Source organism: Actimicrobium sp. CCI2.3 (assembly GCF_035019065.1).
GTDB lineage: Bacteria > Pseudomonadota > Gammaproteobacteria > Burkholderiales > Burkholderiaceae_D > Actimicrobium.
Genome location: NZ_JASJWR010000033.1, coordinates 1 through 57,671 on the forward strand (window position 1 = coordinate 1; position 57,671 = coordinate 57,671).

At 55.4% G+C, this 57,671-nt stretch carries 47 protein-coding genes and 1 tRNA gene (1 of these 48 running past the window's edge); 34 read left to right on the forward strand and 14 right to left on the reverse strand.

The window, feature by feature from the left end; genetic code table 11:
• Positions 1-595: 595 nt before the first annotated feature.
• A complete protein-coding gene (locus QN370_RS16805) occupies positions 596-1,312 on the reverse strand; it encodes a M48 family metalloprotease (protein WP_322128775.1) in 717 nt (238 codons plus the stop codon).
• A gap of 475 nt (positions 1,313-1,787) precedes the next feature.
• Positions 1,788-2,822: a tRNA (adenosine(37)-N6)-threonylcarbamoyltransferase complex transferase subunit TsaD gene (tsaD, locus tag QN370_RS16810; RefSeq protein WP_322128774.1), complete on the reverse strand. Its 1,035-nt coding sequence runs from the start codon at positions 2,820-2,822 to the stop codon at positions 1,788-1,790.
• Between the two features lie 245 nt (positions 2,823-3,067).
• On the opposite strand from tsaD, the gene QN370_RS16815 reads away from it, so the two are divergent.
• Genes QN370_RS16815 through QN370_RS16825 form a run of 3 tightly spaced genes read left to right on the forward strand, consistent with a single transcriptional unit; the run spans position 3,068 to position 6,061 of the window.
• A complete protein-coding gene (locus QN370_RS16815; protein ID WP_322128773.1) occupies positions 3,068-4,318 on the forward strand; it encodes a CmpA/NrtA family ABC transporter substrate-binding protein in 1,251 nt (416 codons plus the stop codon).
• A gap of 10 nt (positions 4,319-4,328) precedes the next feature.
• The gene (gene ntrB, locus QN370_RS16820; RefSeq protein WP_322128772.1) at positions 4,329-5,252 is read left to right on the forward strand and encodes a nitrate ABC transporter permease; all 924 of its coding nucleotides are present in this window, start codon (positions 4,329-4,331) and stop codon (positions 5,250-5,252) included.
• A gap of 2 nt (positions 5,253-5,254) precedes the next feature.
• The gene (locus QN370_RS16825) at positions 5,255-6,061 is read left to right on the forward strand and encodes an ABC transporter ATP-binding protein (protein ID WP_322128771.1); all 807 of its coding nucleotides are present in this window, start codon (positions 5,255-5,257) and stop codon (positions 6,059-6,061) included.
• A 119-nt stretch (positions 6,062-6,180) separates the two neighbouring features.
• Here the strand turns inward: QN370_RS16825 and QN370_RS16830 are convergent, their stop codons facing one another.
• The 5 genes from QN370_RS16830 to QN370_RS16850 all read right to left on the reverse strand — a co-directional run bounded on the left by QN370_RS16830 (position 6,181) and on the right by QN370_RS16850 (position 11,513).
• Positions 6,181-7,545: an NAD-dependent succinate-semialdehyde dehydrogenase gene (locus tag QN370_RS16830; RefSeq protein ID WP_322128770.1), complete on the reverse strand. Its 1,365-nt coding sequence runs from the start codon at positions 7,543-7,545 to the stop codon at positions 6,181-6,183.
• 97 nt (positions 7,546-7,642) lie between these two features.
• On the reverse strand, positions 7,643-7,993 hold the full coding sequence (locus QN370_RS16835) for a hypothetical protein (RefSeq protein ID WP_322128769.1): 351 nt from the start codon (positions 7,991-7,993) through the stop codon (positions 7,643-7,645).
• Positions 7,994-8,187: 194 nt separating this feature from the next.
• Positions 8,188-8,472 (reverse strand): nucleotidyltransferase domain-containing protein, encoded by a 285-nt coding sequence (locus tag QN370_RS16840; protein WP_322128768.1) that lies wholly within the window; start codon positions 8,470-8,472, stop codon positions 8,188-8,190.
• Positions 8,473-8,594: 122 nt separating this feature from the next.
• The gene (locus QN370_RS16845) at positions 8,595-10,295 is read right to left on the reverse strand and encodes a bifunctional protein-serine/threonine kinase/phosphatase (protein ID WP_322128767.1); all 1,701 of its coding nucleotides are present in this window, start codon (positions 10,293-10,295) and stop codon (positions 8,595-8,597) included.
• A 3-nt stretch (positions 10,296-10,298) separates the two neighbouring features.
• Positions 10,299-11,513 (reverse strand): nitrate/nitrite transporter, encoded by a 1,215-nt coding sequence (locus QN370_RS16850; protein ID WP_322128766.1) that lies wholly within the window; start codon positions 11,511-11,513, stop codon positions 10,299-10,301.
• 257 nt (positions 11,514-11,770) lie between these two features.
• Between QN370_RS16850 and nirB the strand changes: the two genes are divergently transcribed.
• From nirB to ybiB, 4 genes are read left to right on the forward strand one after another with little or no spacing between them, the layout of a single operon-like run.
• Positions 11,771-14,206 (forward strand): nitrite reductase large subunit NirB, encoded by a 2,436-nt coding sequence (gene nirB, locus QN370_RS16855; RefSeq protein ID WP_322128765.1) that lies wholly within the window; start codon positions 11,771-11,773, stop codon positions 14,204-14,206.
• Between the two features lie 20 nt (positions 14,207-14,226).
• Entirely contained in the window at positions 14,227-14,556 is a 330-nt protein-coding gene (gene nirD, locus QN370_RS16860; protein WP_322128764.1) for a nitrite reductase small subunit NirD, read from the forward strand.
• Positions 14,553-17,342, forward strand: coding sequence for a molybdopterin-dependent oxidoreductase (locus QN370_RS16865; protein ID WP_322128763.1), 2,790 nt, complete (start codon positions 14,553-14,555; stop codon positions 17,340-17,342). Before nirD ends, QN370_RS16865 begins: the two co-directional genes overlap by 4 nt.
• Before the next feature lie 39 nt (positions 17,343-17,381).
• A complete protein-coding gene (gene ybiB, locus QN370_RS16870; protein ID WP_322128762.1) occupies positions 17,382-18,377 on the forward strand; it encodes a DNA-binding protein YbiB in 996 nt (331 codons plus the stop codon).
• Between the two features lie 193 nt (positions 18,378-18,570).
• Here the strand turns inward: ybiB and QN370_RS16875 are convergent, their stop codons facing one another.
• Positions 18,571-20,013, reverse strand: coding sequence for a hypothetical protein (locus tag QN370_RS16875; RefSeq protein ID WP_322128761.1), 1,443 nt, complete (start codon positions 20,011-20,013; stop codon positions 18,571-18,573).
• 905 nt (positions 20,014-20,918) lie between these two features.
• Here QN370_RS16875 and QN370_RS16880 point away from each other — a divergent pair.
• From QN370_RS16880 to QN370_RS16920, 9 genes are all read left to right on the forward strand, one after another.
• Positions 20,919-22,127, forward strand: coding sequence for a cation:proton antiporter (locus QN370_RS16880; protein ID WP_322128760.1), 1,209 nt, complete (start codon positions 20,919-20,921; stop codon positions 22,125-22,127).
• Positions 22,128-22,138: 11 nt separating this feature from the next.
• Positions 22,139-23,311 carry a YbdK family carboxylate-amine ligase gene (locus QN370_RS16885; RefSeq protein WP_322128759.1) on the forward strand — a complete coding sequence of 391 codons (1,173 nt, stop codon included), beginning with the start codon at positions 22,139-22,141 and terminating at the stop codon, positions 23,309-23,311.
• 48 nt (positions 23,312-23,359) lie between these two features.
• The gene (locus QN370_RS16890; protein ID WP_322128758.1) at positions 23,360-24,556 is read left to right on the forward strand and encodes an NAD(P)/FAD-dependent oxidoreductase; all 1,197 of its coding nucleotides are present in this window, start codon (positions 23,360-23,362) and stop codon (positions 24,554-24,556) included.
• A 106-nt stretch (positions 24,557-24,662) separates the two neighbouring features.
• Complete coding sequence (gene rpsU / locus QN370_RS16895) at positions 24,663-24,875, forward strand: 30S ribosomal protein S21 (RefSeq protein WP_008451879.1); 213 nt, start codon at positions 24,663-24,665, stop codon at positions 24,873-24,875.
• 105 nt (positions 24,876-24,980) lie between these two features.
• Positions 24,981-25,430, forward strand: coding sequence for a GatB/YqeY domain-containing protein (locus QN370_RS16900; RefSeq protein WP_322128757.1), 450 nt, complete (start codon positions 24,981-24,983; stop codon positions 25,428-25,430).
• A gap of 24 nt (positions 25,431-25,454) precedes the next feature.
• Positions 25,455-27,251, forward strand: a complete 1,797-nt coding sequence (gene dnaG / locus QN370_RS16905; protein ID WP_322128756.1) for a DNA primase — start codon at positions 25,455-25,457, stop codon at positions 27,249-27,251.
• A gap of 276 nt (positions 27,252-27,527) precedes the next feature.
• A complete protein-coding gene (gene rpoD / locus QN370_RS16910; RefSeq protein WP_322128755.1) occupies positions 27,528-30,014 on the forward strand; it encodes an RNA polymerase sigma factor RpoD in 2,487 nt (828 codons plus the stop codon).
• A 126-nt stretch (positions 30,015-30,140) separates the two neighbouring features.
• Positions 30,141-30,219 (forward strand) — tRNA-Ile (locus tag QN370_RS16915).
• 6 nt (positions 30,220-30,225) lie between these two features.
• The gene (locus QN370_RS16920; RefSeq protein WP_322128754.1) at positions 30,226-31,743 is read left to right on the forward strand and encodes a DEAD/DEAH box helicase; all 1,518 of its coding nucleotides are present in this window, start codon (positions 30,226-30,228) and stop codon (positions 31,741-31,743) included.
• A gap of 386 nt (positions 31,744-32,129) precedes the next feature.
• Here QN370_RS16920 and QN370_RS16925 read toward each other — a convergent pair whose 3' ends face one another.
• Positions 32,130-32,825, reverse strand: coding sequence for a nucleotidyl transferase AbiEii/AbiGii toxin family protein (locus QN370_RS16925; protein ID WP_322128753.1), 696 nt, complete (start codon positions 32,823-32,825; stop codon positions 32,130-32,132).
• Positions 32,825-33,124, reverse strand: coding sequence for a hypothetical protein (locus tag QN370_RS16930; RefSeq protein WP_322128752.1), 300 nt, complete (start codon positions 33,122-33,124; stop codon positions 32,825-32,827). The genes QN370_RS16925 and QN370_RS16930 overlap by 1 nt, the downstream gene beginning before the upstream one ends.
• A 925-nt stretch (positions 33,125-34,049) precedes the next feature.
• On the opposite strand from QN370_RS16930, the gene QN370_RS16935 reads away from it, so the two are divergent.
• The 17 genes from QN370_RS16935 to QN370_RS17015 all read left to right on the forward strand — a co-directional run bounded on the left by QN370_RS16935 (position 34,050) and on the right by QN370_RS17015 (position 51,275).
• Entirely contained in the window at positions 34,050-34,754 is a 705-nt protein-coding gene (locus QN370_RS16935; RefSeq protein ID WP_322128751.1) for a pirin family protein, read from the forward strand.
• A 188-nt stretch (positions 34,755-34,942) separates the two neighbouring features.
• Positions 34,943-35,191 carry an AbrB/MazE/SpoVT family DNA-binding domain-containing protein gene (locus QN370_RS16940; protein WP_322128750.1) on the forward strand — a complete coding sequence of 83 codons (249 nt, stop codon included), beginning with the start codon at positions 34,943-34,945 and terminating at the stop codon, positions 35,189-35,191.
• On the forward strand, positions 35,185-35,511 hold the full coding sequence (locus QN370_RS16945; RefSeq protein WP_322128749.1) for a type II toxin-antitoxin system PemK/MazF family toxin: 327 nt from the start codon (positions 35,185-35,187) through the stop codon (positions 35,509-35,511). Before QN370_RS16940 ends, QN370_RS16945 begins: the two co-directional genes overlap by 7 nt.
• Before the next feature lie 470 nt (positions 35,512-35,981).
• The gene (gene rfbB, locus QN370_RS16950) at positions 35,982-37,049 is read left to right on the forward strand and encodes a dTDP-glucose 4,6-dehydratase (protein ID WP_322128748.1); all 1,068 of its coding nucleotides are present in this window, start codon (positions 35,982-35,984) and stop codon (positions 37,047-37,049) included.
• Positions 37,046-37,936 (forward strand): dTDP-4-dehydrorhamnose reductase, encoded by an 891-nt coding sequence (gene rfbD / locus QN370_RS16955; RefSeq protein ID WP_322128747.1) that lies wholly within the window; start codon positions 37,046-37,048, stop codon positions 37,934-37,936. Before rfbB ends, rfbD begins: the two co-directional genes overlap by 4 nt.
• Positions 37,937-37,942: 6 nt before the next feature.
• On the forward strand, positions 37,943-38,830 hold the full coding sequence (rfbA, locus tag QN370_RS16960; RefSeq protein ID WP_322128746.1) for a glucose-1-phosphate thymidylyltransferase RfbA: 888 nt from the start codon (positions 37,943-37,945) through the stop codon (positions 38,828-38,830).
• Complete coding sequence (gene rfbC, locus QN370_RS16965; protein WP_322128745.1) at positions 38,827-39,369, forward strand: dTDP-4-dehydrorhamnose 3,5-epimerase; 543 nt, start codon at positions 38,827-38,829, stop codon at positions 39,367-39,369. The genes rfbA and rfbC overlap by 4 nt, the downstream gene beginning before the upstream one ends.
• A 477-nt stretch (positions 39,370-39,846) precedes the next feature.
• Positions 39,847-40,641, forward strand: coding sequence for an ABC transporter permease (locus tag QN370_RS16970; RefSeq protein WP_323581753.1), 795 nt, complete (start codon positions 39,847-39,849; stop codon positions 40,639-40,641).
• A gap of 13 nt (positions 40,642-40,654) precedes the next feature.
• A complete protein-coding gene (locus QN370_RS16975; protein WP_322128743.1) occupies positions 40,655-41,398 on the forward strand; it encodes an ABC transporter ATP-binding protein in 744 nt (247 codons plus the stop codon).
• A gap of 14 nt (positions 41,399-41,412) precedes the next feature.
• Complete coding sequence (locus QN370_RS16980; RefSeq protein WP_322128742.1) at positions 41,413-42,432, forward strand: glycosyltransferase family A protein; 1,020 nt, start codon at positions 41,413-41,415, stop codon at positions 42,430-42,432.
• A gap of 1,024 nt (positions 42,433-43,456) precedes the next feature.
• The gene (locus QN370_RS16985) at positions 43,457-44,356 is read left to right on the forward strand and encodes a glycosyltransferase family 2 protein (RefSeq protein WP_322128741.1); all 900 of its coding nucleotides are present in this window, start codon (positions 43,457-43,459) and stop codon (positions 44,354-44,356) included.
• 184 nt (positions 44,357-44,540) lie between these two features.
• Positions 44,541-45,545, forward strand: coding sequence for a glycosyltransferase family 2 protein (locus QN370_RS16990; RefSeq protein WP_322128740.1), 1,005 nt, complete (start codon positions 44,541-44,543; stop codon positions 45,543-45,545).
• The gene (locus QN370_RS16995) at positions 45,542-46,435 is read left to right on the forward strand and encodes a glycosyltransferase family 2 protein (protein ID WP_323581754.1); all 894 of its coding nucleotides are present in this window, start codon (positions 45,542-45,544) and stop codon (positions 46,433-46,435) included. Before QN370_RS16990 ends, QN370_RS16995 begins: the two co-directional genes overlap by 4 nt.
• Positions 46,428-47,342 carry an NAD-dependent epimerase/dehydratase family protein gene (locus QN370_RS17000; protein ID WP_322128738.1) on the forward strand — a complete coding sequence of 305 codons (915 nt, stop codon included), beginning with the start codon at positions 46,428-46,430 and terminating at the stop codon, positions 47,340-47,342. Before QN370_RS16995 ends, QN370_RS17000 begins: the two co-directional genes overlap by 8 nt.
• A 211-nt stretch (positions 47,343-47,553) precedes the next feature.
• Positions 47,554-48,114 carry a sugar transferase gene (locus QN370_RS17005; RefSeq protein ID WP_322129196.1) on the forward strand — a complete coding sequence of 187 codons (561 nt, stop codon included), beginning with the start codon at positions 47,554-47,556 and terminating at the stop codon, positions 48,112-48,114.
• A gap of 104 nt (positions 48,115-48,218) precedes the next feature.
• Positions 48,219-50,141 carry a nucleoside-diphosphate sugar epimerase/dehydratase gene (locus tag QN370_RS17010; protein WP_323581755.1) on the forward strand — a complete coding sequence of 641 codons (1,923 nt, stop codon included), beginning with the start codon at positions 48,219-48,221 and terminating at the stop codon, positions 50,139-50,141.
• Positions 50,142-50,369: 228 nt separating this feature from the next.
• Positions 50,370-51,275, forward strand: coding sequence for a GGDEF domain-containing protein (locus QN370_RS17015; protein WP_322128736.1), 906 nt, complete (start codon positions 50,370-50,372; stop codon positions 51,273-51,275).
• An 18-nt stretch (positions 51,276-51,293) separates the two neighbouring features.
• Here QN370_RS17015 and QN370_RS17020 read toward each other — a convergent pair whose 3' ends face one another.
• From QN370_RS17020 to QN370_RS17035, 4 genes are all read right to left on the reverse strand, one after another.
• Positions 51,294-52,121, reverse strand: a complete 828-nt coding sequence (locus QN370_RS17020; protein WP_322129195.1) for a sulfurtransferase — start codon at positions 52,119-52,121, stop codon at positions 51,294-51,296.
• 274 nt (positions 52,122-52,395) lie between these two features.
• Complete coding sequence (locus QN370_RS17025; protein ID WP_322128735.1) at positions 52,396-52,812, reverse strand: type II toxin-antitoxin system VapC family toxin; 417 nt, start codon at positions 52,810-52,812, stop codon at positions 52,396-52,398.
• Positions 52,809-53,063, reverse strand: coding sequence for a FitA-like ribbon-helix-helix domain-containing protein (locus QN370_RS17030; protein WP_322128734.1), 255 nt, complete (start codon positions 53,061-53,063; stop codon positions 52,809-52,811). Before QN370_RS17030 ends, QN370_RS17025 begins: the two co-directional genes overlap by 4 nt.
• Positions 53,064-53,328: 265 nt before the next feature.
• Positions 53,329-55,353, reverse strand: coding sequence for a hypothetical protein (locus tag QN370_RS17035; RefSeq protein WP_322128733.1), 2,025 nt, complete (start codon positions 55,351-55,353; stop codon positions 53,329-53,331).
• 144 nt (positions 55,354-55,497) lie between these two features.
• Here QN370_RS17035 and dnaE point away from each other — a divergent pair, with 144 nt between their 5' ends.
• On the forward strand, positions 55,498-57,671 hold the 5' portion of the coding sequence (dnaE, locus tag QN370_RS17040; protein ID WP_322128732.1) for a DNA polymerase III subunit alpha. It continues 1,279 nt past the right edge of the window; 2,174 of the gene's 3,453 nt are visible here — the first part of the coding sequence; the start codon lies at positions 55,498-55,500; its stop codon lies beyond the right edge, outside the window.

Genomic DNA, 57,671 nt, shown 5'->3' on the forward strand with positions numbered 1-57,671 from the left:
GTTTTTTAGTCATGTAATTTCCTCAGTTAGCGGGAGTGTGCTCCCATTGAGGTGTCCGATTTCATTAGACCACTACAGACCACTACCTTCTCTGTAATGGCTATGAAATTATTTTACTGGAGCGTTTTGTCGAATACAGGGAGAAAAAAGCATATTGGAACGTAATTGATGAGCTGCGTCTTCCTTTGCTTAAGCATGGGCGCACGGTGCTAGAGAGGGGCCTCTGTCAATCCTCTCAGTATGCTGAAAGTGCAATCCTTGCTGTGGGCATATGGGGGCCCACGAGAGAGGATAATTCCTTTGTCGCAAAGGAAATCTCACATGCCTGGCGCTTCAATCTCAAGGAAGGGAAAATTCAACCAATTCCAACTAATAGCGTTACTTGCGAGGGTGAGAATGCCGACTAAGATTTCTAACGAATAAGGTTAGATCGTGCGAAGCCACGATCTGAACCGGTTGTTGGACGAGCCCGGCTCCTGCCGTCGCAAGTCCCACCGGCAGCAACCATGGTCAGCATTTTTTTCGCAGGGGCATCGCGGAAATGACACTGACCACGCCCAGCAGCAACGCTCCCCCGAAAAATGTCGCCCGCTGATTAATAACGCGACAGAGCCAGCAATAACGCCATTCCTTTTGCCATACTCACGCGCGAAGCGGCAGAGGGATGGCTGCGCGCCCTATCCTGCAGCGGGTCGTCGGCCTGCAGTTTTTTATAGAAACTGACGAAGTCGGCGGACGACCAGCCGGCCAGATGCGCCAGTGTCATGCCGATCTGATCGGCCTCGGTTTCTTGAATACTGGATAAACTGCCAAGCTGTATTTGTAATGGCAGCTCCAGGTCGAGTCGCTCCGACAAGATAGCGAGTGTGCTTTCCGGCTGCGGATTAATAAGGCGTGCTTCGGAAAGTGTTTCGCGATGGTGTTGAGCAAGGGCATGGGCAACCTCGTGACCAATCAAGGCCGCCAGTTCACCGTCGTTCAGGTCGAGCCGTCGAACGAACTGACTGCCAACAATCATTTTGCCGCCAGCCATGCAATAGGCATCGATATCGGGCGTACTGCTGGTGTGCAATTCCCACTGCCAGTTTTTTACTTTGGGTTCCAGGATGGCGGCGGCACGCAGGATCGTGGCGGCAACCCGCTGGGCGCGTTCCGTCATGGCGTCATCGTCATCGATCTGATGGGCGTCAGTCAGCTCCTGTAGCAATTGTCTGTAGTGCACCGCCGTATGCTGCTGTAACGCATCCTCAGAGAAGGCCAGTTCTTGCCACCTTCCCGTTTCGGGAACTTGTGCAAGCGCACTGGCACACAAGCAAATGACAGCAATAAAGCCAAGTCGGTGGAGAGTCATTTTGTCCCTTTACGTGCGGAAAGGAAAACAAGGGCAATGCTGGTCATGCTGTTACAGAAGTACGTCGCTACAGGCAGCACGCCAAAATCGGATTCGTTAAAAGCGATGCTGCGTGCGTGGTGTTACTTGATACCGTGATGGCTGGTTTGGCTGGTCTTTAACTGGCGAAGTTGCTGCCACAGTGACGCATATCGACAAGCATTCAGCGAATTAAAAATGGTGCGTCTGAATGAATAGTATGACTTTTGGTTTCTGCCGCGAAAGTAATAGTCAGTATTTTTCAATGTGTTGCGGAAATAAGGTATTCCTGCACAAGCAGTTCCTCAAGCGGGGCAGAGGATGCCCCTCACCGTTATGGCAAAACCAGCCGCGATTGGCGTTACGCCGGATGTTGAAAAAATTGGGTCGACAAAGGTGGTGGTGCCGATCAGCTGCCTCAAGCGCGCGGCGCTTCCAGTTCGGCCAGCGGCCAGCGTGGCCGGACCGTGAAGGCGTAATCGCGTACCGCCAGCGTCGGGTCCTGCGCCAGCCGCAAGCCACCGGCGAAGGCAATCATCGCGCCGTTGTCGGTGCAAAATTCCAGCTCCGGGTAATACACCCGGAAGCGTTTTTTCAGGCCGGCTGCATTGAGCGCATCGCGCAGTTGCCGGTTGGCTCCGACGCCACCGGCCACGACCAGCCGGTTCAGGCCGGTGTGCTTGAGTGCACTCAGTGATTTGGCCACCAGCACATCGACCATCGCATCGACAAAGCCGCGTGCGATGTTGGCCTTGTCCTGTTCGCAGACATTGCCCGGATGGTTTTTGACCACCGTCAGTACGGCGGTCTTGAGTCCGGAAAAACTGAAATTGAAATCCTTTGAATGCAGCATCGGCCGTGGCAACTTGTAAGCCAGCGGGTCGCCGAACTCGGCCATCCGTGAAATCGCCGGGCCACCGGGATAGCCGAGTCCGAGCAATTTGGCGGACTTGTCGAACGCTTCGCCAGCTGCATCATCGAGAGTTTCACCGAGCAGCGTGTAGCGGCCGACGCCATCGACGCGCATCAATTGCGTGTGACCGCCCGACACCAGCAGCGCAATGAACGGGAACGCCGGCGGATCGCTGGCTAGTAACGGCGAGAGCAAATGGCCTTCGAGGTGATGGATGCCAAGCACCGGTTTGTCCAGCGCCAGTCCGAGACCGCAGGCAACAGCAGCGCCCACCAGCAGCGCACCGGCCAGGCCGGGACCTTGCGTATAGGCGATCGCATCAATGCGGTCACGCGTCAGCGCCGCCTCGTCCAGTACCTGTTCGAGCAACGGGATGGCGCGCCGGATGTGATCGCGCGAGGCCAGTTCGGGGACGACGCCACCGTATTGCTCGTGCATCGCGACTTGCGAGTAAAGCGCATGCGAGAGCAGGCCGGCGGTGGTGTCGTACAAGGCCAGGCCAGTTTCATCGCAGGAAGATTCGACGCCGAGAACAATCATGGTGGGAGCAGGGGCGGGATGGGGAAGAGCGCCATTGTAAGGGATAGGTGCCGCAGTGCCGCCGTGTCCCCGCAGGCACTGCGATGGGGCGACGCACAATCGTGGCGCAGTAATGACCCGCTTTCGATCAATTCTTTACGTGATTTGGGGCAATCTGGCTGGCATACCAATTGCAATAAGAGACACAGCGCGGCGCTGATTGCAGAGCCGTAATGCGTCTTTTATGTCGATCTCCAGAGGATTTCATGACCAGCAAACTTCCGCACCCCGGCCTGAGCCGTCGCAGCATTTTGAAAGCCGGTGCCGTCGCCAGTGCCAGCGCCTTCGGCGGACTTGCTACGCAAGGCGTCTGGGCTGCTGGCTCCGACAAGCCAGAAAAAGAAGAGGTCAAGGTCGGCTTCATCCCGCTGACCGACTGTGCGTCGGTGGTGATGGCGTCGGTCCTTGGCTTCGACAAAAAATACGGCATCAAGATCGTGCCGACCAAAGAATCCTCCTGGGCCAGCGTGCGTGACAAGCTGGCCAATGGCGAACTCGATGCAGCTCACGCGTTGTATGGCTTGATTTATGGCGTGCATCTGGGTAACGGCGGTGCCAAGAAGGACATGGCTGTCCTGATGACGATTAATCAGAACGGCCAGGCCATCACGCTATCGAAAAAACTGGCCGACAAGGGGGCCGTCGATGGTGCCTCGCTGGCCAGGCTAATGCAGACCGACAAGCGTGAATACACCTTCGCCCAGACTTTTCCGACCGGCACCCATGCGATGTGGTTGTACTACTGGCTGGCGGCCAATGGCATCAACCCGATGAAAGATGCCAAGGTCATCACGGTACCGCCGCCGCAAATGGTCGCCAACATGCGGGTCGGGAACATGGATGGCTTTTGCGTCGGTGAGCCGTGGGGCCATCGCGCGATTGTCGATGGCATCGGTATCACTGCCACCACCACGCAGGACATCTGGAAAGACCATCCGGAAAAAGTCCTCGGCACCACCGCCGAGTGGGTCAAGAAATATCCGAACACAGCCCGCGCACTCACCGCTGCAGTTCTGGAGGCCAGCCGCTGGATTGATGCCTCGCTGTCGAACAAGAACAAGATGGCCGACACCATCGCCGAAAAGTCGTATGTCAACACCTCGGTCGACGTGATCAACCAGCGCATTCTCGGGCGTTACCAGAATGGTCTGGGCAAGACCTGGGACGATCCGAACTGCATGCACTTCTTCAGCGACGGCGCAGTCAATTTTCCGTACCTGTCGGATGGCATGTGGTTCCTGACCCAGCACAAGCGCTGGGGCCTGCTCAAGACCGATGTTGATTACCTCGCGGTGGCCAAGGAGATTAACCGGATCGACGTCTACAAGGACGCCGCCGCGATGGCCAAGGTCAGTGTGCCGAAAGACGCTATGCGCTCCAGCAAGCTGATGGATGGCACGGTCTGGGACGGCAAGAACCCGCAAGCCTACGCCGCTTCCTTCAAGATCAAGGCCTGAGGAACTCACCATGCGTGCCGTCATCGACTCCTTCAATCATGCACCGGCCGAGCCGGCCAAGCCCGCTTCGGCGACCGCCATGCCAACCACGACAGAAAGCACGCGCCGTCGCGCCGTCGGCGCGGACGTGCCGCGCGCTGCCCCGCGCAAGTCGCCACTGCGGCCAGTGGTGATGGCCTTGTTGCCGCCACTGGTCGGACTGGCATTGCTGGTACTGCTGTGGCAAATCGTGGCGTCGCGCAATGCCGGTTTTCCGACGCCGATGGTCACGCTGCAGGAAGCGATCAAGCTGTTTTCCGATCCGTTCTATCGCAACGGTCCGAACGACCAGGGCATAGGCTGGAATATCCTGGCATCGCTGCAACGCGTCGGCATGGGTTTCGGTCTGGCCGCCGTGGTCGGCATTCCGTTGGGGTTTGCGATCGGTCGCTTCAAGTTCATGGCCGGCATGTTCGGGCCGATCATCAGCTTGCTCAAGCCGGTGTCGCCACTGGCCTGGTTGCCGATCGGTCTGCTGGTCTTCAAGGCGGCCGACCCGGCGGCGATCTGGTCGATTTTCATCTGTTCGATCTGGCCGATGATCATCAATACCGCTGTCGGCGTGCAGCGCGTGCCGCAGGATTACATGAATGTGGCGCGGGTTCTGAATCTGTCGGAATGGAAGATCCTGACCAAGATTCTGTTTCCGTCAGTGCTGCCATACATGCTGACCGGTGTGCGACTGGCCATCGGCACAGCCTGGCTGGTGATCGTCGCAGCGGAAATGCTGACCGGCGGTGTCGGTATCGGTTTCTGGGTCTGGGATGAATGGAACAACCTCAACGTACCGCACATCATCATCGCCATCGTCGTCATCGGCGTGGTCGGATTGATTCTCGAACAGGCACTGGTGGCCCTGGCGCGGGCCTTCACTTACGAAGATGCAGGGAGCTGAACATGAACGATAAATTCATCGAGATCCAACACGCCAGCATGGCCTTTGCCGTCAAGAAGGGCAGTTATCAGGCACTGGTCGACGTCAATTTGCAGGTGGCCAAAGGCGAATTCATCACGCTGATCGGTCACTCGGGCTGCGGCAAATCGACGCTGCTCAACATGATCGCGGGCCTCACCATCGCGACCGGCGGCACGCTGCTATGTGCCAATCGCGAAATTGCCGGCCCGTCGCCGGAACGCGGCGTCGTGTTCCAGAACCATTCGCTGTTGCCGTGGCTGACCTGTCACGACAATGTCTACCTCGCGGTCGAGCGTGTCTTCGGTGCGCTCGAACCCAAAGCACGATTGCAGGAACGTACTCGCGCCGCGCTCGCCCTGGTCGGGTTGACCCATGCCGAACACAAGCGTCCGAACGAAATTTCCGGCGGCATGAAACAGCGCGTCGGCATTGCGCGCGCGTTGTCGATGGAGCCGAAAGTCTTGCTGATGGATGAGCCGTTCGGTGCGCTCGATGCACTCACGCGTGCGCATCTGCAGGATGAATTGCTCAAGATCGTCGCTGCCACCGGATCGACCGTGGTGATGGTCACGCATGATGTCGACGAGGCAGTGCTGCTGTCGGACCGCATCGTGATGATGACCAACGGACCCTCGGCCACTATTGGTGACATCGTGTCGGTTGAGCTGCCGCGCCCGCGCGAACGGGTAGCACTGGCCGCCGACCCGCAGTACATGGCTTATCGCACCGCCGTGCTGGAGTTTTTGTATCACCGGCAAGCACGGCCCGCGGCAAGGGAAGCGGCGTAGCTGTAACGGGACGATGCCACGCGTCAAAGACGTAAAAAAAGCCACCGGACTAATCGGGTGGCTTTTTTTGGCGGGAGGCTGCGCGGACGTGCTACGCAGCCAATGCAGCCAATGCAGTATTACTCGACCCGGATCAGCTTCTTGTTGACGAACTCCTGAATGCCGGCACGCGACAGTTCGCGTCCGTAGCCGGAGTTCTTGATACCACCAAACGGCAATTCCGCCGAGGTGTTGGTTGGCGTGTTGATGAATACCATGCCGGTTTCTATCTGGCTGGCGACGCGCTTGCCGCGTGCGATGTCTTTGGTGAACACCGATCCACCGAGGCCGAACGGCGAATCGTTGGCCAGGGCAATTGCGGCAGCTTCATCGGCGACACGGAAGAACAGCGCGACCGGACCAAAGAATTCTTCCTTGTAGGCCGGGTTGCTCTTGTCGATGTCGGTCAGGATGGTCGGTTGCATGAATGCACCCGGCACGTCAACGCGCTGACCACCAACCACGGCTTTGGCACCCGCAGCAACGGCGCGTTTTACCTGATCAAGCAAATTGTCGAGCGCTTCCTGCGAGGACAGCGGCCCCAGATTTGTCTTCGAGTCGATCGGATTACCCGGCTTGAAGTCAGCTAGCGCCGCCATGAATTGCGCCAGAAAACGATCAGCCATCGGCTCGACAACGATGAAGCGTTTTGATGCGGTACAAGCCTGACCGGCATTGCCCATGCGACCAATCACGGCTTGCTTGACCGCCAAATCGAGGTCGGCATCGTCGAGGACGATGAAGGCGTCGCTACCGCCGAGTTCCATCGTGGTCTTTTTCAGGTTTTTTCCGGCGCGTGCCGCGACGATGGCGCCAGCGCCTTCGCTACCGGTCAGTGCCACGCCCTTGATGCGTGGATCGTCGATGACCTGGCTGACCTGCTCTTTCGAGATATACAGGTTGGTGTAAGCACCCGCCGGAGCACCCGCTTCGGCCATCAACTGCTCAAAAGCGCGTGCGCATTGCGGCACGTTCGATGCATGCTTGACCATCACGACATTGCCCGCCATCAGATTCGGTGCGGCAAAGCGGGCGATCTGGTAGTACGGATAATTCCATGGCTCGACACCGAACAGCACGCCAACCGGAGCGCTCTCGACCGAGGCTTCGCCGGACGGGACTGTCAGCTTTTCAGGGGCAAGAAATTCTTCGGCGTTCTGCGCATAGTAATCAAGGATCGATGCGCTCAGTTCGACTTCGCCGCGACTCTGGTCGATCAGCTTGCCCATTTCGAGCGTGATCAGGGTAGCGAATTCATCGCTGCGTTCGCGCATGATCGCGGCAGCGCGTTTGAGCACGGTGCTGCGTTCAGCAAAGCTGGTAGCGCGCCAGGTCGTGAAGCAGCTAGCCGCCAGGGCCAGCCGTGCTTCGAGTTGCACGCCATCGAGTTCGGTAAATTTTTCCAGTACTTTTCCATCGTAGGGATTGGTGCTTTGATAGGCCATAGGTCCTCTTCACATTGCAGTAAGTAGACCCCCATCATCTGCGTATTGTTTTGTAATTGCCGTGCGCTGGCGCACTTAGGCGGTTGGTGCAGGAGATTTACTGGCTTCGTAGTGCAGTGAGATGCCGGACTTGCCGTAACTGGTCACCCCAGCCATGATCTTTGCGCAGGAAGCCTTTCGACGTCAGGTATATCAGTGCGTCGTCATAGACGCCAATCAGGAAGACCGACTCGTCGATAAGTAAATTCAACTTGTTCAACTGGTCTTTACTTTTTTCGGGATAGTGATGCGAAAACTTGTTCCGTAATATGGCAGCTGAACCGAAGGCATCCGCAGACCGTATGACACCCAACTTTTCCATCAGGAGTGTTTTATCGCGATTGGATTTGTCGCTCAGGTCTTCCTGTTCAGCGACGGCGATGCCCCTGAAAATTTGATCCTGGAGCATGGATAGACATTGCGAATATCACAGGATAAGTGCGTCGATCGATTCCTTCTGTTCGTCGCTCAGTCCGGCAAGGCTGTCCAGGTTCAGGGGGAATATGGCAGCATTCTTTTTTACCGAGTAGACCAGACTGACGATTCTCTCAGAGCATGCTGAAAGGTTGTCATGCAATAGGTGTCGGCTTGCATCTGTCCGGGTCACAACAAAATCCCTTGTCGGGCAATCCCGTAAATGGTTTGTTCTTCGTCTTCCGGTGTCTTGACCAAGAGGTCAACGTGCGTATCGCATTGGGAAACCAGCCTGTATTGCATGGCGAGCTGGCTTTTGAGGGGAATAACCAGAGAGGCGTCGAGGAACAGGTCGATATCGCCGCCGCGTCGCAAGTCATCAGTGCGAGAGCCGAACAAATAGATTTTTCCGTCCGGATCAATGTCATGGATGACTGATCGGATGATGTTGACTTCTTTTTCCAGCAGTCTCATGAAATGCCTCGATAACGTGTCAGGCGATGCGCTGTCGTATCGCTTTTTTGAATCATACCGGCTGAGCAGAAGTCGTCAATACGTTCAGTCATGAGGTGAGTCAAACCTGTGGTGGCTGTCGCTTATTTCAGCACCAGCAAATACAGCAACAGCACATTGAGCACCACCGAAATCACCGCCACGCTGCGCCAGATCGACAGTGGATCGCGTTGCAGCAGCGGTAGCGCCGGGGCCTTGTCGAGCGCGCGGGTGGCGCCGCGTTCCAGCGCTAGCAGGAATTCCTCGGCAGTTTCAAAGCGGGCATCGGCATCGCGGGCGACGGCTCTCAGGAGTACGTTTTCCAGCCAGTGCGGTATCTCGGGCCGGGTGCGGGTCGGTGGTGTCGGCTCATTGAAGCGCGGTCGCTGGAAGGCTTCGATCTCGCCATACGGATAGCGGCGGGTCAGCAATTGGTACAGCGTGACGCCGACTGCATACAGGTCGGTCTGGCGCGAGGCGGGCGCGTGGTCGAACTGTTCCGGCGCGAGGTAGGACGGTGTACCGGCCTGGGTGGTCGCTTGCTGAGTGCCGTCCAGTCCGGATTGCGCGACGCCAAAATCAAGCAGGCGTAACTCGCCGTCGCTACCGATGTGCACGTTGGCCGGTTTGATATCGCGATGCAGGATGCTGCGCCGGTGCAGCGCGCCGACGGCACGGACTAGCTTCGTGCCATGCGCGATGACATCGGGGATCGTGAAATGGGTCGCCGCGTCGAGCTGCTGCTGCAGCGTGCTGCCGTCGTGCCAGGTGGTCAGAAAATACAATGCGCTGCGTTGCTCGGGCGTGATCACCTGAACAAAAAATCGCGCCACGGCGCGGCGCGCCAGCCATTCTTCATGCGCAAAAGCGGCGCGTTCCTGCGGGTCGCTGCCGCAGCCCGGTTGCAGGGTTTTCAGGACCAGTGCACGCTGCGTGCGCAAGTCGGTGACCCGATAGAGCAGCGTGCTGCGCGAGTCGTGCAAGACGCTGTCGATCCGGATGCCGTCGATGACCTGGCCGGGCTTGAAGCGCGGCGGTACCGGTAGCGCTTGCAGGCTCGACAGCGTATCCCGCAAATTCTGTTCCGGTAGCGCATCGATGCGCAGCACCATGGCGCTGGCATTGTCGCCGCCGCCGGCGTCGAGTGCGGCTTGGACCAGCGCTGCCGCGCAGGACTCAGCGTCGCATTTTTCTTGCGCCAGCCCGGACACATGGCTGCTGATATCGCGGTCGCGCAAGGCATTCCACACGCCGTCGGTGACCAGCAGCAGCACGTCACGCACCTGCAGTTCGCCCATGCCATGATCGACCGCTAGCCGCGAATCGAGACCGATGGCGCGCGTCAGTACATGCTGCATTTCCGGTTTGTCCCAGACGTGGTCGGTGGTCAGTCTGGTTAGCGTACCGGCGCGTAGCAAGTACAACCGGCTGTCGCCGACATGCGCAAAATAATAGAAGCCGCCGCGCAGCACCACGCACGTCAGCGTGGTGGCCATGCCGGTCAGTTCGGTGCGCACCGAGCCCTGATGCTGAACCCAGCTGTTGGTCGCCGTCAGAACCCGGTCGAGCGCTTGCGATACCGGCCAGGTATCCGGCGTCGCGTAGTAATCCGACAGCAAGCCGCGCACCGTGTATTCGGCCGCCTCGCGCCCGCCCTCATTGCCCGAGACGCCATCGGCAATGGCCGCCAGCACGCCCTTGGTCAGCAAGTCCGGCTCGCGCGGCGTGACGACGCCGACGAAATCTTCGTTGCGCGCACGCGGTCCGGCCTGCGTCGCGTGACCGATGGCGAGGGTCAGTCCCATCGGTCAGATCGTGGCATTGGTCATGGCGGCGCTGCCCCATGTTGTGCGCCAGCGCCCCTTGACCAACGACAGGCCGATCAAGGCAATGACGGCCAGTGCGGCAAAGATCGTCAGGCCGACCTGATAACTGCCGGTCATCTGTTTTGAAAAGCCGAGGCTCGAGGCCAGATAAAAACCGCCGATGCCGCCGGCCATGCCGACCAGTCCGGTCATCACGCCGATTTCCTTGCGAAAGCGTTGCGGCACCAGCTGGAACACCGCACCGTTACCCGTGCCCAGCGCGAGCATCGCACCGACGAACACGATGACTGCCGGTACGGCCGAGTCCAGTCCTAGGCTGGCAATGAACAGGAAGATGGCGGCGAGGACGTACATGATCGACAGCGTCTTGATGCCGCCGATGCGGTCGGACAAGCGGCCACCCATTGGTCGCACCATCGACCCGGCAAACACGCAGGCCGCCGTGAAGTATCCCGCCGTCACCGGCGACAATCCGTACTGGCTGTTGAAGTAAATCGTCAGCGACGAGGCCAGTCCCGAAAAGCCGCCAAAGGTCACGCTGTAGAAGAACATGAACCACCATGCATCCTTGTCCTTGAGCACTTGCATGTATTCGAGCATCGACTTCGGCGGCGGTGCCGATGGCGCATCCTTGGCGAACACCATGTACACCACCAGCGCGACGCCGAGTGGAATCAGGCACAGGCCGAAGACATTTTGCCAGCCGAACGCCAGTGCCAGCGTCGGTGCGAACAGGGCGGCGAAGGCCGTGCCCGAATTGCCGGCACCGGCAATACCCAGCGCTGTGCCCTGATGCTCGGGTGGATACCAGCGCGAGGCCAGGGGTAACGCCACTGCAAATGCGGCACCGGCGACACCGAGAATGACGCCGAGCGCCAGGATGCTGTGGTAGCTGTCAAGCTGACCTTGCCAGGCCCAGACCATGCCGGCAATCACGATGACCTGGCCGATGGCACCGGCACGTTTGGGTTTCAGATGATCAACCAGCACGCCCATGACGATACGCAGCAGCGCACCGGCCAGCAGCGGAGTGGCAACGATCAAGCCTTTTTGGGCAGCGGTCAAACCGAGGTCTTTGGCGATCTGCACGCCGAGCGGACCGAGGATGACCCAGACCATGAAGCTGAGGTCGAAATAGAAAAAGGCGGCCAGCAGGGTGGGCGTGTGTCCGGCTTTCCAGAAGGAGGTTTTTTGCATGATGGCGGGACCGCGGTGAGTGGAGATGCATCAGCTAACGCAAGCCCTGTGCCATCTAAAATTTGCTGCTTTGATCGATTGCGCGTGTTTGCCGGTGCGTTAATCCACGTTGCACCAAAGAGTGCGGAAGTGCGCCTGATTCGAGTGCGTTTTTGTCCGGACGTTGGTGCGCCGCTGCCAATCTTCATTGGCACCGCTTTTGCTTAGAGTGAACAACGCACGTCGCAAGGCGACGACAAGAATTCACGAGGACTCAAATGAAGAAGCTCAAACTGGTCATGGTCGGAAACGGGATGGCAGGTGTGCGTACGCTCGAAGAGCTGCGCAAGATCGCCCCGGATATTTACGACATCACGGTGTTCGGCGCGGAGCCGTATGCCAATTACAACCGCATCCTGCTGTCGCCGGTGCTGGCCGGCGAGCAAACTATCAAGGACATCATGTTGAATGATGTCGACTGGTACGAAGACAACGACATCACGCTGCACCTCGGCAAGAAGGTCGTCACGATCGACCGCATCAAGCGTTGCGTGATCGCCGACGATGGCACCACCGCCGAATACGATCGCCTGTTAATGGCCACCGGCTCCAACCCGTTCATGTTGCCGGTACCGGGCAAGGACCTGGCGGGCGTGATCTCGTACCGCGATATCCACGACACCAACGCGATGATCGCCGCTTCCGAAACCCACACCGATGCGATCGTTATCGGTGGTGGTTTGCTCGGCCTGGAAGCCGCTAATGGCCTGAAACTACGGGGCATGAACGTCACCGTCGTCCATCTGCCCGAATGGCTGATGGAGCGTCAGCTCGATCCGGTCGCCGGCAAGATGCTGCAAAAATCGCTCGAAGACCGTGGCCTGCATTTCCTGCTCGGCAAAAACACCCAGGAGCTGATCGGCGTCGATGGCCATGTCACCGGCATCCGCTTCACCGACGGGTCGGAAGTGCCCGCACAGCTGGTCGTGATGGCAGTCGGTATCCGCCCGAACACCACGCTGGCCGAAGCCAGTGGCCTGTACTGCAATCGCGGTATCGTCGTCAGCGACACGATGCAAACCTACGATCCGCGCGTCTATGCGGTCGGTGAATGTGTCAACCATCGCGGCACGGCCTACGGCTTGGTCGCACCGTTGTTCGAGATGGCCAAGGTCTGCGCCAACCACCTCGGCAATTTCGGCATCGGCCGCTATCAGGGCTCGGTCACCTCGACCAAATTGAAAGTCACTGGCATCGATCTGTTTTCGGCCGGCGAATTCATGGGTGGCGAGGGCACCGAAGAAATCATCCTGTCGGACCCGATAGGCGGCGTCTACAAAAAGCTGGTGGTGCGTGGCGACAAGCTGATCGGTGCCTGCCTGTACGGCGATACCGCCGATGGCGGCTGGTACTTCAGCCTGGTCCGCGAAGGCAAGGACATCACGGAAATCCGCGATACGCTGATGTTCGGCGAATCCAATCCGGGGCGTCCGGGTGATGTCGGCCATGAAGGTTTTACCAAGGCAGCGGCAATGCCGGACAGCGCCGAAGTCTGCGGCTGCAACGGCGTGTGCAAAGGCACCATCGTCAAGGCGATCAAGGAAAAAGGCTTGTTCACGCTCGAAGACGTGCGCAAGCACACCAAGGCATCGGCGTCGTGCGGATCATGCACGGGCCTGGTCGAGCAGATCCTGATGTTCACTGCTGGCGGTGATTATTCGCAAGCCACCAAGAACAAGCCAATGTGTTCGTGTACTGATCACACGCATCAGGAAGCACGCGACGCGATCCGCGCCGAGAAGCTGTTGACGATCGCCGACACGATGGGCTTCATGAACTGGCGCACGCCGAACGGATGCGCGAGTTGCCGTCCGGCGCTGAACTACTATCTGATTTCGACCTGGCCGCATGAAGCCAAGGACGATCCGCAATCGCGCTACATCAATGAGCGCGCCCACGCCAACATCCAGAAAGACGGCACCTTCTCGGTGATTCCGCGCATGTGGGGTGGCGAGACCAATGCCTCCGAATTGCGCCGTATCGCCGACGTGGTCGACAAGTTCAAGATCCCGACCGTGAAGGTCACCGGCGGTCAGCGCATCGACTTGCTGGGCGTGAAAAAAGAAGATTTGCGCGAAGTCTGGAGCGACCTTGGCATGCCGTCCGGGCTGGCGTATGCGAAAGGTTTGCGGACCGTGAAGACCTGCGTCGGCTCCGAATGGTGCCGCTTCGGCACGCAGAATTCGACGCTGATGGGCCAGCAACTGGAACGACAGTTGGCGCTGATGTATTCGCCGCACAAGGTCAAGCTGGCGGTGTCCGGTTGCCCGCGCAATTGTGCCGAATCCGGCATCAAGGACGTTGGCGTGATCGGCGTTGATTCGGGCTGGGAAATTTATGTTGGCGGTAATGGCGGTATCAAGACCGAAGTCGCGCAGTTCCTGGTCAAGCTGAAAACCCACGATGAAGTACTGGAATATACCGGTGCGTTCTTGCAGTTGTATCGCGAGGAAGGCTGGTATCTCGAGCGTACCGTGCACTATCTGGCGCGGGTCGGCCTCGACTACGTCAAGCAGCGCATGATCGAGGACCACGTCAATCGCAAGGAACTCTACGAGCGCCTGTTATTCTCGCTCGATGGCCAGCCTGATCCATGGCACGAGCAGGCAAAAGCCCATGTCGACGTGCGCCAGTTTGCGCCACTGACCGTCTGAACCCGAACAGGAACACTCTCATGAATCAATGGAAAATCATTTGCCGGGTCGACGATATTCCGGTCCTCGGTTCCCGCATCGTGCAGCGCGAAGGCAAGGTGCCGGTCGCGATTTTTCGCAATACCGAAGACAAGGTCTTTGCGTTGCTCGACAAGTGTCCGCACAAGGGCGGGCCGCTGTCGCAAGGCATCGTGTTCGGCGAGAAGGTCGCCTGTCCGATGCATAACTGGAACATCGAACTGGCCACCGGCTGCGCGCTGGCTCCCGACGAAGGGTGCACGCAGACCTTCAGCGTCCGCATTGACAATGGCGACGTCGCCCTCGACCTGCAGGAGCTGGCGGCTGCATGAGTGAACCAACCAGCGCCGGCGCGCGTCGCGAGACCAAATCAACTTGCTGTTATTGCGGTGTCGGTTGCGGTGTCCTGATCGAAACGACGGGTGCGCACATTACCGGCGTGCGCGGTGATCCCGATCATCCCGCCAACTTCGGCCGTTTGTGCACCAAGGGCAGCACGCTGGCGCTCAGTGCGCAACCGCTGCTGCAGCAACAGGTGCGCGCGCTGGTGCCTGAAATGCGCAGCGATCGCAGCTTGCCGCGTGCCGCGGCGAGCTGGGATGCAACGCTCGATGCGATGGCGCACAAGTTTGCCGATACCATCCGCACGCATGGTCCCGACAGCGTGGGCTTTTACATTTCCGGCCAGTTGCTGACCGAGGATTACTACGTCTTCAACAAGCTTGCCAAAGGCTTGATCGGGACCAATAACGTCGACACCAATTCGCGCTTGTGCATGTCCAGCGCCGTGGCTGGCTACAAGCAAACGCTGGGCGCCGATGCGCCACCGGCCTGCTACGAAGACATCGAACAGGCCGAGCTGGTTTTCATCGTCGGCTCGAACATGGCGTACGCGCATCCGGTCCTGTATCGCCGGCTCGAAGAAGCGCGCAAGAACAACCCGCAGATGAAAGTCATCGTCGCCGATCCGCGCCGCACCGACACCGCGCGCGATGCCGATCTGTTCCTGCAGATACTGCCCGGTACCGATGTCGCGCTGTTCAACGGCATGCTGCACTTGTGCCTGTGGGAAGAGCTGACCGATACCGCCTTCATCGATGCGCACACCGACGGCTTTGCCGAACTCAAGCGCACGGTGCGCGATTACACACCCAAGTTCGTGGCCGACATATGCGGCATCAGCGAAGCCGATCTGGTCACGGCGGCGCGCTGGTTTGGCGAATCGAAAGCGGCCTTGTCGCTGTACTGCCAGGGCCTCAATCAATCGGCGTCAGGCACTGCAAAAAACGCCGCGTTGATCAACCTGCACCTGGCCACGCATCAGATCGGCAAGCCCGGTGCCGGCCCGTTTTCACTGACCGGCCAGCCCAATGCGATGGGTGGGCGCGAAGTCGGTGGCATGGCCAATTTGCTGTCGGGGCATCGTGATCTTGGCAACCCGGCGCATCGTGCTGAAGTCGCTGCATTGTGGGGTATCGATGACGTACCGGACACACCCGGCAAGACCGCCGTCGAACTGTTCGAGGCAGTGCGCAGCGGCCAGATCAAGCTGTTGTGGATTGCCTGTACCAACCCGGCGCAATCGATGCCGGACCAGAAACTGGTGCGTGAAGCACTGGTCAATGCCGAGCTGGTGATCCTGCAGGAAGCCTATGCCAGCACCGCCACTGCACCGCATGCCGACGTGCTGTTGCCGGCGACTTCATGGGGCGAGAAGGAAGGCACGGTCACCAATTCCGAGCGCCGGATTACACGTCTGCATGCCGCCATTGCCGGCCCTGGCGAAGCGCGCCATGACTGGCAGATCGTGGTCGATTTTGCGCAGCGGCTGGAAAAATTACTGGGTCGGGACAAGTCGCTGTTTGCGTACGATAGCGCCGAATCGATCTGGAACGAACATCGCGAGTCCACGCGCGGACGCGACCTCGACATCACCGGATTGTCGTATGCGATCCTGGCCGAACAGGGGCCGCAGCAGTGGCCGTATCCGGCCGGTGCAACGACGGGCAAGCTGCGTCTGTACGAGGACGGGATTTTTCCGACGGCGAGCGGCCGTGCCCATTTTGTCGACACGCCGTACAAGCCGGTGGTCGAGCCGATCGATGCGCGCTTTCCGTTTCGCTTGAACACGGGGCGTCTGCGTGACCAGTGGCATGGCATGAGTCGCACCGGTACCGTCGCGCAACTGTTCGCGCATGCGGCCGAACCTTCCATCGTGATGGCGCAGGCCGACATGGACCGGCGCATGATTGCCGAGGGGGACATGGTGCACGTGACCAGTCGGCGCGGTTCGCAAATTTTTCCGGCGCAGGCTGGCGACGACATGCGCGCCGGACAAGCCTTCATTGGTATGCACTGGGGCGAAGAATATGTCTCCGGACGTGGTCACGCCGGGGACGGATCACATGGGGTCAATGCACTGACCTCGCCAGCACTGGACCCGAGCTCGAAGCAACCCGAACTCAAACATGCCGCGATCAAAATTTTGAAGGCCGAATTGCCGTGGCGCTTTGTCGCGTTCGGATGGGTAGAGCCGGATCAGGTGCTGCAGTTGCAGGCCGCGTTGCGGCCGTACTTGCGGCAATTTTCGTATGCCTCGTGCACGCTGTTCGGACGCGACCGGGTCGGGGTGTTCTTCCGTGCTGCGGACGATTATCCGGCCGCAGCCGAACTGACGGCCGCGATCGAAGCGCTGTTCGGTATCGCCGGTGAAACGGTGCTGCGCTACGACGACAAGCGGCGCGGCAATGCGCGCCACATCCTCTTGCGTGATGGCGCGTTGCACGCGTTATCGCTGGCCGGTGATATCGCCGCCGAGCGCTGGCTCAAGGAATATCTGGAAAGCGCGCAACCGGTGGCGGCGTTGGGGCGCTTGCTGCTGCAACCGACCTCGGTGGCACCGCAGGGTTTCCGTTCGCGTGGCCGCATCGTCTGCAATTGCCTCAATGTGGCCGAGACCGAGATCAACGAGGTACTGGAAGAACTGGAGGGCCCGCCGGAAGCGCGATTGGCCGCGTTGCAAGGACGACTGAAGTGCGGTACCAGTTGCGGTTCCTGTGTGCCCGAGCTGAAAAAAATCATCGTCATGCGACCTGTTGCAGTGGTTGCATCGGTCTGAGTTGATTTGGGATGGCACGCTTCGGTGTACCCTTCGGCTATGGAAAATAGTCAACTGCAAGAGCCGCTGGCGGCGGCGCGTTTCATCAAGGTGATTGGTCGCGGCAAGGACGGTGCGCGTAGCATGAACCGGGATGACGCGTGCCTGTTATATGGTGCCATGCTCGATGGCCGGATATCGGATCTGGAACTCGGTGCGGTGCTGTTATCGATGCGCATCAAGGGCGAATCGATTGACGAGATCGCCGGATTCCTCGATGCCGCCGAAGCCTCGTTTGCGCCGTTGTCGGCACCGGCCGATGGGCAGTACGCACCGATCGTCATCCCCAGTTATAACGGTGCGCGCAAGCTGCCCAACCTGACGCCGCTGCTGGCGATCTTGCTGGCGCGACAAGGTGCGCCGGTGCTGGTGCATGGCGTGCTGCAGGATGCGGGGCGCGTCACCACTGCCGAGATTTTCGCGGCACTGGACATGCCGGTGGCGCAGAGTATTGCCGAGGCTGAAGGCCGTTTTTTGCAGCACGCACCGGCGTTCCTGCCGATTGATGTGCTGGCACCAAAGATGGCGCGTTTGCTGTCGTTGCGGCGCATTCTTGGCGTGCGCAGTTCGACCCACACGCTGGTCAAGATCATTCAGCCTTTTCAGGAACCGGTATTGCGGTTGTCGTCCTACACCCATTCCGAATACCTCGACATGCTCGGACGCTACTTCACCACCCTTGCGCCGGCGCAGCGCGGCGATGTGTTCCTGATGCGTGGCACCGAGGGCGAAACGGTCGCCAGCGTCAAGCGTGCGCAAAGCATCGACTGGTTTCACGAGGGCCAGCGCACCACACTGGTCGAAAAGCAACTGGTCGCCGACGCCGCACCGGACGTACCGGTCGAGCGCGACGCCCAGACCACCGCGCTGTGGATTCGACGCGTACTGGCAGGCGAGCTACCGGTGCCGGCGGCCATCAGCGAACAGGTCACGCAGTGTTTGCAGGTGGCGAAGATGGTGCGGGAACGTCGCGCTGTTGAGTGTACCGTTGACTGAACCGATGCTTGATTGAATGGTGTGCAATGGAATTGCACGCGATTCAATGGATGCCAATCGGCATGCTGCGTCATGGACCAGTCTGCCGGTCGTCGTGGTTGGCTAAGTGCAAAATTGACTCTGACCCTGTTTATTATTTATCAAATTGACTCTGACCCTAGTTGTTTAAGGCATTCACGGACGTGAGCTGGAATCACACTTCGCGCGCGGGCTGTTGCTTCAGCATTTCCAGGATCGTTTGGTCAGCGTCTCCGAGCTCGTACGACATCAATCTCGGGGGTTGGAGGTGGTCGAATGACGACGTCAAGGAGCCTTGCCACGAACCCTCCGAGGGGAACGTGCCGGGCATGGCATTGACGACTTCCCTGTACAAATCGTTGATGCCGTTAGTCCCTGCCGTAGTGGTGCGTACTACCTGAGGGGTGTAGCTGCATAGATTGACGAAGAGGTTGATGAACTCCATGTAGTGCATGTACACAGACTTCAACGACGAGATAGTGCGCAGGAGTTGCAATCGGTTGTCGACACTGTCGGATGCCTCTACACGCTGGTCCAGTGCATGAATGCGCTGCTGCAACTGGTGTTGAATGCCGCGTACGCGCTCGGCCAGCAGAAATGTCGTCAGCGCTTTGTTCGGATTTATCTCTTGCTGCAACGGGATGGTGACGCCGGCGCGCCATGACGCGAAATCGGACAACATCCAGCGAATGTTCGTTTCACACAATTGAATGGCCGATCTCAAACGATCGGGGTCGGCGAGTTCTCCACTGGTCAGCGGCCCGGACAGTGGCCCCGCATAATGCACATTTTGCAGGGTGCTGAGCATCTCGTCCATGATGGACAACGCACGTTCCGACCCGGGCACTGCTGCGACGAGATCGTTCTCCCTGCCTCGGGTTGCGTAGCCCTCGGCGTCGATTGCGTCAGGGATCACACAGGGCGGACGTTGGGGGGCGTTGAGGGATAACGCTAGCGCCCGGATCGTCCTCTTTGCGCGGTCCAACCCTTCCGCCGGTGTCGTGTCGTTATCACCGAGCGCAGCCGCGTCCCTCACGCGGGCCATGTTGCCGAGCGTGTCACGGTCGGCGTATGCGTTGAGCGCCCGGCCGGTTGTCTTTTTGCGTTGGTGAAACGTGGTGACGATCTGGCGCAAGATATCGGCGCGCAGCCCGATATTTTCGCTCGCCGGGTGGTAGTACAGCTTTCTGGCCGTGTTGCGCACGGCAGGGTCTGCAATGGCATCGACCATCGCATGCAGATCACGCTCGGGATGCACCGTCACTCGCGCCATGCGCAGCATGGAGTGTGGAATCTCGATGTCCGAACCGTTCGGCCCGACCAGGGGATGGTGCAAGGCGAACTCGCTGACCCGATCAGTCCAGAGATGGGCTTGCACATTGCGAGGCGCACCATGCATGCTGTCGCTGAGCTGCAGGTAAGCGGTCGCCAGCTCCCGTTGAAACGCCGGCGACCGGCTGCTCGATGGCCGCAATGCCGACGGCGAATACCAGATCGCATGCAGGTCGATGTTGTCTGGTGCTGCATTCGTTTCTGTCGAGCCCGCTTGCGCGGCATGGGGTGGCTGTGTTGCCTGGCCGGGCTGATCTGCACTGATGTCAGCGACTTGTGCCAGCAACGCCAGCTGCGTAGCAGACCCGGCAGGCGAGGTGCGTTGGCCTGCGCGACCGGCATTGTTCGCAGCATGCGGCGTACCGTTATTTCCCGCGCCTGTAGCAGGCGCGAGATTGTTAGTGGCGTCCGTAGCGGAATGCGTCGGCGGGGAGCTTGAATAAATTGCTGGTATTTTCATGTGATGTATTAAAAAGCTGAATTCGACAACTATTCGTACAAAGCAGGTAACAACGCCTGCTGCCACGGTCCCCACCAAACCAGATAAACGAAAGTCGTATTTCGCCTGTCATGTCGAGTGCTAGCGTATCCGTCGACAAGCTCTCGCCGCGCTCCTGATTACCATCCGGTTAAGTCAGTTCGTAGTGAGTAGCAAAGCCACTCAAATAGTTCAATTCCGGAGTTTCAGCCGCGATGGCAGTGGGTTTTGAAAGTACGGCTTCGCTCGTCCGGACGCAGCAATCGACTTGATCGGTCGCAAGACGCGCTGCCTTTGCATCAAAAAAATAGGGTCAGAGTCAATTATTAATTGGGGTCAGAGTCAATTAATTTTATTATTTAAGGGTGATTAATTAGGGTCAGAGTCAATTAATTTCCGCTTTTTTAGTGTGGATGCCGATATCATCCAATTTAATACCTACCGAACAGGCGTACTTTGACGCTCCAAGTCGTAGTGATCTGGGATTTAATTGACTCTGACCCTAATTAATAATTGACTCTGACCCTAATTTTTAGTTGGTCGAAGGCGGAGTGGTGTTTCCGTTGCTTTCGGAACTTTTGTACTTCATAACGGACCAATCGAGACGCTGATTCATTTGCTTGCGAGGCTGGAGCAGGTTCTGGCCATATTGCAATTCTTTTAGTTTGGTTTCGTGCACCAAACATTCAACATAGTCCCTTTCAGGAGCATCCATGCCGTCATGGTCTCTCCCTACTTTTTCGTTGTTGCAGCCGCTTCAATGGAATGCATTGCTGTTGTTTGGCACGTTGTTATTGTTTGGTCTGATCGCCGGTCATATTGTCCAGAAAAGTAAATGGATACCCCGTCTTACCGGGTATCTGCTGGTGGGTTTTGCGCTGGGTGGTGGGGGTCTGAACTGGTTGTCGGGCGATGTGCTGCAGGTGTCGAGTATTTTTGCCGACATGGCGATGGCGCTGGTGGTGTATCAGTTGGGTCGCTACGTCGACGTGCGCTGGCTGCTGCGCGAGAAGTGGTTGCTGGCGACAGTGCTGGCGTGCGCCGCCATGTGTTTTCTGTTCGTATCAGGTGCCTTGCTGTGGTACGGCACGTCGACCACGCTGGCATTGCTGGGCGGGGTGCTGGCGATTGCGACAGGGCCCGCCGTCGTGCTGGTGGTGCTGCGCGATCTGAAAGCGGAGGGCCAGATCACGCGGCGCCTGGCCGCGATGACGGCGCTCAATAATATCGTCGCCTTGCTGGTGGCTTATGCGTTACTGCCGGTGGTCGCTGCCGAGAGTGGTACGCCGTTGATGATGCTGGTCACACATACTTTGTACTCGCTGTTCGGTGCTGTCCTGCTGGCAACGCTGACGTACTGGCTCATGATGCCGCTGGCGCGCTGGCTGGGGCGACGTCGCAGCAGCCAGTTCGTGCTGGTCATTGCGGTGATCACGCTGACCATCGGCGCGGCCCATGCGTTGCAATTGCCGGTCTTGTTGACGATGCTGATTTTTGCGATCCTGTCGAAAAATCTCGATCGCCAATACGATCTGATGGAGCTCGAATTCGGTATCGCCAATGAATTGTTCATTGTGATGCTGTTCATCAGTATCGGTGCCGGTATGCGTCTGTCGAGCCTGACCACGATAGGGGGTATGGTGGCGGTGCTGATCGTGGCCCGTTTTGTCGCCAATGCGTGCGGGATTTTTCTGTTTTCAAAAGCGGCCAGACTGAGCCTCCGGCATTCGTCGTTGCTGACGCTGGCGACGTTGCCGATGGCGGAGGCCGGACTGGGTCTGGCGCAAATTCATTACCTGTATCCGCATACCGCCGCCGAAGTGGCACCGATGCTGGCAGGTTGCCTGATCGTGCTGGAATTCATGGGGCCGGTGGCGACGCAACTGGCACTCAAACTGTCCGGTGAAAGTGGCCGGACCTGAAGGAGAAGCCAATGAATGCACCCGAGATACTCCACCCGGCAGCGATTTTGCCGTTCACGCCATCGGCCCCGTTCACCATGGGGATCGAGCTGGAATTGCAATTGGTGAACCGGCGTAACTACAACCTCGCCACCGACGCGGTTGACCTGTGGGGCCTGATTGAACCGCGCGCCTTGCAGGATCAGATCAAGCTCGAAATCACGCAGGGCATGATCGAACTCAATTCAAAAGTGCATACGCGGGTCGATGAACTCGACGAGGAACTCAAGCAGTTGCGCCAGGCGCTGATCGATGGAGCGCAGCGGCTCAATATCGATGTCGCGGGTGGCGGGGCGCATCCGTTCCAGCGCTGGAGCGAGCAGCGTATTTCGCCCGATGAACGTTTCCATTATCTGCACAAGAAGTACGGCTACCTGGCGAAAAGTTTCACCGTGTTCGGTCAGCATATCCACGTCGGCGTGACAAACGGGGACGATGCGATGTATCTGACGCATGGGTTTGCGCGGTTCGTGCCGCACTTCATTGCGCTGTCGGCCGCGTCACCGTTCTATCAAGGGGTCGATACCGAATTCGATTCGTCGCGCAGTACGGTGGTGCGAGCCTTCCCGATGTCCGGCACGATGCCGGTGATGACCACGTGGGCCGAGTTCGAACACTACTATGACAATCTGCGCCAGATTGGCGTCGTCGGCAGCATCAAGGATTTTTACTGGGATATCCGGCCCAAGCCTGAATTTGGCACCGTTGAAATTCGTGTCTGCGATACGCCGCTGACAACCGGTCATGCCGCCTTGCTCGGTTGTTACGCCCAATTGCTGGCGCGCTGGTTGCTCACTGAACGGCCGCTGGTGATCAACGACGATTATTACCTGCTGTATCAATACAACCGTTTTGAAGCCAGCCGCTATGGACTCGAAGGCTGCATGGCGCTACTCGACGAAGACGGTCGACCCATGGCCAAGACCGCCATCGCCACCGACTTGCTGGAGCGCCTGCAAGACCTCGCCCGTTATACCCAGAATGCTGCCGAAGTCGATGCGTTGAGTCGCTTGCGCAAGCTGGCCTACGAACGTGTCAACGATGCAGGCTGGCTGCGCACGACCTTCCGCGAGCGCGGTTCGCACAGCGACTTGATGCGCTTGTCGTCGCAGTTGTGGATGACGGGTGTCATGCCGGCCATCTGATGACTGGCTGGCTTACAATCACGGTTTTTCCGACATCCGGGCGAGTTGATGGCAGAGCATTTTGATGTGGCAGTAATCGGTGCCGGTGCGGCCGGCATGATGACGGCAGCCGTGGCCGGTCAGCGCGGACGCAAGGTCGTGCTGATCGATCATGCCGAAAAGCTGGCCGAAAAAATCCGCATCTCCGGTGGCGGCCGCTGCAATTTCACTAACCTGCAAGCAGGTCCGGCCAATTTCCTGTCGGACAACCCGCACTTTTGCAAAAGTGTACTATCGCGTTACACGCCGCAGGATTTCATCAGCCTGCTCAAGCGTTACCGGATCGGCTATCACGAAAAACACAAGGGCCAGCTGTTCTGCGATAACTCGGCCGAAGACATCATCGTGATGCTCAAGGCAGAATGCGATGTCGGGCAGGTCAGCTGGCGCATGCCGTGCAAGGTCAATGGCATCGCCAAAAATGAGAGTGGTTTTGCGATCGATACCGGCGCAGGCCTGATCGAGGCGGCCAGCGTGGTCATTGCCACCGGTGGCCTGTCCATCCCGAAGATCGGCGCGACCGATTTCGCCTATCGCGTCGCCACCCAGTTCGGCCTCAAGATGATCACCACGCGTCCTGCGCTGGTGCCACTGACCTTCGATCCGGATTCATGGCAACCGTTTGTCGAACTGGCCGGCATTGCGCTGGAAGTCGATGTCAGCACGGGGAGCAAGAAAGCGCGTGCGGCCTTCCTCGAAGACCTGCTGTTCACGCATCGCGGCCTGTCGGGGCCTGCCGTTCTACAAATTTCGAGTTTCTGGCAGCCGGGCACGCCGTTGATGGTCAATTTTCTGCCGCAAACCGATCTTGGTACCGAGCTGATCAACAGCAAGGGCAGCATCAAGAAAAATCTGGGCAATGTGCTCGCGCAGTTGTTGCCCGCACGCCTGTCGGCCGGCTGGCTCGCAGCCAATGGTTTCGATCCGGAAGCCAAGCTGGCGGACATGCAGGACAAGCAATTGCGCCGGCTCGGTGATTCGCTCAATGCCTGGAACGTGATCCCGAGTGGCTCGGAAGGCTATCGCAAGGCAGAAGTCACGGTCGGTGGTGTCGATACCCGCGAACTGTCGCAGCAGAGCATGATGTCGACCCGCGTGCCGGGCCTGCACTTCGTCGGCGAAGCGGTCGATGTTACTGGCTGGCTGGGCGGCTACAATTTTCAGTGGGCCTGGGCATCCGGCTTTGCCGCAGGCTCGGCGGTGTAGGGCGGAGTAATTAGTGCAGATAATTCGACCGATGGGCTTCCTTTGGATAAAAGTTTCTGATAGACTCGCCGTCTTCCCTTGAATCGTCGGTTTAAAAACCTAACACATGACAACTATTCGCCTAAAAGAAAACGAGCCTTTCGAAGTCGCCATGCGCCGCTTTAAACGCACCATTGAAAAAACCGGTCTGTTGACCGAACTGCGTGCGCGGGAATTCTACGAAAAGCCGACCGCAGAGCGCAAGCGCAAGCTCGCCGCCGCAGTCAAGCGTCATTACAAGCGCATTCGTAGCCAGCAGCTGCCTAAAAAATTGTTCTGATTCATTTGGTCGCATGTACGGTAGTTCAGTACTGCGGCTAATACGCAAGCCCGCTCCGGTGCAAGTCCGCAGCGGGTTTTCGCTTTTTGACTGACCGGAGCCACCATGAGCCTGAAAGTACAGATTACTGACGACATGAAGGCCGCCATGCGCGCCAAGGAAGTCGTCAAGCTTGGGACGATTCGCCTGATTACCGCTGCGATGAAGCAGAAGGAAGTCGACGAGCGGGTTGAGTTGAACGACACCATGATTCTCGCCATCATCGAAAAGATGATCAAGCAGCGCAAGGATTCGATCAGTCAGTTTGAAGCGGGTGCACGCCAGGATCTGGCCGATATCGAGAAAGCCGAGCTGGCCATTCTGGTCGCTTACATGCCAGCGTCGTTATCGGAAGCTGAAGTGCAAGTTGAAGTCGCTGCTGCCGTTGCGGAAAGTGGTGCTGCCGGACCGCAGGACATGGGCAAAGTGATGGCCATCCTGAAGCCAAAGCTAGCCGGTCGTGCCGACATGACTGCCGTGTCCGGACTGGTGAAAGCCGCGCTGACCAAGGCGTAATAGCGCCACCTTGATACCGCAACCTTGATACCGCAATCATTCATTCAGGACCTGCTTAACCGTGTTGACATCGTCGACGTGGTCGGGCGCTACGTGCAGCTAAAAAAAGGCGGCGCCAATTTCATGGGCTTGTGCCCGTTTCACAATGAAAAGTCGCCTAGTTTTACGGTGAGTCCGACCAAGCAGTTTTATCACTGCTTCGGTTGCGGAGCGCACGGCACGTCAATCGGTTTCCTGATCGAGTATTCGGGCATGGGTTTCGTCGATGCGGTCAAGGATCTGGCACAAAACGTCGGCATGGTTGTTCCGGAGAGCGATGACAAGATGCCGCCGGCCCAGCGCGCCGAATATCAGGCCAAGAGTCTGGCTCTGTCGGAGGCAATGACGCAAGCCTGTGATTATTACCGGTTGCAGTTGCGCACCGCCGAGCGGGCCAAGGCCTACCTGATCGGGCGTGGCCTGACGGGTGAAATTGCTGCCCGTTTTGGAATTGGCTATGCGCCGGACGGTTGGGATAGTTTGCGGTCGGTGTTCCCGGATTATGAATTGACCGCGCTGGTGGAAGCCGGGCTGGTCATTGACCGGACCGATGAAGAAGGGGGCAACAGGAAACGGTATGACCGGTTTCGTGACCGGATAATGTTTCCAATACGAAATACCAAGGGGCAGGTAATTGGTTTCGGCGGCCGTATTCTTGACAATGGCGAGCCGAAATACTTGAATTCTCCGGAGACGCCCTTATTTCAAAAGGGCAGCGAGTTGTACGGGTTGTTTGAAGCACGGCAGGCGATTCGCGATGCGGGATATGTGCTGGTGACCGAAGGCTACATGGATGTGGTGGCGTTGGCCCAGCTGGGATTTCCGCAAGTGGTGGCGACGCTCGGTACGGCATGTACGGCGATACACGTTCAAAAACTGTCACGTCAAACCGATCATGTGATCTTCAGTTTCGACGGGGACGGAGCGGGACGGCGTGCAGCCAGGCGGGCATTGGAGGCGAGCTTGCCCTATGCGGCCGACAACAAGACCATCAAGTTCTTGTTCCTGCCGTCGGAGCACGACCCGGACAGTTACGTGCGCGAGCACGGCACGGCGGGGTTTGAACAGCAGGTGCAGGATGCTATGCCCTTGTCGCAATTCCTGTTGAAAGTGGTCAGTGAAGAAAATGATTTGAGTACGTCGGAAGGGCGCGCCAAAGTGCAGTTTGAGGCCAAGCCGCTCTTGCAGGCGATGCCGGCATCGTCGTTGCGGTTGCAGATCGTGCGCGGATTGGCGCAGTTGACTCAAACCACGCCGACCGAGATCGAAACCCTGTTTGACCTGGCCAGTCCGGCTGCCCGTGTACGCGCCGCACCACCGCGCGGGAAGCGCACCGCACCGGTCGGGCTGGAACTGCAAGTGATGCGGTTGCTGGTGGCCCATCCCGTGCTGGCTGCCGATCTGGACCAGGATGCACTCGATGCGATGCTGCATTTTGTGCCAGATAGTGCAGTGATGTTGATGCAGTTAGTGGTTGCGGGGCAAGAGATGGGTGGGCAAGCCAGTTTTGCGATGTTGTCCGAGCATTTGCGGGCAGCGGGTCCGGAGTTCGACAGCATGATTGCCGAGGTCGCTGCCGAGCCGGAGTCGGATCGGGATTCCGCCCGTCTGGAACTGGCTGGTGCCGTCAGGCAGACAAAAATGAAGGTGCTCAAGGCCGAGCTTGATCAGCTGGCCGCGAGTGGAATGGGACATGATGAAGCACGCACACGTTACCGTGAGCTGACCCAGAAACAAGAGCAGTTGCGACGCGAAGCTGAGGCAGAAATCGGCCGGCGATAAAGGCGATCCTCCTCGCGTCGAACACTGTGGCAGGTGGTGGCGAAAATTTTCCAGTGTGCGAAGTGGTCACTTTGGACAGGAAAAACAACGTCATATGGTATTCTGGCGGGCCTCTGATGCAAGGCCGCAGAGCAGTTGTCCGGCGTTGCGACAGTCGCAGCGCAGGGCGAAAACAAAAACAGTGCGTAGTTGTGATGCCGGTGATGTTGTTCGCAAAAGCGCGTGCAATGCCACCCGTATCCAGAACCTTTTGGTAGTTGATCCATGGCAAACGCAATGAAGAAAACCGCGAAAACCGCGACGATCCCTGTGGAAGAGGCCGCGCTGGCAAAGCCCGCGAAGCCGGCTCGCGTCGCCCCAGGAAAAACACCGTCCGGCAAGTCAACGACACCACCGACTAACGCCGCCCTGAAGTCCGGCTCCAAGGCAACGACCAACGCTGCATCCGCATTGGCTGCAACCCCGGTATCAGCGCAATTGAAAGCTCCTGTGACAACCAAGAAATCCGAAACCAAAATCGCCGCCAAGCCTGCCGCCAAGGTCGCCACCTCCAAGGTGGATGCCAAAGCCGAAGCAGTCGTCGAGAACAGGCCTGGCGTGAACGTGATGATTACTGCCACGGTGAGTCAGACCACCGATGCGGCGACGCTGGCGGCAATCGACACGTCCGGCTACATCTTGCCATCGATTAAAGTGCCAGGCCGGCGCGGTCGCAAGCCGAAAGAATTCCAGCCCGAAAACGATGAAGTCGCCGCGCTCAATGCGGTCGAGCGCGCCGAGCTGAAAGCGGTCGACAAGGCCAAGGCCAAGGATCGCAAAGCCAAGGAAAAAGCGCTGCTCAAAGATGCGTTTTCATCCGACACCGAAGCCACCGAAGAAGAGCTGGAGCGGCGTCGCCAGAAGCTCAAGACCCTCATCAAGCTCGGCAAGGATCGCGGCTTTCTGACCTATGCCGAAATCAACGATCACCTGCCGGAAAACATTGTCGATCCGGAAGCCATCGAAGGCATCATCGGTACCTTCAATGACATGGGTATCGCCGTCTACGAACATGCGCCGGATGCCGAGAGCATGCTGCTCACCGATAACGTTGCGACGGTTGCCAGTGATGACGAAGCTGAGGCCGCTGCGGAAGCCGCGCTGTCGACGGTCGATTCCGATTTTGGTCGCACCACCGATCCTGTGCGCATGTACATGCGTGAAATGGGTTCGGTCGAACTGCTGACCCGTGAAGGCGAGATTGAAATCGCCAAGCGTATCGAAGACGGTCTGAAAGACATGATCCAGGCGATCTCTGCCTGCCCGACCACCATCTCCGAAATTCTTGCTGCTGCCGAGCGCATCACCAATGGCGAAACCAAGATCGATGAAATTGTCGATGGACTGGTCGACATGCTGGTGATCGAAGTCGTCATCCCGCCACCGCCGAAAGTCGTGAGCGAAGACGACGACGAGGAAGCCGACGAAGAGGAAGCCGAAGAAGAAGAGTCGGGCGGCGAAGAAGAAACCAACGCCTCCGGCGCGGCCGGCTTTACTGCCGAGCAGATCGAGCAACTCAAGCGCGAATCGCTGGTCAAGTTTCAGGCGATTTCGACGCAGTTCGACAAGATGCGCAAAGCCTACGAAAAAGAAGGCTACAACTCGAAGGCGTACATCAAGGCGCAGGAAGCGATTTCCAGCGAACTGCTGGCAATCCGCTTTACCGCCAAAGTGGTCGAGAAGTTGTGCGACACGTTGCGCGGCCAGGTCGAAGAAGTCCGTCACATCGAACGGCAAATCCTCGACGTCGCTGTCAATAAATGCCGCATGCCGCGCAGTCACTTCATCAAAGTCTTCCCGGGTAATGAAACCAATCTGGATTGGGTCGATGGCGAAGTCAGCGGCAATCATCCGTACAGCGTGATCCTTGGTCGCAATGTGCCAACGGTCAAGGAACTGCAGCAAAAACTGCTTGATCTGCAAGCTCGCGTCGTCCTGCCGCTGCTGGATCTGCGCGCGATCAACCGTCGCATGGCGGCTGGTGAAATGAAGGCCCGCAAGGCCAAGCGCGAGATGACTGAAGCCAACTTGCGACTGGTGATTTCGATCGCGAAAAAGTACACCAACCGCGGGCTGCAATTCCTCGACTTGATCCAGGAAGGCAACATCGGTTTGATGAAGGCGGTCGATAAATTTGAATACCGTCGTGGCTACAAGTTTTCAACGTATGCCACCTGGTGGATTCGCCAGGCAATCACGCGTTCGATTGCCGACCAGGCCCGCACGATCCGGATCCCGGTGCACATGATCGAAACGATCAACAAGATGAACCGTATCTCGCGTCAGATCTTGCAGGAAACAGGTGCCGAGCCGGATCCCGCCACGCTGGCGATCAAGATGGAAATGCCGGAAGAAAAGATCCGCAAGATCATGAAGATCGCCAAAGAGCCGATCTCGATGGAAACGCCGATCGGTGACGACGACGACTCGCATCTGGGTGACTTCATCGAAGACAACAACACGCTGGCACCCGCCGATGCGGCGTTGCATGCGTCGATGCGCGGTGTGGTCAAGGATGTGCTCGACTCGCTGACGCCGCGTGAAGCCAAGGTGTTGCGGATGCGTTTCGGTATCGAGATGTCGACTGATCACACGCTTGAAGAAGTCGGCAAGCAGTTCGATGTGACGCGCGAGCGGATTCGACAGATCGAAGCGAAAGCGTTGCGCAAATTGCGCCATCCGTCGCGTTCCGATCGCCTGAAGAGCTTCCTCGAAGGAAATTAATGATGGCCTTGCGGGACGACCGGGTAGAATCACGGTACAGTTCGTCTCGCAGTGGCTGACCTGATTATTTGTCTGGTTCACTGAGCCAGACGTAACTCGCGGATGCAAATCCGCACGAAAGAAAATGGGCCTCTAGCTCATGCTTGGTTAGAGCAGCGGACTCATAATCCGTTGGTGCCGTGTTCGACTCACGGGAGGCCCACCATATATCATGACTGACAACCAGACTGACTTACAGACTGACGCTGCTCCTGACAGCGAACCCGCCCTCCGCTTTGAGGACTTCGGACTGTCCGCAGAAATCTTGCGTGCCCTGGCTGACCAAGGCTACGCGCATCCGACCCCGATCCAGGCTGCGGCAATTCCGGTCGTACTGCAAGGCCGTGACGTCATGGGTGCAGCGCAAACCGGAACCGGCAAAACTGCCGGTTTTTCTTTGCCCATCATCCAGTTGCTGCTGGCGAACGCCAACAGTAGCGCATCACCCGCGCGCCATCCGGTGCGGGCACTGATCCTGACCCCGACACGCGAACTGGCCGATCAGGTTGCTGAAAACGTCAAAGCCTATTGCCGTCACACGCCATTGCGTTCGACGGTGGTGTTTGGCGGCATGGACATGGCCCCGCAAACGGCTGCCTTGCGCGCCGGTGTCGAAATCGTCATTGCGACACCGGGGCGGTTGCTTGATCACGTTCAGCAAAAAACGCTGAACCTGTCGCAAACCCAGATTCTGGTCATGGACGAAGCGGATCGCATGCTCGACATGGGTTTCTTGCCCGACCTGCAACGCATCATCAACTTGCTGCCGAAGAAGCGCCAGAACCTGATGTTTTCGGCGACCTTCTCCGGCGACATCAAGAAGCTTGCCAGCAGTTTTCTCGACAACCCCGTCACCATCGAAGTCGCCCGCAGCAATCAGACCGCGGACCGCGTCACGCAAGTGGTCTACAAGGTCGATAGCGACGATGCCAAGCGCGACATCGTTGCACACCTGATTCGCGGTCGCCAGCTCAAGCAGGTACTGGTGTTTTCAAACACCAAGATCGGCGCATCACGACTGGCGCGCGAGCTCGAAAAAGGTGGCGTCAAGGCCTCCGCGATTCACGGCGACAAGACCCAGTCCGAACGCATGGCAGCACTCGACGCATTCAAGAGTGGCGAGATCGACGTGCTGGTCGCGACCGATGTTGCCGCCCGTGGCCTCGATATTTCCGACCTTCCTTGCGTGATCAATTACGACTTGCCGTATAACGCCGAAGACTACGTTCACCGTATCGGCCGTACCGGACGCGCCGGTGCGTCCGGTGATGCGATTTCGCTCTACACGATCAAGGACGAGCGGCTACTGCTGGATATCGAAAAGCTGATCAAGCACAAGTTTGTCCCGGCAGAGCTGGTTGGCTATACGCCACCGGTAGAGCGTGCCGAACGGCGGCCGCGACGTGACGCGGAAGTTGCCGTTGCACCAGGTGCCATTTCAGCAGAGGCACTCACGGAGCGGCCAGTGCGTTCGCCACGGCCTTTCCGTGAAGATTCCAGCCACTCGGAATCTGCCCGCGGCGACGCACCGCGCTCGTCCTTCCAGCGCCGCGAAAAAGTTGATCCGTGGTTTTCCAAACCGTACGAGCCTAGCATTGCCGCGCCGGTTGAAACGGTTGGTGCAACCGCGGCAGCAAACAAGAACAAGCCGCGCAGGGCGGTGTTGCTGGGTGGGGTGCCGAAGGGGTAAGACGTTTTTTGGGGTGGACTAACGGGAGCAAAGGACTCTCCGCAAATTCAATGCGGTAGCTCTTTGTTTTCGTTTTGCGCTGTGCTGGTGTTGTCCTCCTCATTCGCGTAGGGTGCAATAACCGCAGGGCATTGCACCGAATGCCTTGGGCGCGGTCGCTAACACCAACATCCGTCGACCATTCGGAATGTCCCTGCCAGCATCGCAGCAGAGTAAGCGCTCCTAACGAACCTAGCGCAATGCCCAGCCGTTAGTACACCTTGTGTGCTACTCCGGTCGAACCGGCGGTTGCGACAGCGCTGGCAAACAAGAATAAGCCGCGCAGGGCGGTGTTGCTGGGCATGGTGCCGAAGGGGGTGCGTAAATTAAAAGTATCTGTAGAGCGATTAAGGGAGGCCGGCCTTCGTCGATAACGACAGTTGCCGTGATGTGATCGTCACATCTGGCAGGTCACGAACGTTACTGGCAGCATTGATCAAGGTCTTTTTTTCATCTGAAGTCAGTTGATCAAGGTCGCCACCTTGAAAATACACCATCGCTTTCAGGCTTTCGCTAGGCTGGAAACTCTGTCCGAACATCGCTTTCGCAGCGGCGAGTCCCTTCGATAGGCTCACCCCTCCATTGATCATCGCTGCGATATCCCGGTAGTCTTTTGCTTCGACTCGTTGAAGGATGACCTTCACTTTGGTTGCCATCAAATCATCCATCGACGCAACTTCCAGGATTCCGTCTTCAGTTAAGTCTGGAGCGGCAACACGACCGAAACCAATGGTGCCGAAGAAGGATATCTTGACCTGCTGATCGGATAGTTCACCGGCTGGCACCAACACGGTAAAAGCGTTGGGCTCATCTTGCAGGGTAATCGCTTGTTGCAAAAAATCAAACGCAAAAAATATCGCTTTTTTATCTAGCGGTTTTTCGGTAAAAAAATCGAAATCAACTGACTGCCGATGCCCGAGTCGTAATGCAATTGCAGTCCCGCCATAAAGAACGAACCCGAGCGCTTGCGTCGGTTGTAACTCGCTCCACAATTGCCGTTGAGCCTCGGGAAGAATAGCCATCCACGGTTTAAAGCGACCCATTATTCAATCCTCCGTTTCGGCATTGCCGGCATCACATCAATCGCCGATATCAGCCCAAGTCGATAATGCCAATAAGCCCAGGATCGTTCAGAGAATTGACCAATCTCGGCGTGTTGCAGGACATCGTGCAGATACGTTTCGCCAATGCGGTTGGCAACGGCTTGAACATCACTGTAATCGCCAATATTCATCACTTGCGCGACCACGCGCTCGGGCATGAGCATTGCCTCGTCTGGCGTTTTCCACCAGATGTACTTGCTGGCATAAGGACGCAGTGCAATCAAGTCAGATTCGGTCATGGAAAGTCGAAGTTCCGTTAAATTAAATTGTTCGTACGTTTATAGCGGCATGGCTGCCCATGTTGTAAAAGATCAGGCCCTGTCGATACACGCTTGATCTCATGATGTTTCTGGCGCAAAGCGCCATTCGTTGAGTCTGCCGGAAACAAGCTGCCCGGACAAGGCTCCTCCACGAACTTGCTGCAACCAAGCAGTTCGATGCCATATACAAACCCACTATCGTATGGCCAAAAAGACCCGAGTTTCTGACCTCCGTAAAGGGCAAGAGGCGCAGCAAACGGCCCACCCAGCTTGATGTCTCTTAGTATTGGCGTCCGCCATGACTCGAGTTAACGCGTTGACCCGCATCCGGCAGCTCCATCGGTCAGGCAGTTGGTTGCACGCCAGATGCCGGCGCACGAATGTGCGCACTATGCGCGACGCAAACATATACGCAGATAGTTCAAACAAGACGCTCCTCTTCATAGAAAAATACAGAAATCCGACAAAATCGGAGAGCAAACTACATTTTTCAGACGTTTCGCCTGCGCGACAAGAACCAATCCACAAAAATTCCGACAAACTCCTTTTGGCTAAAATAGATCACCTTTTGAGTACCGATTCAATGAGCTCCGCGATAACTGCCGCGCGCTGGCAACTGTCCTCGGTCGAGACAAGGAATTCAAGCGCCTGGACGATCGCGTTTAATTACAGTCTGGCCCGAAATGATGTCTACGAGTCGCTCCTACGATGCAATGCCTTCGAGGAAGACATCAAGAATTACAAACTACTATTTCCTGATCCAAACCTTCAACCGCAGCAGCAAACCAGTATGACGATCTCTCGTGTTGAGAATGCCGAACGCATCAAGCCCCAACCCGTTTCCGTCCAGCGCTTATAGTGCAGGTATCAAATTCATCTTCAACGCCAATAAAAGGACCCCACCATGCTGCAAATTCGTAAAAGCACCGACCGCGGCCACGCCAACCACGGCTGGCTGGATTCCCACCACAGCTTCTCGTTTGGCAGCTATCACGACCCGGCCCACATGGGCTTCGGTCCGCTGCGCGTCATCAACGAAGACCGCGTCGATGCCGGTGCCGGCTTTGGCACGCACGGCCATCGCGACATGGAAATCATCAGCTACGTGCTCGATGGCGAACTGGCACACAAGGACAACATCGGCAATGGCAGCGTGATCCGTCCGGGCGATGTGCAACGCATGAGCGCCGGTACAGGTGTCATGCATTCGGAATTCAACCACGCCAAGGATCGCGCGACCCATTTCCTGCAGATCTGGATCGAGCCGGATGTGCAAGGCATCGCACCGGGTTACGAAGAAAAACATTTTGATGACGCAGAAAAGCGCGGCCTTCTGCGCCTGATCGCCAGTCCGGATGGGCGTGACGGCTCGGTCGTCGTGCATCAGAACGCCCGTGTCTACGCAGGCTTGTTTGATGGTGTCGAAAGTGCCAGTCTGTCGCTTGATCCGGAACGCCTCGCCTACGTGCATGTCGCGACCGGGGAGGTTGTCGTCAATGGAATGCGGCTCGAAGCGGGTGATGCGGTGCGTGTGACGGCAGAAGCGCAGCTCAGCCTTGGGGATGCCAAGCAGGCGCATGTGCTGGTGTTTGATTTGCCGAAAGCCTGATCCCGACGTAATGCACGATTCGCAAAACGGTCCACTGATGCGGCCCCGGCGCAGAAGCCCCTAGCTCGTTGGGAAAAAACAGCGCTTTTTGTTAATAGCATTTGGTTGCTTTCCAATAGCTATTTTCAACACTACTTTTGACTTCAGTCGGTAAGCGTAATAACATTGTTCCTACTCTAGGGGGAGTTATGCTTATCGCAATCCGTCGCATTGGAAATTCAAAGGGCATCATCATTCCGACATCAATTCTTTCGCAGCTCGGTCTTGAAACCGAGGCCGACGTCTCAGTCGTTGATGGCGCAATGGTTGTGCGTGTGCCCGCCAGACCAAATCGGTCCGGATGGGCCGATGCGAGCAAGGCCATCGCGCTCGCTGGGGACGATGTGCTTGTGATGCCAGAATATGCCAATGCTGATGACGCATTGCTTTCATGGTGACAGTGGCACGAGGTGATATTTGGCTCGTTAATCTGGATCCGACTGTCGGTAGTGAGATTCAAAAATCTCGGCCCTGTGTCGTCATATCGCCACCAGAAATGCATGACCATTTGCGCACAGCGATCATCGCTCCGATGACAACTGGGAGTCGGTCTGCACCATTTCGCGTTCCTATTACGCACGGCGGGAAAGTCGGTCTGATTTTGCTGGATCAACTTCGGGCCGTAGACAAAACGCGGCTAGTGACTAAATTTGGTGCGGTGGACCAGCAAACATTGGATGTGACATTGAACACGCTGCAAGTAGTCTTTTCCAGTTAAAAGGGACAAACAAAATGGCAACGTTCGCCTACGGCCGCATCAGCACCAAAGAATAGACGGCGGACAATCAGGGGATGTAGGCAGGACAATGACATTCGCTGGAGCTTTTTCGGTGCCGCTACGATGCCTAAACCACATGTCGGTGTCTGGCTTAGACCCCCAAGCCGGCGCTCCCCATTTGATTTGCCCTCGTCCATCGGAATCAACAGCAATTTCCTCGAAACATCACCCGTAAAAATTGATCCTGATTTTGTAGCAGTCCTTGCATCGGCTATTTGTAATAATTAGTCGGCAAAACCTCAGGGGCGGGGTGCTGCTAAGGTAAAATCAGGCAGTTTTCGAGATAACAGTAATGGCTGCTTACCCGCCGCATCTCACGAAAACGACCAACTAGCCAACCGGAAGAGGCGCCGCATGGCCACAAATGCAGCGAAAATCGCTCCGGATTAACAGGCCCTGAAAGGCAATAAATGATTCTAGTAACAGGCGGTGCCGGCTTCATCGGCGCAAATTTCGTCAATGACTGGTTGGCGCAATCCGATGAGCCAATCGTCAACATCGACCTGCTAACCTACGCTGGCAACCGAGAAAACCTCGCTGGCCTAGCCAATGACCCGCGCCATATCTTCATTCACGGCGACATCGGTGACACCGCACTGCTGACCAAACTGCTGACCGAACACCAGCCCCGCGCCATCCTCAACTTCGCCGCCGAAAGCCACGTCGACCGTTCGATTCACGCGCCAGAAGATTTTGTTCAAACCAATGTCGTCGGCACCTTCCGTTTGCTGGAAGCTGTTCGCAACTATTGGTATTTATTGTCGGTGGATAAAAAATCGGAATTTCGTTTTTTGCATGTGTCGACGGACGAAGTCTACGGCTCCCTGTCCAAGGACGAACCGGCCTTCACGGAGACGCATCGTTACGAACCCAACAGTCCGTACTCTGCCAGCAAGGCTGCCAGCGACCATCTTGTCCGCGCCTATCACCACACCTACGGCATGCCGGTCCTGACCACGAATTGCTCGAACAATTACGGCCCGTTCCATTTTCCGGAAAAATTGATCCCGCTGATGATCGTCAATGCACTGGCAGGCAAAGCACTGCCGGTCTATGGCGACGGCCAGCAAATCCGCGACTGGCTGTACGTCAAGGATCACTGCAGCGCGATCCGCCGCGTGCTCGAAGCTGGTCGGGTGGGCGAGGTCTACAACGTTGGCGGCTGGAATGAAAAGCCCAATCTCGACATCGTCCATACCGTCTGCGCGCTGCTCGACGAACTGCGCGGCCGTCCTGACGGCAAACGCTACGCCGAACAAATTACCTACGTCACCGATCGTCCCGGCCACGATCGCCGCTACGCGATTGACGCCAGCAAGATCGAACGCGAACTGGGCTGGAAGCCAGCCGAAACCTTTGACACCGGCATCCGCAAGACAGTCGCGTGGTACCTCGCCAATCAGGAATGGGTTGCCAACGTCCAATCCGGCAGCTACCGGGAATGGGTAGAAAAGAACTACGTCGAGCGCGCCGCATGAAGATCCTGCTGTTGGGCAAAGGCGGGCAAGTTGGCTGGGAATTGCAGCGCAGCCTAGCGCCGCTGGGCGAACTGGTCGCGGTGGATTTCGACAGTACCGATTATTGTGGCGACTTCACGAACCTGGACGGCCTCGCCGAAACCATCCGTGCGATTGCCCCCGACATCATCGTCAATGCCGCCGCCCACACCGCCGTCGACAAAGCCGAAAGCGAGCCCGAGCTGGCGCGCACCATCAATGCGTTGGCCCCGGTCATGCTGGCAAAGGAAGCCCAACAACTCGGTGCCTGGCTCGTCCATTACTCGACCGACTACGTGTTCGATGGAAGTGGCAACGAGCCGTGGATTGAAACCAGTCCCACCGGACCATTGAGTGTCTACGGCCAGACCAAGCTCGAAGGTGAAGACGCAATCCGTGCCTCTGGCTGCAAGCATCTGATCTTTCGCACCAGCTGGGTGTACGCAGCGCGCGGTGGCAACTTTGCCAAGACCATGCTGCGTCTGGCCAAAGAGCGCGATCGCCTCACTGTCATCGATGACCAGATTGGCGCACCGACCGGTGCCGACTTGCTCGCGGATGTCACCGCACACGCCATCCGCACCGCCTTGCAGCGTTCCGACGTCAGCGGCTTGTATCATCTGGTGGCCGGTGGTCAGACCAACTGGCACGGCTACGCCAGCTTTGTAATTGACTTCGCGCGTCAGGCGGGCGTTGCCATCAAGGTTGCACAAGAGGCGATCTTGCCGGTGCCGACCAGCGCGTTTCCGACGCCCGCCACGCGCCCCAATAACTCGCTCCTCAACACCAACAAGCTGCAGCAGACCTTCAGCCTGACCTTGCCGCACTGGCAAACTGGTGTTGCGCGCATGCTCACCGAAATTCTCTAGGCCACCATGACACAACGCAAAGGCATCATCCTCGCTGGCGGTTCCGGCACCCGTTTGTATCCGGTGACCAAAGTCGTCTCCAAGCAATTGCTGCCTATCTACGACAAGCCGATGATTTATTACCCGCTCAGCACCCTGATGCTGGCAGGTATCCGCGACATCCTGATCATCTCGACACCGCAAGACACGCCACGCTTCGAGCAATTGCTCGGCGACGGCAGCGCCTGGGGCCTCAATCTTCAGTATGCGGTGCAGCCGAGTCCGGATGGTCTCGCGCAAGCCTTCATCATCGGCAAGGACTTCATCGGCGATGCGCCTAGCGCACTGGTCCTTGGCGACAACATTTTTTACGGCCACGACTTGCACAAGCAGCTGGAGCAAGCCGATGCCCGCACCAGCGGCGCGACCGTCTTCGCGTATCACGTCCAGGATCCCGAGCGCTATGGCGTCGTTGATTTCGATGCGCAAGGGCATGCCACCAGCCTCGAAGAAAAGCCCGCTAATCCAAAAAGCAATTACGCCGTCACCGGCCTGTACTTTTATGACAATCAGGTCGCCAGTATTGCGGCAGACCTGAAGCCGTCGGCGCGTGGCGAGCTGGAAATCACCGACCTCAACCGCGTCTATCTCGAGCGCAAGCAGCTCGATGTCGAAATCATGGGGCGGGGCTATGCGTGGCTGGATACCGGCACCCATGAAAGCTTGATCGAGGCTAGCAACTTCATTCAGACCATTGAGCATCGGCAGGGCCTCAAAGTATGCTGCCCGGAAGAGATCGCCTATCACAAGGGATTCATCGACGCGGCACAACTGGAAAAGCTGGCGCAGCCGCTGGCAAAAAATGGCTACGGCCAGTATTTGCTGCGCTTGTTGAAAGAAGGGACCATCCGTTGAACATCATCGCAACCAGCATTCCCGACGTCCTGATCATCGAACCCAAGGTGTTCGGTGACGAGCGCGGCTTCTTTTTTGAGAGCTTCAATAGCCGCCAGTTCAACGAGGCGGTGGGACGTGACGTGCAATTCGTCCAGGACAACCATTCGCGTTCGGCGAAGAATGTCTTGCGCGGATTGCATTACCAGATCCAGCAGCCACAGGGCAAGCTGGTGCGGGCGGTGCAAGGTACGGTCTTTGACGTCGCGGTCGATATCCGCAAAAGCTCACCGACCTTCGGGCAGCATGTTGGCGTTGAATTGTCGGCGGAGAATAAACGCATGCTGTGGATTCCGGAAGGCTTTGCGCATGGCTTTGTGGTGCTGTCGGAGACGGCGGAGTTTCTTTACAAGACGACTGATTATTGGGCACCGGAGTTTGAGCGGAGTATTGCGTGGAATGATCCAACGATCGGCATTGAATGGCCAATTGAAGGTGTGCCGGCTTTGTCCGCAAAAGACCAGCAAGGAAGGTTGTTAGACGAACACTCTTTCAAATAATAGCGCTCCTTATATTCTTTGATCGACGCAATTCAATAGAGGGATCAAAAAAATAGTTTTTATTTGAAGAATATTTTTTTCCTGAAATTTATCGAGATTGATGAGATTTTCACATGTTGTTACCTTAGTCTAGTGGCTGACATTAATTAGGTCGAAATTACTATAAAAATTGTATCGATTGTTTAGAAATTAATATGTGGAAGCCGTTAAATATTTTTATATTTTATAAGAGGCATCGATTATTACAGATACTAAAAATTTAAGTCTTGCTAAAATATTAAATTATTAAGAAAAATAAATTTCTTATTTCTTAACGTTAGATCATTTTTAGTATAAATAATAATTATGCTATTCTTAAACAAAAAGCCTAAAAATTTAACGTTAAATTATTAACTTAATTTTAGTATTTAATGCTTTTTAGTAGGCTTGTCTTTTATGAGAACGCTGATTAATGATATTTGAACGACTGGATTAAAATTGAATAATTTAATATGTGCATTTGATGACGTTACCAAAAGCTTAGTTAGAAACCAGCTTTTCTTCATGTTGGGATGGCAGGACGTCAAGCAGCGATACAAAAGATCAAAAGTAGGACCTTTTTGGCTCACCATAAGTATGGGAGTAATGATTCTTACAATTGGGTTGGTTTTTGGACGTATTTTTAAAACACCAATTACAGAATTTCTCCCTTTTTTGACTTTGGGGTTAATGCTATGGGGATTCATATTTAGTTGTATTACCGAGGGTTGTACATCATTCATTTCCTCAGCAGCCATTATTAAACAATTATCAGTACCTTTGCCAATTCATGTCTTTAGAGTCATCTGGCGTAACGGAGTAATTTTAGGACATAATTTAATAATTCTTCCACTTGTCTATGGAATTTTTATGAAGCCTGTATATCCTATTGCTTTACTTAGTTTGCTAGGAATACTTTTGCTAGTGTTAAATGTAACGTGGATGGCACTATTGCTTGGGGTAATGAGTTCTCGATTTCGCGATATTCCCCAATTAGTCCAAAATTTATTCCAAGTTATTTTTTACTTAACGCCAATTATTTGGATGCCACACTTATTACCAGCTAGAGCTAGCACCTTGATGTTGGATTGGAATCCCTTTTATCACATGTTAGAAATTGTTCGCTCGCCCTTACTTGGGATAGCTCCGAGCGCCACTAGCTGGTTAGTTAGCATAGCCATTGCGATCATTGGTTGGCTTGTTTCTTTGTCAGTCTACGGTATTTGCAGAAATAAAATCGCCTATTGGCTATAAGAGTAAAAATAAAATGGCAAATATAAAACTAGAAAATGCTTCTGTAGAGTTTGAAATCTATGAGGCTCAAAGTAGATCATTGAAACAACACCTTATTAAATCCGTAACTGGAGGGAGGGTGGACTCTAATACAAATCAGCGAGTGGTCGTAAAGTCGCTTTTTAACGTTACTTTTTCAATCCAAAGTGGTGAAAGGGTTGCACTAATAGGCCCTAATGGAGCAGGAAAAAGTACTTTGCTTAGAGTCTTGGCAGGTGTTTATATCCCATCTGCTGGTGAAGCTGTCATTAATGGACGAATATCTTCGTTAATTGATATATCACTTGGTATGGATCATGAATCGACTGGGCGTGAAAATATTTTTATACGCGGTGCTTTACTTGGTCAAAATAAAAAAGAAATCAAACAGAATATAGATGAAGTAATTGAGTTCTCTGAATTAGGACAGTTTATTGATCTTCCTATACGAACTTATTCAAGCGGCATGAACATGCGCTTGGCATTTGCTATTTCCACAGTTTTACAGCCCGAAATCCTTTTGATGGATGAATGGTTATCAGTAGGTGACGAGCAATTTAATAAAAAAGCGGAAGCAAGAATGAGTTCTTTGGTTCAGAAAGCCGAAATTTTGATTTTGGCTAGTCACTCATTTGAATTAATTAGAAAAACATGCAATAGGGCATTGCTTTTAATGCACGGCTCCATAGTATTTGATGGCGGAGTTGAAGATGCCATTAATTTATACCATCAGATTTGAAATAATCGAAAAAAATGAAAAACATTTTATCAAAAAAGACAGTAGCTGTTATTATTCCATTTTATAATGGAGCCAGCTTTATTGAGCGTGCACTAATTAGCGTTATGTCGCAAACGATTTCCGCCGACGAGATTATTGTAGTTAATGACGGCTCTAGAGCGGAAGAACAAGAAAGTCTTTATCAGTTACAAGACAAATACCATTTTAAAATTATAGATAAAGAAAATGGCGGCCAAGGATCTGCGCGTAACATCGGTGTTGCGGCTTGCAATAGTGAATATATTTCTTTCCTTGATCAAGATGACTTTTACCTTGATTATCACATTGAAATATTACTTGAAGGTATACCGTTGAACGACAATCGACTTGGTTTCGTTTATGGTGATCTGCACGAGGCTGATGGCGAGGGCAATATAGTGCGCACAAGTATGGTAAAAGATCATTCTGTGCATCCTAAACGATCAATCTTTGACTTACTGCGCAATGACATGTTTGTTCTACCTTCGGCTTCGCTCATCAGCGTAAAAGCATTCAATGCGATTGGTGGCTTTGATACTCAATTTACTGGCTACGAAGATGACGACTTGTTCATGAGACTTTTTAGAAAAGGATATAGTAATTATTTCGTCGATAAACCAGTAACTGTTTGGTGTATTCACATGGCAAGTACATCTTATGGAATTAAAATGATTCGTAGTCGGTATCGGTATTTTGAGAAGCTTATTCCAATGTTTCCGAATGAGGTAGAAAGAGTTCGTTACTATTTTCGAGATTGTCTGATGCCTCGCTTCGGAAATCTGTTCATTTTGGATGCTGTTAAAGCCGTAAGGGTTAATTCTGAGCATCGAGATGAAATTAATTCTATTTTGATTAAATATTCAAAAAGGGTTGCTGAAGACCGCTTCGTTTCAATAAGAGTTAAAATTAAGTTATGGATACTGATTATATTACTAACAAAAATGCCTTATTGGGTGATCAAATTGTTGATTAAAGTGAGGCGTTTACCGTTTTTGAATAGAATTATTCGGCTTTAATTCTACATAAGAAGTACTTTGAACTAAGGATGAAATAATTGTATATATTGGAAAGTTTTTTATTACGGTTTTAATTTTGCTGTTTTGATGGAGCGAACATCCAGTTTTTCATAAATTTGTAACGGAGTCCGCTACGAAAAAAAGATTGCCATTGGATTTCCGCCTTTAATACAACATCTCTAAAAGTATTTGGAGCGATTGCGCTATATAAGTTTTAATCCAAAAATTTACTGCTCCAAATTTTTCTTTATCAATGACCTCAACAAGAAATTATTTCTGTTTCTTAGAATAAAATATCACATGTAATATTTATTTAGTAGTTATTCTAAGGCTACAAATAATTACTATGAAATTTGTGCGCTATTTTTCAATATCACTTGATACTGATAAATTTGTCCTGAAATTCTACGTATTGCCGATGTCGTAATACTCATATTTACCAATTCAGATTGGATTTGAACGATTGCACCAACGAACTTAAATGTGCTGCGATTGGTAGTCACCCCATGATATTTGTCGACCCCAGTTATCCTCCTTCTGAAAAAGGCCGCATTTGCGAGCAGAGTTATTTCGAATCACTCTAAAACTAGAGATCAATCTCCTTGTGACTCTCGCACATTATTATTTAATGCCATGAATTCTGAAAAACTTGCATTGGTACTTCCCCACTTACATTTATAAAATAAGAAATAATATTTTGCTAGATGCTAAAAAATCTTTAATTCTGGTAAATCTACACTAGTACTCAAGGTAAATTGGGAGGTGTAGTCCAAGCAAATTTGGAATCACGTTATTACAGTTTTCTTAATTCTAGGAAGTCGTAGTCATTATTTGATCAATGATAAGAACGTTGATACATTATTGCGAGAATTTTGCATTATATTATGCTGGATAATGTAAGTTTGAATCGGCGTAGAGCACCATAAATAGAATCGATATTTTTTAATCTCAGCAAGGTCTTAGAATTTCAGTCACGATCAAATTTTTTTAAAACGACTTGTAAATATTGCCAAAAATATTGTCATTGAACACTAAAAATATATTCGCAATTATCATTACATACAATCCGGACCTAAAAACCCTAGGTGAACTGGTTGAACGTCTTCGTCCGCAGGTTGGGCATGTTCTTATTGTGGATAATGGTTCAGATATTGATATTCAGACTTGGCAATGTGGTGCTCAAGATCTGCAGTACGTTGAAATTCTGAAGTTGGGCCAAAATCTGGGGATTGCTGTTGGCCATAACAAAGGGATTCAAGCAGCTAAAAGAACTAACGCTCGCTACGTGCTACTGATGGATCAAGATAGCGTTCCCGAGCACAATATGGTCAAGGAATTGCTGTCAAAATTAGTGTCACTTCCTAATGTTGCCGCAGTGGGGGCGCGATATTTACTCGACAGGCCCACTCAAGTTTCACCCTTCGTTCGAACCAGGGGATTGTCCAGAGACCGATTGCTCTGTGGCGCAGGAACGGATGCCGTGCAGGTCGATTTCCTTATTTCATCAGGCTGTCTGATTTCCATTGCAACACTCGATATTGTCGGCGAAATGCGCGAAGATCTTTTTATTGATTATGTTGATGTGGAATGGGGTTTGCGTGCAAATCATTGTGGATTAAACAGTTACGGTGTCTGTTCGGCCGCGATGCGACATAGTCTTGGGGACGCTCCCCAAACGGTATTTGGAAAGTCGATTGGTACACACAGCCCGTTACGTCATTATTATTATGTAAGAAATGCGTTGCTTTTATATCGTGAATCGTGGATTCCATTTAATTGGAAGGTTGCGGACGGATGGCGTCTGTGCCTGAGAGCTATTGTTTATATGTTGTTTTCAAAACCTCATCGAGCCAACTTTCGGATGATTCCCCTTGCGATATTACATGGGTTGTCAGGGCGATCCGGAAAAATGTCTGATGATTAATTCTGGTGATATGTAAATGCAGCCTCTAAAAAAAGTATATGATTTTATTTTATAGTTATTTGTTTTTCGTAATTATTCGGATTATGGGCGATGCATATTTCTTTTCATTACGAACGATTAGCTCGGGGCCTAGGGGAAGCCTGCGAGTACGGGGCGTGTGCGCAGATACCGTGTGGGTAATTGCTTGAGCGGTCAGGTACGAACTAACTGGCCCAAAGTCGCCGTGATCATCGTCAACTGGAATGGTGCCGCGTTCCTCGAACGCTGTGTGCACGCATTGCTCAATCAGACCGTCGCACCCCACGAAATCATCGTGCTCGACAACGCGAGTTCAGATGAGTCCAATGAAATCATTGAGCGCTTTGCGTCGGTACGTCTGATCCGTTCTGCTCAGAATACTGGTTTTGCGCGTGGCAACAACCTTGCCATCCTTTCTGCCGATGTGGCATCTGAATGGATTGCCCTGCTCAACCCCGACGCCTTCGCCGACCCCGTCTGGCTGGAGTCGTTGCTGCTCGCCACCGAGCGTCGCCCCGAATTCAGTGCATTTGGCAGCAAATTAGTTAACGGTCGTAATCCTTTGCTGCTTGATGGCATCGGTGATGCCTATCATCCGAGCGGACGGGTCTGGCGCAACGGACATGGTGTCGCAGTTTCTGGCGTTGACGATCAGGAATGCGAAATTTTTTCAGCGTGTGCAGCTGCTTGCCTGTATCGACGTGATGCTATTGATGCGCTAGGCGGTTTTGACGAGGACTATTTCTGTTATGTCGAAGACGTTGATCTCGGATTTCGTCTTCGGCTCGCAGGACACCGATGCCTGTACGTCCCGCAATCGGTCGTATTGCACCTCGGCTCAGCTACTACCGGCGGGCAGGATAGCGATTTTGCGGTTTATCATGGGCATCGAAATTTGGTCTGGACGTTCATCAAAAACATGCCGGGTGCCTTGTTTTGGTTATTGTTACCGCTGCATCTGCTGCTCAATGTCGCGAGCATCCTGTTGTTCAGTCTGCGTGGTCGGGGTGCGTTGATCTTGCGTGCCAAGTACCACGCTTTACTGGGCGTGCGCGGAATGTGGCGCAAGCGCCGGCACATTCAACGCAATCGGGTCGCTTCGCTCGCACAAATCTGGCACCTGCTGGATAAGCGCTGGCCCACCAAAGGCCACGGCCATAAAAAATCATGACAGCCACCATTTCGACCATCATCGTCAATTACAACGCCGGTGCCTATCTGCGCGCGTGTATCGATTCGCTACTCGCTTGTCCGCTGGAGATCGACATCATCGTCGTCGACAATGCCTCGGCCGATGATAGTCTGGCTGCGCTGGAGGGACTGCCGCACGTGCAGATCATACGCAACGAGCGCAACCTCGGCTTCGCGGCAGCCTGCAACATTGGTGCACGGACGGCAGTGGCTCCTTACCTCTTGTTTCTGAACCCTGATTGTTATTTCGTACCAGGAACGTTGTCGATACTGCTGGATGCATTGCGCGCAGATGGCCAGGCCGGGATGGTAGGTGGCTTGCTGATCAATTCTGACGGCAGCGAACAACCAGGCGGTCGACGCGCCATTCCGACGCCATGGCGTTCCTTCGTTCGCGCTTTCGGCTTGAACCGTTTCGCCGATCGCTGGCCAAAGCTGTTTTTTGACTTTCATTTGCACAAGCAGCCGCTACCGGCTCGCCCGGTGGAAGTGGAGGCTATTTCCGGTGCTTGCATGCTGGTCAGCCGCGAAGCAGTACAGCAGGTCGGCCTGTGGGATGACGCCTATTTTTTGCATTGTGAGGATCTCGATTGGTGCATGCGCTTTCGCCAGAAGGGCTGGAAGATTCTTTTTGTTCCAACAGCAAAAATGAGTCATGCGCTTGGCGTATGTAGCAGTAGTCGTCCCCTCTTTGTCGAATGGCACAAGCACAAAGGCATGATGCGTTTCTATCGTAAATTTTTTCGGCATCAGTACCCGTTCTTGCTCATGGGACTGGTAGCCGTCGGCGTCTGGTTGCGATTCGCACTGGTTGCCGCGAGTCATTTATTTAAACGAATGTGCCGTTCTTTGAAAGCGGACCATGGCTGATTGGCAAATTAATGATGCTGTTGGTCTGTTCGGTGCGACCAGTCTCGTGGGTGCGTGCCTGTTGCCGCTGCTGAAACAAAGCGCCATCCCGGTTAGGGCCTATACCAGGCAAGCAGCGAGACCGGCCGAAGAGGGAATTGAGTGGCAGCAACTTCAGTCTGCATCATCGTTGCAACGTTACCGTGAGGGTGATAGTGAGATACCACTCTGGATTTGTGCAGCGCCGATCTGGGTCCTCCCTGATTATTTTGATTTACTTGTTTCATACGGGGTGCGGCGGATCGTCGTAGTGTCCTCAACGAGCCGTTTCACGAAAAATACGTCGACGGATCGTCATGACCAGGCAGTCGCACACCGACTGGCACAGGCGGAGGAAAGCGTGCAGCAATGGGCACAATGCAATCAGGTGGAGTGGATCATCTTGCGTCCAACATTGATTTACGGCTTGAACCGGGACAAAAATATTGCTGAAATTGCTCGCTTTATTCGCCGGTTTGCATTTTTTCCTGTATTTGGACAAGCGCAAGGACTGCGTCAGCCATTACATGTCGCTGATTTAGCGAAAGCTTGTTTGTTGGCATTGGGCACAAAGGGTGTCACCAATCGCCCCTACGATATTTCGGGCGGAGAAACTTTGACATATCGCGCGATGGTGAGGCGCATTTTTTTAAGGATGGACAGGACGCCGCGTTTAATCACCATTCCGCTTTGGATGTTTAGTGCTGCGCTGTATCTTCTCAATCGGATTCCACGCTATCAAAACTGGTCAGTCGGAATGGCAGAGAGAATGAATCAGGATATGGTTTTTGATAATAGTGATGCCATACGGGACTTTGGATTTTCACCACGAAATTTTTTAATTTCAGACAAAGGGATGAGCGATGTCGGAGACAATTTATCCTGGTGACCGTGACAGTTATGAAATATCTGGTGTGATGAGAAATAAACCGATGTGCTCGACTTCTTTGAGTGGACGGTAAGCTTGGTTTAGTTTTGGAAAAAGTGCTTCAAACATTCCGCTTAGTACAGAAATGCGACTTATCGAGATTGATGCTATCTGTTTTTGCGATATCCTCGTCAGTACTTTTTAATGCCGTTATTTGATGATTTATTTATTCATGAAAAGAGTATCTGACTTCGGTTTGTCTATATTTGCATTATTTGTTTTTCTATTTCCTGCCCTTTTCCTGGCGGGTTTTATAAAAGCAACATCAACTGGTCCCATTTTTTACTGGTCCGATCGCGTCGGCCGCCACAACAAAATCTTCCGCATGCCAAAATTCCGCACCATGCGGGTGGGCACGCCCGCAGTCGCGACTCACCTGCTGACTGATCCCGATCAATTTCTGACGCCCATTGGTTCCTTCTTGCGCAAGTCCAGTCTCGATGAATTACCCCAGCTGTGGAGTATCCTTGTCGGCGACATGAGTTTTGTCGGCCCCCGTCCGGCCTTGTTCAATCAACTTGACCTCATCGCGTTACGGACCGAGCAGGGCGTCGACAAGATAGTGCCGGGGCTAACGGGCTGGGCACAGATTAACGGACGGGATGAATTACCCATTCCTGAAAAAGTGATGCTCGACAAGTTTTATCTGACTCATCAATCATTCCAGTTTGACCTGATGATTATTTTTCGGACTTTTTTGAAAGTAATTTGCAAAGATGGTGTTACGCATTGATGAAACTGCTAGCCTGAATCTCGAAACGGGTGTGATCGTTATTTAGTCGAACCAAATACTTTTTGCAGGTCAATGCTTGCTGTCAATTTTCCGGGTTGCTCTCCATGATGAAGCTGTCTGATTTCTCTCGTCTGAAAAAAAAAATCCTGTTCGTTCTGGTCGATTTATTGTGTTTGCCGCTGACCTTTTGTCTGGCGATCTGGCTGCGCTACGATAGTTTTTCGATGGCAGTGGTGCAGCCTTATCTTTGGCTGATCGTGCTCGCCCCCCTTGTTTCTGTCCCGATTTTCATCAAGCTAGGTCTCTACCGTGCCGTGATCCGCTTCATCGACCATCGCATCATGTATGCCGTGGCCGTTGGCGTGACGCTCTCGGTGATTATTTTGATCATGCTGGTGGTGTTCACAACCGGTATGAACGGCATCTCACGCGGCGTGTTTGGCATCTACTGGATTGCTACGATCATGTACGTTGCCGCTGTACGTTTTTTGGCGCGAAGCTATTTTGTGCTGGTCAGTGGTGTTGCTGGCGGCTTGCGAGTCGCAATTTATGGCGCTGGATCGGCTGGCAACCAGTTGGCAATTGCGTTGGCGAATTCAAACGAATATCGTCCCGTCGCATTCATCGACGACAAAAAAGAACTGCAAGGTTCGACGGTCGCCGGGATTCGCGTCTATGCGCCAGAATCGTTGCCAGGATTGGTCGCTGATAAGGAAATCACGAAGATATTGTTGGCGATGCCCTCCCTGTCAAAGGGCAATCAGCGCCGTATCCTTGACAAACTGGAACCGCTGAAAATAAAGACGCTGGTGACGCCTCCGTTCAAAAGCCTGATTAGCGGCCTCGCCCAGGTGCAGGATGTGCGCGAAATCGAAATCGAGGATTTGCTCGGTCGTGACGCCGTCGAGCCCATGCAGGAACTCATGGCGAAATGCATCACCGATAAGTCCGTCATGGTCACCGGCGCGGGGGGCACGATCGGGTCCGAGTTGTGTCGCCAGATTCTCAGGCAGCAGCCTTCACGGCTGATTTTGTTCGAGCTTTCCGAGTTCGCGTTGTACACCATTGAGCAGGAATTGAACGCGATCAAGAAATCACTGGGGAGTGGTGTTGAGGTGATTCCCTTTCTGGGGTCGGTGCTTGACGCTGCCAAGTCCCTGCAGATAATGCGCACTTACGGTGTGCAGACCGTGTATCACGCTGCTGCCTATAAACATGTGCCGCTGGTCGAGCACAATCCGATCGAGGGCATCCGCAACAATGTGTTCGGTACCTTGCACCTCGCGCGCACGGCGATGGCTGCGGGCGTGTCGCATTTTGTGTTGATTTCTACTGATAAGGCAGTGCGTCCGACCAATGTCATGGGCGCGACCAAGCGACTGGCTGAGCTGATCCTGCAGGCATTTTCTCGCACGCAAGACAAGACGCGATTTTGCATGGTGCGCTTTGGTAACGTGCTGGGTTCGTCCGGGTCGGTGGTGCCGCTATTCCGTCGGCAAATTCTGCATGGCGGACCCGTGACCATTACGCATCCTGATATCACCCGCTATTTCATGACCATTACCGAAGCTGCGCAACTGGTGCTGCAGGCCGGTGCCATCGGCGAGGGTGGGGATGTATTCGTGCTCGACATGGGTGATCCTGTGAAAATCGTGGACCTGGCCAAGCGTATGGTGCATCTGAGCGGGCTCGAAGTACGTAGCGAAGACGCACCCGGCGGGACGATTCAGATTGAGTTTGTCGGGTTGCGCCCTGGTGAAAAGCTGTATGAGGAATTACTGATCAACGATAACGTGATCGGGACCGGCCATCCATTGATCATGCGGGCACAAGAGGCCGAGTTGCCATGGGCTGAGTTGCAGGTGGCACTGACCAGGCTCGACACCGCCTGCATGCAATGTGATCACGAAGCCGTGCGCGCGCTGCTGCTGCAGATCGTGCGTGAATATGCGCCGCAGTGCGGCATTGTTGATTTCGTGTGGAGTGCGCAGAATAAGGTTGAGCGGAAGATTCGTGCGGTGAAATAGAGCGAGCCGCTGGCAGGGTGGGAACAAGATGCGGGGCCGTGCGCTGCTTGGCGATGATCACGTGCATCCATGACCACGTGCCGCAGTCAGATCATTCTGTGCAATGCCCTGCGGTTATTGCACCCTACCATTTAACAGGCAAACCGATTTCATATTCTTTAAACAATTGACACTTCTCCATCCTGTCCCGGCTACAATCTTCCTTCTCGGAAATTACTGCTTGCGATCATGATGCCGTCCACACTCTCGATACCCAACGCCCGCTTCACGCATTCCTCGCCTGAGGCGGATGACGCTGGCAAGCCTGGCTTGCGACACAGTGACGCGCTGGCATTGTTGTCTCAGCAGGGCTTGACCGACGTGATCGCGCTCGCGCTAGCAGTGACGGGTGCCGCAACTGCACAGTTGCTCTTGCAGCAAGATGATGTGCCGCCCGAAATGCCACCGGCTCTGTTCCTTATTGCCACGGAGTTGCTGCTCGATGCCGACGGCCAGCCAACCGGTCACTTGGTAATTTTCGATCACGTTGAGAGACAACTGTCTGCCTCGCAACAAGCTAACTTCGCCGCGCTAGCCCGCCAGGTTAGCCAACACATCACGTCCCGGCGTGCCGTTCTTCTGCTCGAAGCGTCCTTGCAACGTCTCGAAATCATCAGCTCTACTGACGCCCTGACCGGTCTGCAAAACCGCCGCTCGTTCGAGCAGCGCATCCGCCAGGAGTTTGCGCGGGCGCGACGCTATGACCTGGCGTTGTCGTTCCTGATGCTGGATGTGGATTTTTTCAAGCATTTCAATGATCTGCACGGCCATCAGGCCGGCGACCGGATGTTGTACCGGGTGGCGCAGACACTGCGTCAGAATCTGCGCGGGCAGGATACGCTGGCGCGTTTTGGCGGCGAAGAATTTGTCGTTGTCCTGCCCAATACCGGGCGCAATGGTGCACTGGTGCTGGCCGAACGGTACCGGCTTGCCATCGAGTCGCTGGGTGTGGCTGAAGTCACCGTCAGCATTGGCGTGGCGACGCTGGAGGCGACGATGCAGGGGCCGGATGAGTTGGTCAACGCGGCTGATCGCGCGTTGTATCGTGCCAAGGGCAGCGGTCGCAACAAGGTGGTCGAAGCACCGTTGAACTAGCCTGTCCTTACCTTGCTGTCAGCAATGCGGGCAACGCTCTCCCGCCACGAAATCTGCCGATAATTGTTCGCGCGGTGACACCTGCGCGGTACACGCCGGGCATTGCACCGGCAGAGACGGTGCCAGTTGCGCATTGAGCGCCGTACGCTGGTCGAACACAAAGCAATCGCCGTGGTAATGCGCGCCGCCGACTTCCTCGAAATATTTCAGAATACCGCCATCGAGCTGGTAGACGCTGTCAAAGCCAACTTCCTGCATGTGGATCGCGGCTTTTTCGCAGCGGATGCCGCCGGTGCAAAAGGTCACGATGGTTTTGCCGGCCAGGGCGTCGCGGTGGCTGGCAACGACCTCGGGAAATTCGCTGAACTTGTCGATGCGGTAGTCGATAGTCTGGTCGAAGGTGCCGACATCGACTTCAAAGGCATTGCGGGTGTCGAGCATCACCACTGGTTTGCCGCTGTCGTCATGGCCCTGATCGAGCCAGCGTTTCAAGGTGGCGGGCACGACGGATGGGGCGCGGCCTTTTTCTGGCTGGATCAGCGGCATTTTCATCGTGATGATCTCGGCCTTGAGCTTGACCAGCATTTTGTGGAACGGTTGTTCCGCTGACGCGCTTTCCTTGATCTCGATATCGGCAAACCGCACATCGGCGCGCAGCCAGAGTACGAAGGTGTCAATCGCTGCGCGCGTACCGGCCAAAAACAGGTTGATGCCCTCGGGCGTGAGCAGGATGGTGCCTTTGAGTGCCAGCGCATTGCATTGATCGAGGAAGCGCGGCTTGTCGGCAATGGTGTCGGCGATGCTGATGAATTTGTAGGCAGCGATGTTGATGATGGAAGAAGGCATGGCGGGAAGGCGACGGGATGGTAAGGTCGTCATTATAAATGCTGGTGTTGGGGGGTGGCGGCCATACACTCGTTCGATCGTCCGCCGGAATCAACTCGTAGGGTGCAATAACCAAAGGGCATTGCACCGAGTGCCTTGTTTGCGATCATTAAAAAGCTCTGCACTTTGCGACGCCCAAACCGGGAGCGGATCAACAACAGAATCGGCTGCCGTACGTGGTGCACGCGGTGCAATGCCCTTCGGTTATTGCACCCACCATGCTTGCTGGACTTCTCTACGCTTTCCACGGATTAATTACGGTCACGCCTGCTGCCTCAAAAGGGGCCGTATCACGTGACGCCACGATGAATCCCCTCGAGGCTGCGATCGCAGCAATGTAGCCGTCTGGAGTTGGAAATCCTCGTCCGGCGAGCTTGGCTGTGACGGCCAGTTCTGCATAGCGCCGCGCTGCATCGGTGTCAAATGGCAAAATCCGATCCCTGAATAGTCCCATTAAGCTGTCAAGTGTCTGTCCCAACATGTTTTTGCGCTTGCCAGCTGGCAGGGCTCCGATGCCGAATAGCAGTTCGGCCAGCGTCACGCTGGACAAATACAGCGTTTCGGCGGCTTGATTATTGAGCCAGGCTCGCACGACCGGGTGCGGCTCGGGTTTCATCGCCTCGGAAACGACGTTGGTATCGAGAACGATCATTCAAACTTCAGCGGCTCGGCCGGTGCTTTGTTTCTCACTTGCTCGAAGACCTCAAAATCCTCGTTCGTCAGGCCGATCTTGCGACTCATTGCTGCAAGGGCGTCACCCAGGCAAACGCGCGCCTCTGGTTTGACTGCGAGCGCCAAGATCTCACGGACTTCGGCCTCGGTGCTGTGCCCATGTTGCGCTGCGCGTGCCCGCAGCGCGCGATGCACGTCGTCGGGCAGATTTCGTACTGTCAGCATCGCCATCGCATCACCTTATAAATTGCACTCGATGAAGTCATCATAGCGAGATGAATGCATCGTCGCAAGAGGCGGCGCCACGTCGGAAAACAGGTGTTGTCCGACACGCTGTACTGCCGCACCAATGCGCAAAATACACCGCGCGCACCCCTGTCATGGCAAGAAAAATTCTGCCTGTTTGTGCTTGCCACCCCTGTTACATAGTCATTTCGGTGCAATGCCCTTCGCATATTGCGCCCCACCTCTTGCCAGAAGTGACGCGCGCCAGTAATCACGGCAACGTGCGCGGCACCACCAGGTTGGGTTGTGTAATCGTCAGGTCCCATTGCGACATCGTGGTTTCCAGCGAGACCAGCGCGATCGGGGCTTCGGTCAGAATCAGACTATCCAGACGCGCCTGCGCTGCTTCGCGCTTGCTGCGATCACTGATGTGGGACATGGCGTCGTGCATTACCGCCAGAATCATGTCGCGCTGTAACGCAGGGTTCGTCAGGTGCGTGGCGGCCGTCTCGAAGACCGACTCTGCCTCCATCACTTGCAGCACGCCGCGCCGTAAGGCCGGCTCCAGCTGCGGGTTGCCAAGATGCGATGCCCAGGTCTCGAGCAATAGCTGGCGCGCCTTGTCTGCCGGATATTCCGGCAACGATCTCTGTTGCCAGGCAACCCAGTAGCGGACTGCCAGAGCGAGGTTGGCCGGGTCCGTGTCGACAAGCATGTTGACCGTGTTCATCAGGACCTTGACCTTGATGCGGACGGTTGCGTCATCGAAGCGGTCATCAATGACTTTGAGCAGTCGTTGTTCCTGCTCGACGCGATCTGGCGGGGAGGGCTGCCGGGAGTGCAGCTCGGCGAAATGTGTCAGTGCCTGCGCGATGACATGCATGCAGGCGTGCTGCAGATATCCCTCGACGCTGTCCCGTGCACCGGTGCGTTGGGATCGGGGCGGGAGCGAGCGTCGTTGACTGGCTGGAAAGTCGCGCTGCTGTGCGCGGGTCAGGGCGATTTGCATGGCATTGATAAGCGACTGCGGCGCACGGATGGTCGAAAAACTGCCTTGTCCTGGCGACTGGTACAAGAGGTTGGGACCGTGCGTGCTGGTATCCCACAACATCGGTTTGGCTCGCGATGTCACCGTCGCCGTGTAGTCGACCGTGGCAATACCAAGGCCTTTCATTTCGGTATGCGTTGTTGTTTTTGTGACGGATGCCAGATGGCATCGATCCGGCGCTTTATTCGCCCCTTCCAGCGCGAGTTGGGACGCTTCGCTGAGGGTGGCAGCCCGGGTGGCAGCGCGGGCCAGCGCCAGGGCCTTGTTTTTTGCCCAGTTTCGTTGGCTGATCGTCCCGGTGTTGCTCATATGGATGACGGGAGGCAGCTCGGTCAACGTGGCGTTTATGCCGACATGGTTGGCCGAGTGGTAAAGGATTTTTTCTGTCAGGTCGCGTTCCACCGCAGCCATCTCGCGTTGCCGCGACTCCGTGGACAAGTGCGCGGGCAGTTGGTAGTAGTGCAGCAATCCGTGTTCGATCAGCATTTGATCCAGCAGGTCGGATCGGAGGCCGTGATGTTGCCGGTATTTTTCGATGAAAATTTGCTGCAACGTATTCACACCACATTCTTGATTCAGCCGTTGCCGCATGATGGACAGATGATGCAGGTTGAAATCTCGCGGTGTCGGTGCATCGGGATGGGTGCTCTCGACGATTTTATCGGGCTTGAATTGCGAATCACTGAGCAGGCAGCTGGACGGAAAAATCGTCCACGGATCAATGACCACGGCGTCAGAAGCATCGGGGTAAAGGACGGCGAAGACGTGGTCTGCGGTGTGATTGGCCAACACGGCCACCGGCAATCCTAGTGATCGGGCAATCGCAAAAGTAACGTCGGCGTGTTCCCGGCAATTGCCGCCACCGGCGATCAGCGCACTGCTGGCACTCCACGATATGCCGGGATGGAGTTTGGCCAGAGTTTGTGCGGCATCAGTGACTGGCCGGTTGAATCCGTTTGAATGCATGAGCTGCAAGCGCTGGTTTCCGGCCCCTTGCGGGAGCAGGTAGCGTACCGTCCGTGCGATGGTTTTACCTTGGACCAGACGCTGGAGGGTGGTGTCACTGACCTGCTTGATTTCCTGCGCGCCAGCACGATGTAGCGCGGACGGAATCTCTACTTCCGGTTCGGCACTGGCTGCGGCGATGTAGTCGTCAAGCATCTGGCGGTGAATGGTCTGTGCATCCGGATCAGGGTGCGCAGCGATGTCGTGGCGGATGCGGTTGAGATGATGGGTATAGCGCTGCATGAGATAGGTTCTTTGTCAGGGGGAGGCGGTGCCCAAGGGTTGGCGGTCGGGTGCGACGTCACTCTGTGGAGCAAGCCGCCCGATAGTTCCATCGCTGCGCACCGTCGACCCATTCCTGCCGGTGACGGCGGTAGAATACGTCCCATGACTTCACCGCAATGTACCCACCTCCGCCTCCATTCCGAATACTCGATCGTCGATGGCCTGATCCGCATCGATGACGTGGTCGATGCCGCCGCCGCCGATGGTCAGCCGTCGCTGGCCATTACCGATCTGGCCAATTTGTTCGGCATGGTCAAATTCTATAAAGCTGCCCGCAAGAAGGGTGTCAAACCGATCATCGGTTGCGATGTCTGGATCACCAATGACGACGAGCGCGACAAGCCGTCACGCCTGTTGCTGCTGGCAAAAAATGCCGCTGGCTACCTGCAATTATGCGAACTGATTTCGCAAGCGTGGCTGTCCAACCTGCATCGCGGTCGCGCTGAAATCCGCACCGAATGGCTGGAAAAACTCAGTCCGGCCAATGGCCTGATTGCGCTGGCTGGCGCGCACTTTGGTGATGTCGGCATCGCCATCGAGAACGGTAATCTGGCCGCCGCCGAACGCAATGCGCAACGCTGGGCCAGTATTTTTCCCGGCCATTTTTATATCGAAATCCAGCGTGCCGGTCAGCCCAATCAGGAGGCGCAAGTGCGTCAGCTAGTGGCGCTTGCAGCACGTCTGCAATTGCCTGTGGTGGCGACCCATCCGATCCAGTTTCTGACCAAGGAAGAATTCATTGCGCATGAAGCGCGCACCTGTATTTCGGAAGGCGAGATGCTGGCCAATGCGCGCCGCGTCAAGCGTTTCAATGATCGCCAGTGCTTCATCACGCAAGCCGAGATGGCCGAGCTGTTCGCCGATTTGCCCGCCGCGCTGCACAACTCCAATGAAATCGCCAAGCGCTGCAACCTGACGCTGCAACTCGGCAAGCCGCGACTGCCGGATTTCCCGACACCTGAAGGCATGACCGTCGGCGACTTCCTCGTGGCCGAGGCGCGCAGCGGGCTGGAGCGCCGCTTGCTGCAGCTGTATCCGGACGAGTCCAAGCGCGAAGCGCAGCGCCAGCGTTACGCCGATCGGCTCGACTTTGAAACCAACACCATCATCAAGATGGGCTTTCCCGGTTACTTCCTGATCGTGGCGGACTTCATCCAGTGGGCCAAGAACAATGGCGTACCGGTCGGACCGGGCCGGGGTTCAGGAGCCGGTTCGCTGGTGGCGTATTCACTGAGCATTACCGACCTCGATCCGCTCGCATACAACTTGCTGTTCGAGCGCTTCCTCAATCCGGAACGGGTCTCGATGCCCGACTTCGACATCGACTTTTGTCAGGAAGGCCGCGACCGCGTGATCCAGTACGTCAAGGATCGCTATGGCAAGGAAGCCGTGTCGCAGATCGCCACGTTCGGGACAATGGCGGCCAAGGGTGCGATTCGTGATGTCGGCCGCGTGCTCGACATGGGCTACAACTTTTGCGATGGCATCTCGAAGCTGATCCCGTTCAAGCCGGGCAAGCAGGTGACGATTGCCGATGCGATTCTGGAAGAACCGCTGCTGGCCGAACGCCAGGAAAACGAAGACGAAGTCCGTCAGTTGCTGGAGTTGGCGCAAAAGGTCGAAGGCATTGCGCGCAACATCGGCATGCATGCCGGTGGCGTCGTCATCGCACCGGGCAAGCTGACCGACTTCTGTCCGCTGTACACGCAGGGCGGTGACGCCGGCGTGGTCTCGCAATACGACAAGGACGATGTCGAAGCCGTCGGTCTGGTGAAGTTCGACTTTTTGGGATTGACCACGCTGACGATTCTTGATTGGGCGGTGCGCTATATCAAGCGACTCGATCCGGCGATGGCCGATTTCAGTCTCGAGAAATTGCCGCTCGACGACAAGGCCTCGTATGACTTGCTGACCAAGGCCAAAACCGTCGCGGTATTCCAGCTCGAAAGCCGCGGCATGCAAGGCATGCTGAAAGACGCGCGGCCCGACCGCTTCGAGGACATCATCGCGCTGGTGGCGCTGTACCGGCCGGGACCGATGGACTTGATCCCGGACTTTTGCCGACGCAAGCATGGCGAACGGTTCGATTATCCCGACCCGCGCACCGAAGGCATCCTGTCCGAAACCTACGGCATCATGGTGTATCAGGAGCAGGTGATGCAGATGGCGCAGGTGGTCGGCGGGTACTCGCTGGGCGGCGCCGACTTGCTGCGTCGCGCGATGGGTAAAAAGAAGGCCGAGGAAATGGCCGAGCACCGGCAGATTTTCCGTGATGG

Excerpts from the sequence above, each read along its gene's own strand:
- tsaD (WP_322128774.1), bottom strand. The coding sequence starts at position 2,822 with ATGATTGTTCTCGGCGTCGAATCTTCCTGCGATGAAACTGGCCTGGCC.
- QN370_RS16815 (WP_322128773.1), top strand. The coding sequence starts at position 3,068 with ATGACCAGCAAACTTCCGCACCCCGGCCTGAGCCGTCGCAGCATTTTG.
- ntrB (WP_322128772.1), top strand. The coding sequence starts at position 4,329 with ATGCGTGCCGTCATCGACTCCTTCAATCATGCACCGGCCGAGCCGGCC.
- QN370_RS16825 (WP_322128771.1), top strand. The coding sequence starts at position 5,255 with ATGAACGATAAATTCATCGAGATCCAACACGCCAGCATGGCCTTTGCC.
- QN370_RS16830 (WP_322128770.1), bottom strand. The coding sequence starts at position 7,545 with ATGGCCTATCAAAGCACCAATCCCTACGATGGAAAAGTACTGGAAAAA.
- QN370_RS16835 (WP_322128769.1), bottom strand. The coding sequence starts at position 7,993 with ATGCTCCAGGATCAAATTTTCAGGGGCATCGCCGTCGCTGAACAGGAA.
- QN370_RS16840 (WP_322128768.1), bottom strand. The coding sequence starts at position 8,472 with ATGAGACTGCTGGAAAAAGAAGTCAACATCATCCGATCAGTCATCCAT.
- QN370_RS16845 (WP_322128767.1), bottom strand. The coding sequence starts at position 10,295 with ATGGGACTGACCCTCGCCATCGGTCACGCGACGCAGGCCGGACCGCGT.
- QN370_RS16850 (WP_322128766.1), bottom strand. The coding sequence starts at position 11,513 with ATGCAAAAAACCTCCTTCTGGAAAGCCGGACACACGCCCACCCTGCTG.
- nirB (WP_322128765.1), top strand. The coding sequence starts at position 11,771 with ATGAAGAAGCTCAAACTGGTCATGGTCGGAAACGGGATGGCAGGTGTG.
- nirD (WP_322128764.1), top strand. The coding sequence starts at position 14,227 with ATGAATCAATGGAAAATCATTTGCCGGGTCGACGATATTCCGGTCCTC.
- QN370_RS16865 (WP_322128763.1), top strand. The coding sequence starts at position 14,553 with ATGAGTGAACCAACCAGCGCCGGCGCGCGTCGCGAGACCAAATCAACT.
- ybiB (WP_322128762.1), top strand. The coding sequence starts at position 17,382 with ATGGAAAATAGTCAACTGCAAGAGCCGCTGGCGGCGGCGCGTTTCATC.
- QN370_RS16880 (WP_322128760.1), top strand. The coding sequence starts at position 20,919 with ATGCCGTCATGGTCTCTCCCTACTTTTTCGTTGTTGCAGCCGCTTCAA.
- QN370_RS16885 (WP_322128759.1), top strand. The coding sequence starts at position 22,139 with ATGAATGCACCCGAGATACTCCACCCGGCAGCGATTTTGCCGTTCACG.
- QN370_RS16890 (WP_322128758.1), top strand. The coding sequence starts at position 23,360 with ATGGCAGAGCATTTTGATGTGGCAGTAATCGGTGCCGGTGCGGCCGGC.
- rpsU (WP_008451879.1), top strand. The coding sequence starts at position 24,663 with ATGACAACTATTCGCCTAAAAGAAAACGAGCCTTTCGAAGTCGCCATG.
- QN370_RS16900 (WP_322128757.1), top strand. The coding sequence starts at position 24,981 with ATGAGCCTGAAAGTACAGATTACTGACGACATGAAGGCCGCCATGCGC.
- rpoD (WP_322128755.1), top strand. The coding sequence starts at position 27,528 with ATGAAGAAAACCGCGAAAACCGCGACGATCCCTGTGGAAGAGGCCGCG.
- QN370_RS16920 (WP_322128754.1), top strand. The coding sequence starts at position 30,226 with ATGACTGACAACCAGACTGACTTACAGACTGACGCTGCTCCTGACAGC.
- QN370_RS16925 (WP_322128753.1), bottom strand. The coding sequence starts at position 32,825 with ATGGGTCGCTTTAAACCGTGGATGGCTATTCTTCCCGAGGCTCAACGG.
- QN370_RS16930 (WP_322128752.1), bottom strand. The coding sequence starts at position 33,124 with ATGACCGAATCTGACTTGATTGCACTGCGTCCTTATGCCAGCAAGTAC.
- QN370_RS16935 (WP_322128751.1), top strand. The coding sequence starts at position 34,050 with ATGCTGCAAATTCGTAAAAGCACCGACCGCGGCCACGCCAACCACGGC.
- QN370_RS16940 (WP_322128750.1), top strand. The coding sequence starts at position 34,943 with ATGCTTATCGCAATCCGTCGCATTGGAAATTCAAAGGGCATCATCATT.
- QN370_RS16945 (WP_322128749.1), top strand. The coding sequence starts at position 35,185 with ATGGTGACAGTGGCACGAGGTGATATTTGGCTCGTTAATCTGGATCCG.
- rfbB (WP_322128748.1), top strand. The coding sequence starts at position 35,982 with ATGATTCTAGTAACAGGCGGTGCCGGCTTCATCGGCGCAAATTTCGTC.
- rfbD (WP_322128747.1), top strand. The coding sequence starts at position 37,046 with ATGAAGATCCTGCTGTTGGGCAAAGGCGGGCAAGTTGGCTGGGAATTG.
- rfbA (WP_322128746.1), top strand. The coding sequence starts at position 37,943 with ATGACACAACGCAAAGGCATCATCCTCGCTGGCGGTTCCGGCACCCGT.
- QN370_RS16975 (WP_322128743.1), top strand. The coding sequence starts at position 40,655 with ATGGCAAATATAAAACTAGAAAATGCTTCTGTAGAGTTTGAAATCTAT.
- QN370_RS16980 (WP_322128742.1), top strand. The coding sequence starts at position 41,413 with ATGAAAAACATTTTATCAAAAAAGACAGTAGCTGTTATTATTCCATTT.
- QN370_RS16995 (WP_323581754.1), top strand. The coding sequence starts at position 45,542 with ATGACAGCCACCATTTCGACCATCATCGTCAATTACAACGCCGGTGCC.
- QN370_RS17000 (WP_322128738.1), top strand. The coding sequence starts at position 46,428 with ATGGCTGATTGGCAAATTAATGATGCTGTTGGTCTGTTCGGTGCGACC.
- QN370_RS17005 (WP_322129196.1), top strand. The coding sequence starts at position 47,554 with ATGAAAAGAGTATCTGACTTCGGTTTGTCTATATTTGCATTATTTGTT.
- QN370_RS17010 (WP_323581755.1), top strand. The coding sequence starts at position 48,219 with ATGATGAAGCTGTCTGATTTCTCTCGTCTGAAAAAAAAAATCCTGTTC.
- QN370_RS17015 (WP_322128736.1), top strand. The coding sequence starts at position 50,370 with ATGATGCCGTCCACACTCTCGATACCCAACGCCCGCTTCACGCATTCC.
- QN370_RS17020 (WP_322129195.1), bottom strand. The coding sequence starts at position 52,121 with ATGCCTTCTTCCATCATCAACATCGCTGCCTACAAATTCATCAGCATC.
- QN370_RS17025 (WP_322128735.1), bottom strand. The coding sequence starts at position 52,812 with ATGATCGTTCTCGATACCAACGTCGTTTCCGAGGCGATGAAACCCGAG.
- QN370_RS17030 (WP_322128734.1), bottom strand. The coding sequence starts at position 53,063 with ATGGCGATGCTGACAGTACGAAATCTGCCCGACGACGTGCATCGCGCG.
- QN370_RS17035 (WP_322128733.1), bottom strand. The coding sequence starts at position 55,353 with ATGCAGCGCTATACCCATCATCTCAACCGCATCCGCCACGACATCGCT.